At 68.5% G+C, this 56,655-nt stretch carries 52 protein-coding genes and 1 tRNA gene (2 of these 53 only partly in view); 34 read left to right on the top strand and 19 right to left on the bottom strand.

From position 1 onward, the window contains the following. A protein-coding gene (locus ACFVIV_RS23420; protein WP_379199623.1) for a hypothetical protein crosses the window boundary here: on the bottom strand, window positions 1-199 show its 5' portion. The gene continues 191 nt to the left of window position 1, outside the view; the window shows 199 of its 390 coding nt (coding positions 1-199); the start codon lies at window positions 197-199; its stop codon lies beyond the left edge, outside the window. A 281-nt stretch (window positions 200-480) separates the two neighbouring features. Between ACFVIV_RS23420 and ACFVIV_RS23415 the strand changes: the two genes are divergently transcribed. The 4 genes from ACFVIV_RS23415 (at window position 481) to ACFVIV_RS23400 (ending at window position 5,017) form a co-directional block, all read left to right on the top strand. Continuing rightward, window positions 481-1,413: an NADP-dependent oxidoreductase gene (locus ACFVIV_RS23415; protein ID WP_379199621.1), complete on the top strand. Its 933-nt coding sequence runs from the start codon at window positions 481-483 to the stop codon at window positions 1,411-1,413. 61 nt (window positions 1,414-1,474) lie between these two features. Next, window positions 1,475-2,494, top strand: a complete 1,020-nt coding sequence (locus tag ACFVIV_RS23410; RefSeq protein WP_379199620.1) for a hypothetical protein — start codon at window positions 1,475-1,477, stop codon at window positions 2,492-2,494. A gap of 162 nt (window positions 2,495-2,656) precedes the next feature. Further along, entirely contained in the window at window positions 2,657-4,870 is a 2,214-nt protein-coding gene (locus ACFVIV_RS23405; RefSeq protein ID WP_379199618.1) for a hypothetical protein, read from the top strand. A 73-nt stretch (window positions 4,871-4,943) separates the two neighbouring features. Then, window positions 4,944-5,017 (top strand) — tRNA-Met (locus tag ACFVIV_RS23400). Between the two features lie 70 nt (window positions 5,018-5,087). Here the strand turns inward: ACFVIV_RS23400 and ACFVIV_RS23395 are convergent. Beyond that, window positions 5,088-6,404 carry a polysaccharide biosynthesis tyrosine autokinase gene (locus ACFVIV_RS23395; protein ID WP_379199616.1) on the bottom strand — a complete coding sequence of 439 codons (1,317 nt, stop codon included), beginning with the start codon at window positions 6,402-6,404 and terminating at the stop codon, window positions 5,088-5,090. A gap of 126 nt (window positions 6,405-6,530) precedes the next feature. Between ACFVIV_RS23395 and ACFVIV_RS23390 the strand changes: the two genes are divergently transcribed. The 8 genes from ACFVIV_RS23390 to ACFVIV_RS23355 are packed head-to-tail and all read left to right on the top strand — an operon-like array spanning window position 6,531 to window position 15,100. After that, a complete protein-coding gene (locus ACFVIV_RS23390) occupies window positions 6,531-7,622 on the top strand; it encodes a glycosyltransferase (RefSeq protein ID WP_379199614.1) in 1,092 nt (363 codons plus the stop codon). Continuing rightward, window positions 7,619-8,764, top strand: a complete 1,146-nt coding sequence (locus tag ACFVIV_RS23385; protein ID WP_379199612.1) for a glycosyltransferase family 4 protein — start codon at window positions 7,619-7,621, stop codon at window positions 8,762-8,764. Before ACFVIV_RS23390 ends, ACFVIV_RS23385 begins: the two co-directional genes overlap by 4 nt. 29 nt (window positions 8,765-8,793) lie before the next feature. Continuing rightward, window positions 8,794-9,753 (top strand): glycosyltransferase, encoded by a 960-nt coding sequence (locus tag ACFVIV_RS23380; protein WP_379199610.1) that lies wholly within the window; start codon window positions 8,794-8,796, stop codon window positions 9,751-9,753. Further along, entirely contained in the window at window positions 9,750-10,943 is a 1,194-nt protein-coding gene (locus tag ACFVIV_RS23375; RefSeq protein WP_379199608.1) for a hypothetical protein, read from the top strand. Before ACFVIV_RS23380 ends, ACFVIV_RS23375 begins: the two co-directional genes overlap by 4 nt. After that, window positions 10,940-11,620 carry an acyltransferase gene (locus ACFVIV_RS23370; RefSeq protein ID WP_379199606.1) on the top strand — a complete coding sequence of 227 codons (681 nt, stop codon included), beginning with the start codon at window positions 10,940-10,942 and terminating at the stop codon, window positions 11,618-11,620. The genes ACFVIV_RS23375 and ACFVIV_RS23370 overlap by 4 nt, the downstream gene beginning before the upstream one ends. Continuing rightward, window positions 11,620-12,327 (top strand): SGNH/GDSL hydrolase family protein, encoded by a 708-nt coding sequence (locus ACFVIV_RS23365; protein ID WP_379199604.1) that lies wholly within the window; start codon window positions 11,620-11,622, stop codon window positions 12,325-12,327. The genes ACFVIV_RS23370 and ACFVIV_RS23365 overlap by 1 nt, the downstream gene beginning before the upstream one ends. Then, the gene (locus tag ACFVIV_RS23360; RefSeq protein WP_379199602.1) at window positions 12,327-13,697 is read left to right on the top strand and encodes an O-antigen ligase family protein; all 1,371 of its coding nucleotides are present in this window, start codon (window positions 12,327-12,329) and stop codon (window positions 13,695-13,697) included. Before ACFVIV_RS23365 ends, ACFVIV_RS23360 begins: the two co-directional genes overlap by 1 nt. Further along, window positions 13,667-15,100: a glycosyl hydrolase family 28-related protein gene (locus tag ACFVIV_RS23355; protein WP_379199600.1), complete on the top strand. Its 1,434-nt coding sequence runs from the start codon at window positions 13,667-13,669 to the stop codon at window positions 15,098-15,100. Before ACFVIV_RS23360 ends, ACFVIV_RS23355 begins: the two co-directional genes overlap by 31 nt. Window positions 15,101-15,105: 5 nt before the next feature. Here the strand turns inward: ACFVIV_RS23355 and ACFVIV_RS23350 are convergent, their stop codons facing one another. After that, entirely contained in the window at window positions 15,106-16,428 is a 1,323-nt protein-coding gene (locus ACFVIV_RS23350) for a UDP-glucose dehydrogenase family protein (RefSeq protein ID WP_379199598.1), read from the bottom strand. A gap of 263 nt (window positions 16,429-16,691) precedes the next feature. Between ACFVIV_RS23350 and ACFVIV_RS23345 the strand changes: the two genes are divergently transcribed. Both ACFVIV_RS23345 and ACFVIV_RS23340 read left to right on the top strand, forming a co-directional pair. After that, a complete protein-coding gene (locus ACFVIV_RS23345) occupies window positions 16,692-18,218 on the top strand; it encodes a sugar transferase (protein WP_379199596.1) in 1,527 nt (508 codons plus the stop codon). A gap of 177 nt (window positions 18,219-18,395) precedes the next feature. After that, window positions 18,396-19,583, top strand: coding sequence for a lipase family protein (locus tag ACFVIV_RS23340; RefSeq protein ID WP_379199594.1), 1,188 nt, complete (start codon window positions 18,396-18,398; stop codon window positions 19,581-19,583). A 6-nt stretch (window positions 19,584-19,589) separates the two neighbouring features. On the opposite strand, the gene ACFVIV_RS23335 is transcribed toward ACFVIV_RS23340, so the two are convergent. Beyond that, complete coding sequence (locus tag ACFVIV_RS23335; protein WP_379199592.1) at window positions 19,590-20,411, bottom strand: hypothetical protein; 822 nt, start codon at window positions 20,409-20,411, stop codon at window positions 19,590-19,592. A 65-nt stretch (window positions 20,412-20,476) separates the two neighbouring features. Here ACFVIV_RS23335 and ACFVIV_RS23330 point away from each other — a divergent pair, with 65 nt between their 5' ends. From ACFVIV_RS23330 to ACFVIV_RS23315, 4 genes are all read left to right on the top strand, one after another. Beyond that, on the top strand, window positions 20,477-20,809 hold the full coding sequence (locus ACFVIV_RS23330) for a winged helix-turn-helix transcriptional regulator (RefSeq protein ID WP_379199590.1): 333 nt from the start codon (window positions 20,477-20,479) through the stop codon (window positions 20,807-20,809). A gap of 74 nt (window positions 20,810-20,883) precedes the next feature. Beyond that, window positions 20,884-21,729, top strand: a complete 846-nt coding sequence (locus ACFVIV_RS23325) for an ABC transporter permease (RefSeq protein WP_379199588.1) — start codon at window positions 20,884-20,886, stop codon at window positions 21,727-21,729. After that, entirely contained in the window at window positions 21,726-22,775 is a 1,050-nt protein-coding gene (locus ACFVIV_RS23320) for a glycine betaine ABC transporter substrate-binding protein (protein ID WP_379199586.1), read from the top strand. Before ACFVIV_RS23325 ends, ACFVIV_RS23320 begins: the two co-directional genes overlap by 4 nt. Then, the gene (locus ACFVIV_RS23315; RefSeq protein ID WP_379199700.1) at window positions 22,768-23,568 is read left to right on the top strand and encodes an ABC transporter ATP-binding protein; all 801 of its coding nucleotides are present in this window, start codon (window positions 22,768-22,770) and stop codon (window positions 23,566-23,568) included. Before ACFVIV_RS23320 ends, ACFVIV_RS23315 begins: the two co-directional genes overlap by 8 nt. A gap of 79 nt (window positions 23,569-23,647) precedes the next feature. On the opposite strand, the gene ACFVIV_RS23310 is transcribed toward ACFVIV_RS23315, so the two are convergent. Continuing rightward, a complete protein-coding gene (locus ACFVIV_RS23310) occupies window positions 23,648-24,238 on the bottom strand; it encodes an isochorismatase family protein (protein WP_379199584.1) in 591 nt (196 codons plus the stop codon). Window positions 24,239-24,369: 131 nt separating this feature from the next. On the opposite strand from ACFVIV_RS23310, the gene ACFVIV_RS23305 reads away from it, so the two are divergent. The 3 genes from ACFVIV_RS23305 (at window position 24,370) to ACFVIV_RS23295 (ending at window position 28,478) form a co-directional block, all read left to right on the top strand. Continuing rightward, on the top strand, window positions 24,370-25,356 hold the full coding sequence (locus tag ACFVIV_RS23305) for a GlxA family transcriptional regulator (protein WP_379199582.1): 987 nt from the start codon (window positions 24,370-24,372) through the stop codon (window positions 25,354-25,356). Between the two features lie 143 nt (window positions 25,357-25,499). Next, window positions 25,500-28,031, top strand: a complete 2,532-nt coding sequence (gene hrpB / locus ACFVIV_RS23300; protein WP_379199580.1) for an ATP-dependent helicase HrpB — start codon at window positions 25,500-25,502, stop codon at window positions 28,029-28,031. Between the two features lie 36 nt (window positions 28,032-28,067). After that, the gene (locus tag ACFVIV_RS23295; RefSeq protein WP_379199578.1) at window positions 28,068-28,478 is read left to right on the top strand and encodes a secondary thiamine-phosphate synthase enzyme YjbQ; all 411 of its coding nucleotides are present in this window, start codon (window positions 28,068-28,070) and stop codon (window positions 28,476-28,478) included. Window positions 28,479-28,680: 202 nt separating this feature from the next. On the opposite strand, the gene ACFVIV_RS23290 is transcribed toward ACFVIV_RS23295, so the two are convergent. Continuing rightward, on the bottom strand, window positions 28,681-29,595 hold the full coding sequence (locus ACFVIV_RS23290; protein WP_379199576.1) for an NAD-dependent epimerase/dehydratase family protein: 915 nt from the start codon (window positions 29,593-29,595) through the stop codon (window positions 28,681-28,683). A gap of 297 nt (window positions 29,596-29,892) precedes the next feature. On the opposite strand from ACFVIV_RS23290, the gene ACFVIV_RS23285 reads away from it, so the two are divergent. Then, window positions 29,893-30,768 carry a DMT family transporter gene (locus ACFVIV_RS23285; RefSeq protein WP_379199574.1) on the top strand — a complete coding sequence of 292 codons (876 nt, stop codon included), beginning with the start codon at window positions 29,893-29,895 and terminating at the stop codon, window positions 30,766-30,768. A 6-nt stretch (window positions 30,769-30,774) separates the two neighbouring features. Here the strand turns inward: ACFVIV_RS23285 and ligD are convergent, their stop codons facing one another. After that, the gene (gene ligD / locus ACFVIV_RS23280; RefSeq protein ID WP_379199572.1) at window positions 30,775-31,728 is read right to left on the bottom strand and encodes a non-homologous end-joining DNA ligase; all 954 of its coding nucleotides are present in this window, start codon (window positions 31,726-31,728) and stop codon (window positions 30,775-30,777) included. Between the two features lie 31 nt (window positions 31,729-31,759). Beyond that, entirely contained in the window at window positions 31,760-32,950 is a 1,191-nt protein-coding gene (locus ACFVIV_RS23275) for an AI-2E family transporter (protein ID WP_379199570.1), read from the bottom strand. A gap of 186 nt (window positions 32,951-33,136) precedes the next feature. Between ACFVIV_RS23275 and ACFVIV_RS23270 the strand changes: the two genes are divergently transcribed. From ACFVIV_RS23270 to ACFVIV_RS23245, 6 genes are all read left to right on the top strand, one after another. Further along, window positions 33,137-33,796 carry a phosphate uptake regulator PhoU gene (locus ACFVIV_RS23270; RefSeq protein WP_379199569.1) on the top strand — a complete coding sequence of 220 codons (660 nt, stop codon included), beginning with the start codon at window positions 33,137-33,139 and terminating at the stop codon, window positions 33,794-33,796. 131 nt (window positions 33,797-33,927) lie between these two features. After that, the gene (locus tag ACFVIV_RS23265; RefSeq protein ID WP_379199567.1) at window positions 33,928-36,393 is read left to right on the top strand and encodes an MFS transporter; all 2,466 of its coding nucleotides are present in this window, start codon (window positions 33,928-33,930) and stop codon (window positions 36,391-36,393) included. A 112-nt stretch (window positions 36,394-36,505) separates the two neighbouring features. Then, a complete protein-coding gene (locus ACFVIV_RS23260) occupies window positions 36,506-37,384 on the top strand; it encodes an SGNH/GDSL hydrolase family protein (protein WP_379199565.1) in 879 nt (292 codons plus the stop codon). A 111-nt stretch (window positions 37,385-37,495) separates the two neighbouring features. After that, window positions 37,496-37,960, top strand: coding sequence for an SRPBCC family protein (locus ACFVIV_RS23255; RefSeq protein ID WP_379199563.1), 465 nt, complete (start codon window positions 37,496-37,498; stop codon window positions 37,958-37,960). Window positions 37,961-38,088: 128 nt separating this feature from the next. Next, entirely contained in the window at window positions 38,089-38,490 is a 402-nt protein-coding gene (locus ACFVIV_RS23250; RefSeq protein WP_379199561.1) for a hypothetical protein, read from the top strand. 194 nt (window positions 38,491-38,684) lie between these two features. Next, window positions 38,685-39,458 carry a DUF6319 family protein gene (locus ACFVIV_RS23245; RefSeq protein ID WP_379199559.1) on the top strand — a complete coding sequence of 258 codons (774 nt, stop codon included), beginning with the start codon at window positions 38,685-38,687 and terminating at the stop codon, window positions 39,456-39,458. Between the two features lie 13 nt (window positions 39,459-39,471). On the opposite strand, the gene ACFVIV_RS23240 is transcribed toward ACFVIV_RS23245, so the two are convergent. After that, window positions 39,472-39,909 (bottom strand): hypothetical protein, encoded by a 438-nt coding sequence (locus ACFVIV_RS23240; protein WP_379199557.1) that lies wholly within the window; start codon window positions 39,907-39,909, stop codon window positions 39,472-39,474. A gap of 51 nt (window positions 39,910-39,960) precedes the next feature. Then, window positions 39,961-41,481 carry a diguanylate cyclase domain-containing protein gene (locus ACFVIV_RS23235; RefSeq protein ID WP_379199555.1) on the bottom strand — a complete coding sequence of 507 codons (1,521 nt, stop codon included), beginning with the start codon at window positions 41,479-41,481 and terminating at the stop codon, window positions 39,961-39,963. Window positions 41,482-41,869: 388 nt separating this feature from the next. Here ACFVIV_RS23235 and galK point away from each other — a divergent pair, with 388 nt between their 5' ends. The 4 genes from galK (at window position 41,870) to ACFVIV_RS23215 (ending at window position 45,573) form a co-directional block, all read left to right on the top strand. Then, window positions 41,870-42,979 carry a galactokinase gene (gene galK, locus ACFVIV_RS23230; RefSeq protein WP_379199553.1) on the top strand — a complete coding sequence of 370 codons (1,110 nt, stop codon included), beginning with the start codon at window positions 41,870-41,872 and terminating at the stop codon, window positions 42,977-42,979. Between the two features lie 70 nt (window positions 42,980-43,049). Further along, a complete protein-coding gene (locus tag ACFVIV_RS23225) occupies window positions 43,050-43,481 on the top strand; it encodes a group II truncated hemoglobin (RefSeq protein ID WP_379199551.1) in 432 nt (143 codons plus the stop codon). 169 nt (window positions 43,482-43,650) lie between these two features. Further along, window positions 43,651-45,327 (top strand): sodium:solute symporter family protein, encoded by a 1,677-nt coding sequence (locus ACFVIV_RS23220; protein WP_379199698.1) that lies wholly within the window; start codon window positions 43,651-43,653, stop codon window positions 45,325-45,327. Window positions 45,328-45,339: 12 nt separating this feature from the next. Continuing rightward, window positions 45,340-45,573 (top strand): hypothetical protein, encoded by a 234-nt coding sequence (locus ACFVIV_RS23215; protein ID WP_379199549.1) that lies wholly within the window; start codon window positions 45,340-45,342, stop codon window positions 45,571-45,573. Window positions 45,574-45,583: 10 nt separating this feature from the next. On the opposite strand, the gene ACFVIV_RS23210 is transcribed toward ACFVIV_RS23215, so the two are convergent. From ACFVIV_RS23210 to ACFVIV_RS23185, 6 genes are all read right to left on the bottom strand, one after another. Beyond that, window positions 45,584-46,291, bottom strand: a complete 708-nt coding sequence (locus ACFVIV_RS23210; RefSeq protein ID WP_379199547.1) for a hypothetical protein — start codon at window positions 46,289-46,291, stop codon at window positions 45,584-45,586. 88 nt (window positions 46,292-46,379) lie between these two features. Then, a complete protein-coding gene (locus ACFVIV_RS23205) occupies window positions 46,380-47,867 on the bottom strand; it encodes a PepSY-associated TM helix domain-containing protein (protein ID WP_379199546.1) in 1,488 nt (495 codons plus the stop codon). 93 nt (window positions 47,868-47,960) lie between these two features. Beyond that, entirely contained in the window at window positions 47,961-48,536 is a 576-nt protein-coding gene (locus ACFVIV_RS23200) for a hypothetical protein (RefSeq protein WP_379199544.1), read from the bottom strand. Window positions 48,537-48,601: 65 nt separating this feature from the next. Then, a complete protein-coding gene (locus tag ACFVIV_RS23195; protein ID WP_379199542.1) occupies window positions 48,602-50,263 on the bottom strand; it encodes an acyl-CoA synthetase in 1,662 nt (553 codons plus the stop codon). A gap of 394 nt (window positions 50,264-50,657) precedes the next feature. Then, complete coding sequence (locus tag ACFVIV_RS23190; protein WP_379199540.1) at window positions 50,658-52,304, bottom strand: acyl-CoA synthetase; 1,647 nt, start codon at window positions 52,302-52,304, stop codon at window positions 50,658-50,660. 107 nt (window positions 52,305-52,411) lie between these two features. Then, window positions 52,412-52,711, bottom strand: coding sequence for a hypothetical protein (locus tag ACFVIV_RS23185; RefSeq protein ID WP_379199538.1), 300 nt, complete (start codon window positions 52,709-52,711; stop codon window positions 52,412-52,414). A 45-nt stretch (window positions 52,712-52,756) separates the two neighbouring features. Between ACFVIV_RS23185 and ACFVIV_RS23180 the strand changes: the two genes are divergently transcribed. Next, a complete protein-coding gene (locus tag ACFVIV_RS23180) occupies window positions 52,757-53,758 on the top strand; it encodes a hypothetical protein (protein ID WP_379199536.1) in 1,002 nt (333 codons plus the stop codon). A 3-nt stretch (window positions 53,759-53,761) separates the two neighbouring features. Here the strand turns inward: ACFVIV_RS23180 and ACFVIV_RS23175 are convergent, their stop codons facing one another. Together ACFVIV_RS23175 and ACFVIV_RS23170 are read right to left on the bottom strand one after the other, a co-directional pair. Continuing rightward, window positions 53,762-54,670: a M23 family metallopeptidase gene (locus ACFVIV_RS23175; protein WP_379199534.1), complete on the bottom strand. Its 909-nt coding sequence runs from the start codon at window positions 54,668-54,670 to the stop codon at window positions 53,762-53,764. Between the two features lie 24 nt (window positions 54,671-54,694). Beyond that, complete coding sequence (locus ACFVIV_RS23170) at window positions 54,695-55,204, bottom strand: ArsR/SmtB family transcription factor (RefSeq protein WP_379199532.1); 510 nt, start codon at window positions 55,202-55,204, stop codon at window positions 54,695-54,697. 73 nt (window positions 55,205-55,277) lie between these two features. On the opposite strand from ACFVIV_RS23170, the gene ACFVIV_RS23165 reads away from it, so the two are divergent. After that, a complete protein-coding gene (locus ACFVIV_RS23165; RefSeq protein ID WP_379199530.1) occupies window positions 55,278-55,742 on the top strand; it encodes a T6SS immunity protein Tdi1 domain-containing protein in 465 nt (154 codons plus the stop codon). A gap of 17 nt (window positions 55,743-55,759) precedes the next feature. On the opposite strand, the gene ACFVIV_RS23160 is transcribed toward ACFVIV_RS23165, so the two are convergent. Beyond that, on the bottom strand, window positions 55,760-56,655 hold the 3' portion of the coding sequence (locus tag ACFVIV_RS23160) for an FAD-binding oxidoreductase (RefSeq protein ID WP_379199528.1). Its footprint extends 472 nt past the window's final position; 896 of the gene's 1,368 nt are visible here — the last part of the coding sequence; the start codon falls outside the window, past its right edge — the gene reads right to left on this strand; it ends in the stop codon at window positions 55,760-55,762.

The raw sequence follows: 56,655 nt of genomic DNA, 5'->3' as shown, positions 1-56,655 counted from the left end.
ACTGGAAGCCGGTGTCGATGTCGATGTTGAACGGGGTGTCCGCCGGGACGCTGACTTCGGTGGTCGAGCAGTAGCCGTTGTGGAATCCGAGTTGCAGGGTCGGTGGCGGGTCCGCGAGGGCCGGGGGCGCGCCGATCGCGACCGATGCGAGGACGGCTGCGGAGACTATCCCGAGCGGACTCCGGCGAATATTCCGCATGGTCACCCCTTTCGTCCCCAGCGAGACCATGGTCCGCTGAACAGCAGAAACGATTATCCCAGCACTGCCCGTTGATTCTCGCCGATCGGGCCGCAAATGGCACGCAAAGTGTCGAGTTACCCGGATCGGCGATGGAAGGTGTGGTAGCCGATCATGGTGCGGTGGGTCCGGGCGGTCCGGGGCGGGAATTCTTGCCACTTGTGCGGTGGTTGCGGATACGGAAATCATTCCGTGGGCGGGCTGATCGAGTGACGAACGGCCCGGAGAGCAGGAGTAAGGCGATGCGCGCTATCGGTCAGGACACGTTCGGCGGGCCCGAGGTGTTGCGGGTGGTCGAGGTCGAGCGGCCGGAGCCGGGGCCGGCGGAGGTGCTGGTGCGGGTGCATGCGGCCGGGGTGAATCCGATCGATTCGTGGCATCGGTTCAATGGCGGGCTGGCGGAGCGGATCGTGCGGCTGGGGTGGGATGTATCGGGGGTGGTCGAGGCGGTGGGGCCGGGGGTCACGCTGTTCGCACCGGGTGACGAGGTGTTCGGGTTGCCGCGGCATCCGCTGCCCGCGGGAACCTATGCGGAGTATGTGGTTTCGCCCGCGCGGCATCTGGTGCGCAAGCCGGCGGGGCTGTCGCATGTGCAGGCGGCGGCGCTGCCGCTGGCCGCGCTCACCGCTTGGCAGGCGCTGGTCGATGTGGCGGATGTGCGTGCGGGACAGCGGGTTTTGATTCACGCGGCGGCCGGTGGGGTGGGGCATCTCGCGGTGCAGATCGCCAAGGCGCGCGGGGCTTATGTGATCGGGACGGCCCGGGCGGCCAAGCACGAGTTCTTGCGTGAGCTCGGCGCGGACGAGGTGATCGACTACACCGCGGTGGATTTCGCGGAGGCGGCGAGCGAAATCGACGCGGTGATCGACACTATTGGCGGTGAATACGGCCCGCGGTCGCTGCGCACCCTGCGTGCGGGCGGCATTGTCGTCTCCCTCGCCTCGCCCGCGGAGGCGAAGCTGGCCGAGGAGGCGGAGCCGTTGGGATTGCGGGCGCAATTCATGATCGTCGAAGCCGATCAGGCTGGAATGCGGGAGATCGCGGCGCTGGCCGGATCCGGTCGATTGACGCCGCGCATCGATTCCGTGCTCCCGCTGGAGCAGGCGGGCAAGGCGCACGAAATCGCGGACAGCGGACGGACTTCCGGGAAGATCGTGCTCTCGGTCGTGGACTGAGGGCCGTTTCGCGGCCCGTATGGCAGGTCATGATCGGCGACGCCGTGGCAGAGTGATCGCCGTGGTGGCACGGCGATTGGCGGCGGCGAACGTATTTCTGGCCGGAGTTCTGCTGCTCGTCGATCTCGCGGCGGTGGTTCTGGTGTGGCGCGGGGGATTGCCGGTCGCGTATCCCGGCGGCAGGTACGGGGCCAGTGACAAGGCGGAGTTCGTCTGGGCCTCGGCGGGCGGAGCGCTGCTGGTGGCCGTGTACCTGCTCGCGCTCGCGGCCGCCGTCGCCCCGAGTGTGTTGCTGGCCAGGCGGTTCGACCGCATCAAGGGTGCGGGGCTGGTGTGGCTGGGCGTGGCGCTGCTGCCCCTCGCCGGCGCGCTGGCGTCGTTGCACTGGGCGCTGTATCCGCTGATCCTGGACACCACCTGCGGGATCTGCGATGCGATCACCTACGAGGCCGCGCCGGGGCCGGTGTGGTACCGGCCGGTGCGGATGGCGTTGATGGCGCTGCTGGCGGCGTGTTTCCTGGGTGCGGTGGCGCTGGCGTGTTCGCCCGGCATGACCCGCCGCCTGCACGACACCGCCCCTCCCGTGCCCCGGCGGCCGGGCGCCGCCACGGTGGCCGCCGTCGGCCTGACCGTGCTGGCGGGGTGCGCGACTTTGCTGGCGGCGACGGTCGTGCCCATTGCCACCACCGCCCAGCAGCACAGGCGCACCGGCGAACTCGTACGCGTCGATTCCGGCACCCAGATCATGACGTACGTGGTCGCGGTGCTCGCCGTCGTCTTCGCCATGGGAACGCTGCGGCAGGCGCAGGCCCTGTGGCGGGGCAATGCCGCGGCGGCGCCGATGCTGACGCTGTCCGGGTTGAGCCTGCTGTTGTGGTCGGGCCTGCTGGGCATGCTGTTGTTGCTGACGCCGAAGGGCGGGATCCTGCCCACCGGCTGGCGGGTCGAGGTCGATCCGTCCTGGTTGCCGGAAGTGCACGGCGTGGTGGTGTGCGCGGCGCTGGCGGCGCTGGCCGTGGCGGGCGTGGCCCTGCTCTGGCCGACCACGCTGAGCTGGATCATCCGCCCTGACCCGCGGTGATGGCACGGCCGGCACCGGTTTCGGCGTGATCATGTTCATGTCATGGCCTCCGGCGCGTCGCTCATGTGTCCATCAGGCGCTCTTGCCACGTTCACGAGACTGCCCTAGCCTCCGGTCTTCGTGAGGACTAGCGCGGAGATCGAACCGCGAAGAGATGTACGCGTGTGGGGGGCGATCACCGCGCTCGGAGTCGTCGCCGGATATCTGGCGGTACTGCTGGCCGACGCCCGGCACTACTACACCGATGACACCGAGGCGCAGTACGCGCCGATGTGGGTGCTGCTGGGGACGGAATTGCGGGAGGGGCGCTTCCCTGCGCTGGTGCCGTGGGAGTGGATGGCGGGCAACTACTCACTGGAAGAGGCGGCGCTGCTGAATCCGCCGCAACTGCTGGTCTATCTGATCGCGCCGTCGGTGAACAATCTGGCGGTCTACGCCACCGTGGTGAAGCTGGTCTTCTCGATCATCGCGGGGCTGGGGGTCTATCGGATCTGCCTCGCGTACGGTGCGAAACCGGCATGGGGAGCCGTTGCGGGCATTGCGTTCCCGCTGAGCGGATGGTTCCTGTTCTTCGATCAGGCCAGCTGGTTCACCTCGCAGACGGGCACCACCTGGCTGCTGCACGCGTGGGCCTCGGCGGTGCTCTACGCGCGCGGCAAGAGCGGGCCGATTCCCGTCTTCGTCTTCCTCTGGCTGACCTTGACCATCCAGTACGTGTTTCCGGGAGTGGAAGCCGCGCTGATGATTCTGGCGGTGGTGGTGGGGGAGGTCATCCATCAGCGCGGCTGGGCGGGTCCGCTGCGGCTGACGCTGGCCGCCGCGTGCGCCGGACTCGCGGGGCTGATCGCGAACCTGCCACTGCTGCTGTCCTCGCAGGTGACCTGGCGCGGTGATGCGCGCATCCGCAACGAATCCTTCCTGACGGTGCCGTGGTCGGAATCGCTGAATGCCAGCCTGCCCAGCACCACACCGGCATTCGAGGGCTGGTGGGGTTTCGTCCAGCCGCTGCCCATGGTGTACATCGCCTGGTTCCTGATTCCCGCCCTGGCCTTCATCGATTGGCCCGCGGTGTGGCGGAATGCGCGGGATTACAGCGGGATCGCCCTCTTCGCCGGCGGCATGCTGATGTGGACCGCCGGACCCGGTGCGGTGGGCCCGCTGCGCTGGCCGGCGCGGGTGCTGCCGCTGGTGGCCGCCGGCCTGCTGGTGCTGGTCTGCGTATTGCTCAGCCGCCATGGCGATTTCAAGTCCGCGCGCCGCCGTGAGATCGCGGCCGCGGTCCTGATCGGCCTGCTGTTCGTGCGATCGTTCTCGGCCGCACCGGATCTGTGGCTGCGGCACCTGATCGCGGTCGCCGCGGTGGCCGCCCTCGGCGCCGCCGTGATCTGGGCGGCCCGGGTCCGGGGCACCGTCCTGGCGTGCACCCTGATCATCCTGGCCATGTTTCCCATTGCCTTCGCGCAAGTGGAGGCCGCCCCCGAAACCCCACTGTCCTACCACTTCCCGGAAAAGCGCTCGGATATGGCCGCCGCCTTCCCCGACTTCCCGGGCCTCACCCTCCAGCTGGCCGACCGCGCCATGATCGCCCCCGCCGACCGCAGTCTCGACCGCGCCTACGGTTCGCTCTCGGTCGGCAGCTACGCCAAGGCCTTCGGCCCCCGCTACGTCAACGCCTACACCCCCGTCGGCCACGCCGCCTTCAGCGCCCTGCTGTGCATGGCCTGGGACGGCAGCACCTGCCCCGACGCCGCCCGCCGCGCCTTCGACATCGAACCCGCAACGGGCGCAAGGATTATCGATCTGATGAAGGTCGACCGCGTGGTCCTGCACCGCGCCCAGTACCCCACCGCCGGCGCCGACCCGGCCCCCGCCGGCTGGAAATGGGTGCCCTATCCGGGCCGCGAACGCTTCATCGCCGTCCTGGAACGCGAAACCGGCCTGATCTCCGACACCAATGGCGCCATCGCCCACGTCAAGGACGTCACCGTCACCGCCGCCACCACCGACGGCGCCACCGCCGAGGCCCGCGTCACCTCCGCCACCGGCGGCCGCGTCGTCTTCTCCCGCCTGGCCTGGCCCGGCCACCGAGTCACGTTGAACGGCACCGAAATCCCGCACACCACCCTCGCCGGCAGCTTCCTCGCCGTCGACATCCCCGCCGGCACCGCCAATGCCGACCTGACCCTCACCTGGATGCCCCCCGGCTGGGAAATCGGCCTGGCCACCGCCACCGCCGGCCTCACCGGCCTCGGCTTCCTGCACTGGGCCTACCTCCGCACCCGCCGCCGCACCCACGAGCTCCCCTTCGCCGACCTCCCCCCGGCCGCCCACGAGACCGTCCCGCACGGCGAACCCGTCACCGCCGGCAAGGCATAACCCCTGGTCATCCCCCGCGCTTCCAGGCGATTTCAGTTTTCGCGACACCCCAGGGTAGTGTTGTCCTCACCGACGCGGGGTGGAGCAGCTCGGTAGCTCGCTGGGCTCATAACCCAGAGGTCGCAGGTTCAAATCCTGTCCCCGCTACTAGGGAAGCGGCCCGGAACCAACTGGTTCCGGGCCGCTTTCGCGTTCGGGTGACGGTGGCGCTGCGGGGTCAGGTGCGCGGGGCGCAGGTGAGGACCGAGCCGAGGAGTTCGGCGCCGGCGGTGCGGAGATCGGTGATGGCCGATTCGAAGTTGAACGGATCGGTGCGGCCGTGGCGGGCTATGAGGATGGCGCCGTCGGCGCGGGCGGCGATGAGGGCGGCGTCGGTGTAGTCGAGGGTGGCGGGGGTGTCGACGATGACGTAGTCGTAGTGTTTGCCGAGGGTGGACCACAGGTCGACGGCCTTGTCGGAGGCCAGCAGTTCGCTCGGCTCGAGGGATTTGTGGCCGGCGGGGAGTACGTCGACCGACGGCATGCCCTGGAGGGCGCGGAAGGGGACCTCCTCCACGGTGCCGTTGAGGAAGTCGGTCAGGCCGGGTTCGCCGGTCAGGGCGAGGTGTTCGGTCAGGGTGGGGCGGCGTAGATCGGCGTCCACCACGGCGACGCGGTGGCCGGCTCGGGCGAGGGCGATCGCCAGGCCCGCCGTTGTGGTCGTCTTGCCCTCGGCCGCGCCGGCGCTGACGACGGCGACCACTCGGGAGGAGTCGTCGGCGAGGGCTCGGGTCACATTTGTGCGAACTCGCTTGTACGCCTCGGATACTCGGTCGTCGCCGGTGACCAAGGGGAGGGGGCCGCCGCGACGGGCGCGGGACGCGGGGACGGCGCCGAGGGCGGGGCCGCCGCCCGCCTCGCGGAGGGCGTGGGCGTCGCGGATGCTGCGGTCGGCCCGGTCGCGGAGGTTGGCCGCGGCGAGGCCGGCCAGGAGCCCGCCGAGCACGCCCAGGCCGATATTGCGCACGGTGTTGGGGGACACCGGTTCAGTGGGGGCGAGGGCCGGCTGAATGAGGGTTACGCGACCGGCGGGGAGCATGGCGACGGAGGTCTGGTTGAGTTCTTCGACGTAGTCGGCGAATTCGAGGGCCAGGGTGTTGGTGATCTCGCGGGCGGACTCGGGTGAGGAGTCGGTGACGGCGAGATCGATGAGGACGGTTTCGGGTTGCACCGTCGCGGAGATGTTGCCGGCCAGACCGCTGGGCGAGGTGTCCAGGCGGAGACTGCGGACCACGCGTTCGGCCACGACCTCGGTTTCCAGCAGTTTCGACAGTGACAGCGCCAATTGCTGTGAAGCGCTCGGTTCCTGGTAGCTGGCATTCGCTACCTCCGCGCCCGCCTTGGTCGAAACATACAGCGTCGCATGGGCTTCGTATTGGGGGGTTGCGGCGAGCGAGGCCGCCAGCCCGAACAATCCGCCGAGCAGTCCGGCGCCCGCGGTGAGTAACCATGCGGGCCGGACCAGCCCTTTCGTGCGGCCGATCCACCCGTTCATGCGTCCCCCTTAACTATTGCGAAAAGTGTAGCGCCAGAGAGGTAATCGCACGGTTTTACTTACGTGCAACCACCTGACGCCGTAAATTCGATCGAATATCGGTGTGGTCGATGGGAGGACAGCCACATGCCGAGAAGAGTCGCCATTATCGGCACCCGGGGGTATCCGAGCTACTACGGCGGGTTCGAGACGCTGGTGCGGCGGTTGGTTCCGCACCTCGCGGACGAGGGGTGGGAGGTCACGGTCTACGGTCGGCGGGGCGCGACCGTCCCCGACGATCCGGCCTGCGACCCGCGCATCGCCCGGGTCGTCACCCCGGGTGTGGAATCCAAATCGCTCAGCACGCTGTCCTACGGGCTGACGGCCTGCCTGCACGCGGCCCGGCGGCGGCCCGATGTCGTGCTGGTGATGAACGTCGCCAACGGCTATTGGCTGCCGTTGCTGGCCGCCCGCGGCATCCCCACCGTCGTGAATGTCGATGGGATCGAATGGAAGCGCGCCAAATGGGGCCGCGCGGCCAAGGCGGTGTTCCGGGGCGGTGCGCGGCTGACGGCGCGCTTCGGCGGCACCCTGGTGTGCGATTCGGTGGAGATCGCCCGGTGCTGGCGCGAGGAGTTCGGCCGCACCGGCGAGTTCATCCCCTACGGCGGTTCGCCCGCCGCCCCCGACCCGCTGCCGGACCTGCCGCGCCGCGGTTACGCGCTCCTGGTCGCACGGTTCGTCCCGGAGAATACGGTTGTCGAATTCTTCGATGCGGCAGGTGAATTGAGCAAGGACTGGCCGGTGGTCATCGTGGGCTCCTCCGGCTACGGCGGCGAACTCGACGAGCGCGCACGCACCCTCGCGGCCGAGCACCCCGGCGTCCGCTGGCTCGGTCATCTCAGCGACGACGAGAAACTGTTCGCACTGTGGCACAACGCGGGTGCGTATTTCCACGGGCACAGCATCGGCGGCACCAATCCCGCCCTGGTGCAGGCGATGGCCTGCGGCGCACCGGTCGTGGCGCGCGACACCGTCTACAACCGGGAGGTGCTCGGTGACGCCGGGCGGTTCGTGGCGCCGGACCCGGGCTCCATTGCCGCGGGGCTGCGCGCGGTGCTGTCCGATCCGGCGCTGCAGGACCGGCTCGCCGCCGCCGCCCTGGACCGCCAGCAGCAGAGCTACACGTGGAAGCTGGTGCTGGACAGCTACTCTCGTACTCTCGAGGCCGTCCTGTGAAAGTGCTGCTCACTCATCCTTCGGCCGAGCTGTACGGCGCGGATCGCATGGCGCTGCTGGCCTTGCGCGCCCTGGTGCGGGAAGGGCATGCGGTGACCGCCGTCGTCCCGGTGAACGGACCGCTGGTGGAACGCATGCGGGAGTCCGGCGCCACCGTGCTCGTCGCCGATGTCGGGGTGCTGCGCAAATCCGATCTGCGTCCGCTCGGCTTGCTCCGGCTGCTCCGCCGCCTGACGGCCGGGCTCATGCTCATCGCACGCCTGCTGCGGTCGGTCGATCCGGATGTGGTGTACGTCAACACGATTGTGCAACCGTGGTGGATCGTCGCGAGCAGGCTGGCCCGCCGCCGCGTGGTCGTGCACGTCCGGGAGGCCGAACCGCAACTGCCCCGGGCGGTGCGGACCGTGATCAATGCTCCGCTGCTGGCGGCGCATGTGGTCGCCTGCAACAGTGCCGCCACCCGCGACGAGATCGCCGCCGTCGTCGCGCCGGTGCGTGATCGGCTACTGGTCGTCTACAACGGCAAGGATTGGTCGGACTACGACATCGACCGGGACGACGCAATGCGAAACCCTCTGCGGCTCACGGTGATCGGCCGGCTGAGCCCCCGCAAGGGCCAGGACGTCGCGGTGCGGGCATTGGCCGAGCTCGCCGCGGCCGGGACGGACGCGACCTTGACCCTGGTCGGCAGCGTCTTCGACGGTTACGAATGGTACGAGCGCGAATTACAGGACCTGGCAAAGGAACTCGGGGTCGCCGACCGGATCGAGTTCGCCGGTTTCCACGCCGACGTCCGGCCGATGCTGCGCCGCACCGATATCGCGGTGGTGCCGTCCCGCATCGAACCCTTCGGCACGGTGGCCGCCGAATGCCTCGCCGCCGGAGTGCCGACGGTGGTCTCCGAGGTGCAGGGGCTCACCGAGATCGTCGCCGACGGCCGCACCGGACTCACCTTCCCGAGTAACGATCACCGCGCCCTGGCTCGATGTTGTAGCTGGGTAGCGACCCACCCCGAGGAGTCGAGGAGACTGGCCATGACGGGACGACGCGATGTGCTGGAGCGGTTTTCGCTCGCACGCTACGAACACCAGATCCTCGAAATCCTGGAATCGGCCGCGGCGCGGCGGGCGGTGCGGCGATGAGCCCGGCGGCCCCGCTCACGATCGCCCTCGTGACGTACAACTCCGCCCATCAGATCGCCGACTGTGTGCGCCCGTTCGCCGATCGCGGGCCGGGCATTCGAATCAGGGTGCGCGACAACGGATCCACCGATTCGACGCCCCGCGTGCTGAAGCAACTGGCCGCCGACGGCCTGATCGACGAGCTCATCCTGGTCGCCGAGGATCCCGGATTCGCGGTGGCCGCCAATGATGTGATCGCCCGGTCGGGTGCCGACGACATCCTGCTGATCAATCCGGACGCCCGCTTCACCCTCGAGGGCATCGCGGCCCTGCGCGCCGCGGTCGAGGCGGAGCCGGACCTCGGGCTGGTCACCCCGCTGGTGTACGGCGGTGACGAGATCAGCGTCATCTCGGCCGGACGCCAGCCGCGGCTGTGGCCGCTGTTCACGCACTATTCGGGGCTGTCGCGGCTATTCCCGAACTCGGCGATGCTGCGCGGCCGGCACCTGTTCCTGAGCCACCACGCCGATACGGACCAATACGTGGAATGGTCGTCGGGCTGCGTGATGCTCATGCCCCGCACCACGATCGACAAGGTCGGGGTGTTCACCGAACGCTATTTCCTGTACGCCGACGACACCGAGTACTGCCAGCGCGTGCTCGACGCGGGCCTGAAGATCAAGGTGCTGGCCGGTGTTCGGGCATTCCACGAGGTCGGCGGATCGGCGCAGGAACCGGCGGTGTCCGACAATGAGCCGGTCGCCGAGACCACCCCCGCGAACGAGCTCGCCCCCGCGAACGAGCCCATCGATATCAGCACCATGTGGGGTCGCCACCTCTACGACTACTACGTGCGGCAGTTCCGCCCGCGCGCGCTCACGCGGCTCGCCTGGCGCATCACGTTCGCAGTGGGGCTCGCCGTGCGCGCGGCGGTGCGTGGGGTCCGCCATCCCGGCGACGCCAAGGCCCGGCATCTGATGAAGAATGCGCTCGCGGTCTGGCGAGTATGAGCCGGGTTCCCGCGCGCGGCATGGTGCAGGCGACCCGGATCTCGCTGACGACCTATATCGGCGTCGTCGCCCTCACCGGGTCCCTGGCCGTCGCGCAGTTCTATTTCCTGCCGAACAATCTGGGCATTCGCGGATTCGGCATGGTGGCGCTGGGTCTGTCGGTCATCCAGGCGGCCTTGCAGTTCGGCGATCTCGGGGCGATCAATGCCTCGCTGCGCACCGATGTGGGCCCGGAGGTGCGGGCGGCGCTGCGCGAGCAGGCCGTCGCGATCAGTTCGCTGCTGTGCCTGGCCGGGATCGCGGTGTCGTGCGCGCTCGGGGTGGCGGGGGTGCCGCTGGGGTATGTGTGCGCCGCCGCGTTCGCGGCCGCGCTGCTGGTCGTCGGCGGCCGGGCGCGCGCGTCGGCGGCGGCGCAGCTCGGTGACGAGCGGTCCTCCACCCGGCACAATGTGGTCTGGCAGAACGCGCCCAAACTCGGTTCCATCGCAGGCAGTTTCGGCGGCTCGGCCCTGCTGTCGATGCTCGGCGCGGTGGTCAGCGCGGCGCTGTTCGGCCGCCCCGGAATTCCGCCGCGGCCGCGGTGGGAGCCGGTGCGCGACACCCGCCGTCTCTGGCTGCCCGGGCTGGCGGTGTCGGGGACCGCGTTCGCCATGTCGTGGGCCGATACGTATGCGCTGTCGGCGGTGGCGGGCATCGACGAGGCCGGGCAGTATCAGGCGATCGTGCGCCCGCTGACCGGGATCACCTACCTGTATCTGCCGGTGGTGGCGCTGATTCAGGCCGCACACAATATCGCCGCCCGCCGCCGGGAACGACTGCTGACGGTGGCCGGGGCCGGCGCCGGGGCGCTGGGCGCGGTGGCGGTCGCGGTGTTCCTCCTCGGGTTCGGCGACCGCATCTGGCCGGACTTCCGGTTCGAGCCGGCGGTGGTGATCGCCGCGTCGGTCGCCGCCGTCGCCATGTGCGTCGCGACCGTGGTCGGGGTCCAGCTGATCCTGCGCGGGATGCAGGTGATCGCGTCCGTTATCGCGATCGTGGGAGCCGTTGTGCTGCTGGTGGTTTCGCTCGGCACCGTCGGCTCCCTGGGCGCGCTCGGCGCGGGTCTCGCCTCGGCGATCGCGTGGACGGGTGTGGCGGCGGCCAATGGCCTCGCGCTGGTGACACGGCACGACCGGAGGAGAACACCATGACCCTGATCGAGCGGGTGATCAGGTCCGCGGGCCGCAGCTACGAGGTCGATCCGGATATCCCGTGGACCTTCCGGTACGGCGAGATGGCCCGGCGCGGAATCGAACTGGGCCGCGGCGTGCTGACCCTGCGCGCGACGGTGTTCCGGGGCCGCGGAGTTCGATTGCGCTGCAAACGCAATCTCACCGCCGCGCCGCTGTCGGCGATCGGCGCGGAGTCGATCGTCGACGCCAGCGGCACCCGGGGCGTGCGCCTGGGGCGCGGCGCCAAGCTCGGGCGGCGCTGCATCGTGACCACCACCAGTCAGCTCGGCAAGCGCGGGGTGGGTTTGGTGATAGGGGATTTCAGCGGTATCGGCGACGGCGCGCACATCGGGTGCAGCGGGGGAGTCACCATCGGCCGCGACGTCATCGCCGGTCCCTACGTCACCTTCCATTCGCAGGAGCACATCACCGACGACACCACCGTGGCGATCCGCCATCAGGGCACCCGGGAGGCGGAGATCGTCATCTCCGACGATGTGTGGATCGGCGCCCGGGTCACCTTCCTCGCCGGCGCGCGCGTGGGGGCGGGATCGGTGGTCGCGGCGGGAAGCGTTGTGCGCGGCGAGTTTCCGCCCCTGTCCGTGATCGGCGGCGTGCCCGCCCGCGTCCTCAAACGACGGGCGCCGGCGCTCTGATGACCGTGTCGAGCAGTGTGAACACCCGATTGTGGGCCGGGATCGCCGCGGTGGTGGCCCTGCTCGCCGCCACCGTCGTCTACATCCGCCTCGGCAGCGGGGCGCCGCCGGACGATTCGCGGATCGCACTGCGCCTGGCCGCCGGTGAGACATTGCAGGTCAGCTTCCTCGGGGACTCGCTCGACCACGGATTGTCCGCCACCGCACAGGAACTCGGCTTCCGGCCGCTGGTGACCGCCGCGTGGGGCCGCGGCGGGCCGGTCGAGGAGCACAAGGCCAACCGCATCGGCGGCACCGTCGGCGAGGCGCTGCTCGGGCCGGAGTTCCCCGCCGGTCAGCACCTCTACATCGTGGAACTGGGCACCAATGACACCCCGCTGGTGGACCTGCGCACCTTCCGCGATCGCTATCGCGAACTCCTGGACAGAATCGTGGCCGCGTCCCCGGGCACCGCCCTGCTGTGTCTGGGACTGTGGCGGCCGATCGAGACGGCCCGCAGTTTCGACACGGTCATCGCCGACCTGTGCGGAGCGAAAGGCGGCGCGTTCCGGCCATTGTTCGAGCTAGCCGCGGACCCGCGCCTGCGCGGACCCGCGGGCCTGCCCACCTTCTCCGGAACCTCCGACGACTTCCACCCCAATGATCTCGGCCACCGGTCGATCGCCGACCTCGTGCTCGACAGCGTCACGGTGACCCGGGGGCGGTGATGACGTCGAAAGCTCCGGCCGCGCCCGTGCTCACCCTGGGCTGGTATCCGTTCGCGCTCAGCGTGTTCGCCGTGCTCGTGGCCGCCGAGTATGTCGGCCCGGTCATCGCGCTCGCGGCCGCGGCGGCGGTCGCCGGGTCCGGGGTGATCTGGATCCGCCATTTGCCGTGGCCGCGGTTTCCGCCCGCCGGCGGCTGGCTGCTCGCCATCCTGATTCTGGGGCTGGCCGGCGCCATTGTGGCGAATGCGTTCGGCACGACGCCGCTGGACATCGATCTGCAGCGCGATATCGGAATCACGCTGACCTACCTCCTTTTTCTGGGTATCGGATATCTGTTCGCCTGCGACCGGGCGAGCCTGCGGGCGATCCTCACCGTGGTCGCCGCCGCGGGCCTGGTCATCTCGATCGTGCACCTGATCCGGTTCGGCATCGTGGTGTCCGGGGGAGTGAGCGATCTGTACGTGCTGCGGCTGGAGGCCGGGCGCGGATCCCACACGCAGTACGCCGCACTGGGCGCGTGCCTGCTGCTCGCCGCCGACGCCGGGCTGCGCCGGTGGCGGCGAGTGGTCCAGACGGTCGGGGTGATCGTCACCGTCTCCATGCTTCTGACGCTGTCGCGCGGGCTGATGCTGAACCTCGTCGTCCTGCTCGCGGTGATGGCGGCGCTGACGGTGAGTCCGAACCGGACGCTCATTCCCAGCCTGCGGCAACTGGTTTCGGCCATCGTGCCCGCGGCGGCAGCCGTATTCGCGACGCTGCTCGCCCTGCGATGGTTCGTGCCGCCCGCCTACCAGTTCCTCGACCAGGTGTTCCTGGCGAAGGTGGAGAACTCGCTGACCGAGGTGGCCACCACGAATCTGGAGACCCGCGACCAGATCGCCGACAACTACCGCGCCTTCGAATCGCGGCGCGCACTGGCGCAGGTCGACCGGTCGCCGGTCTTCGCGCAGTGGCTCGGCCAGGGCTGGGGTTCGGTGGTCCGGTTCGGCGTCGAAACCGCTTCGACGCGAGCGAGTTTCAGCCGCACCGAGGCGGCGTTCCTGCACAACGGGTACGTCTACTACTTGATGAAGACCGGTATCGCCGGCCTGGTCGCGTATCTGGCGTTCCTGGGGCACCTCGCATTCCGGGCGATTTCGGGAAGGTATTGGCCCGCAGGCCGCCTCGTCGCCACGCAGCGCAAGGTTCTGTTGGCTACAGTGATCGTGCTCGCGATCGACACCCCGGTGACGGGCGGGCTCGGCTACCCGGCCACCTATCTGGGGCTGGTCACGCTGCTCGGAGCCTGCTGTGGGCCGTTGTGGGGTCGCGCCCCGGATTCGGCACGTGAGGAGCAGGGATGGCTATCAGCAGACGCCGGGCGCTGCTGACCGGAATGACCGCGACCGCGGCCGCCGGGGTCGCCGGATGCGCGGCCCAGCCGCCGGATCCGCCGCAGGTGGTGTCGAATCTCGGTGGGCTGGTGGCCAATGTCCATGACTTCGGAATCACCGGCGGCGAGGCCGACGAGTCCGAACGCCTGCAGAACGCCATCGATTTCGCGCATCAGAACGGCCTGGCGCTGCATCTCCCGGCGGGCCGGTACACCGCCGACGGGCTGCTGTTGCGGGAGGGGACCCGCTTGATCGGCGCGGGCCCGGAGGCCACCGTGATCGGTGCGGTTCCCGGATCGGACGCCGGCTTCGTGCTGGGGATCGGACCCGGCCCCACCAGGTACGTGACGGTCGAGGGCATCGGCATCGAGGATGCGGGCAATGCGGAGCAGCACGGTATCCACATCCACGCGCGGCGGGGGGCGGGCCACACGGCATCGGGGCTGTGGCACTCGGCTTTTCGCTCGCTGCGGGTCGCCGGGTTCGCGCGCGCGCAGCTGTGGCTGGAGGGCGGTGGGCACGACGCCCGCGATCCCCTGCAGTTCCTGACCTTCGACGGCGTGATCCTGGAGCGGCGCAACGACTCCGAGCGGTCGCTGGGACTGCTCATGTCCGGGCAGGTCAACCAGACCGCGTGGACGGGCGGGCGGATCGACGGCTTCGGCGCCGCCGCCACCGCCGCACCGGGCATCAATGTGAAGATCTGCCGTCAGCTGGGCAGGTACGACGCCTCGGACAATGGCGGTCCGTATGTGTCCGATCGCATCGGGCACAGCCATGTGTTCACGGATGTGACGTTCCAGCAGGCGGCGCTCGGGGTGTTCGTGGACCGGGCCGAGTCGATCACCTTCGACACCTGCCATTTCGAGGGCCTGGGCAACGGATTGCTGTTCTCCGGCGTGAACCACTGCCGCGTCGACCGGTGCCACTTCGCGAACTCCGCGCTGGGACAAGGGGAATCGTTCTCCCTGCGAGCGGTGGCGGGCGCGCGCGTATCCGGGACCGGCAATGTGTTCCTGGGTGCGTTCGGCGATATGGCGTCGGCGGACGACAGCGGGGCGAGCGTGCTGCTGTCCAATGGCGTCGGCCGCGGTATGGCGGTCACCCGGAATCTGACCCGGCGGATCGCCCCGGCGGCCGAGATCGATATCGGCGGCGCGGTGACGGTCGCGCTCAGCGCCTCCACCACCCCGATACGGGTGGTCGAGTCCACCCATTTCCCAGGTGAGCGAGTGGTGCTGAAGGCCGCGGGTGGGTCCGTGTTCTTCGAATCCGGGGGCAATATCGACTTCGAGAACGTGGCCACACCCCTGGAGTTGCGATCGGGGGGAACGCTCACCCTGGTCCGGTTCGACAGCGGGCCCGCGTGGTCCATCGAGGCGATCCACGGCGCCCGGTGAGGCGGCTACCGGCGGCCGATGCCGCGGTAATCCCAACCGGCGCTGCGCCATTGGGCGGGATCGAGGCAGTTGCGGCCGTCGAGGATGCGGCGGCGGCGGACCACATCGTCGAGCAGTGCGGGCGTGAGCTCGCGGAACTGCGCCCATTCGGTGAGCACCAGCACCGCGTCCGCGCCCTCGCACGCCTCGGTAGTGCCTCGCGCGTAGCCGAGTGTCGGGAACAGCGTCCGCGCATTGTCCATCGCCTTCGGGTCGAAGACGGTGACCGCGGCGCCCTGCAACTGCAACTGCCCGGCGATATTGAGCGCCGGTGAATCCCGCACATCGTCGGAATCCGGTTTGAAGGCGGCGCCGAGAACGGCGATGCGGGTGCCGATCAGCGAGCCGCCGACCGTGTCCCGGGTCAGCTCCACCATCCGGGTCCGGCGTCGCATATTGATGCTGTCCACCTCGCGCAGGAATGTCAGCGCCTGGTCCGCGCCCAGTTCGCCGGCGCGGGCCATGAATGCGCGAATGTCCTTGGGCAGGCAGCCGCCGCCGAAACCGATGCCCGCATTGAGGAAGCTGCGGCCGATGCGCGGGTCGAGGCCGATTGCGTCGGCCAGTACGGTCACGTCCGCGCCGCTGGCCTCGCACAGCTCGGCCATCGCATTGATGAACGAAATCTTGGTCGCCAGAAAGGAATTGGCGGCGATCTTCACCAGCTCCGCGGTCTCGAGGTCGGTGACCAGCAGCGGCACCCCCTTGTCGAGGAGCGGGCCGTACACCGCGCGGGTGACCGCTTCCGCGCGGCCCGGGCCGTCGCCGCCGACGCCGAGCACCATGCGGTCGGGTCGCAAGGTGTCGGCCACCGCGTGGCCTTCGCGCAGGAATTCCGGATTCCACGCCACTTCGACCTCCGCGCCCGCCAGTTCGCGCGCCCGCGCGCCGAGCCGCGCGGCCGTGCCGACCGGGACCGTCGATTTGCCGATGATGACCGCCGGGCCGGTGAGCCGGGGCGCCAACTGCTCGACGACCGCGTCGACCTGGCCGAGATCGGCGGCGAACTCGCCCCGCTTCTGCGGTGTCGCGACGGTGACGAAGTGCACGGTCGCGAACTGTGCGGCCTCGGCGTAGGAGGAGGTGAAGCGCAGCCGCCCGGATTCGACCTGGGTGGTGAGGATTTCCGCGAGACCCGGCTCGTAGAAGGGAACCCGGCCCCTTTCCAGCTCCGCCAGCTTGCGCTCGTCGACATCGACCCCGAGCACCTCGTTGCCGAGTTCGGCCATGCACGCGGCGTGAGTGGCCCCCAGATATCCCGTTCCGAATACAGAGATGCGTTGCCCCATAACGATTCTCCGGTTCCTCCCGACCCCATGTCACGATACCGGGCGGGATCGGTCCCGGCACGGGGAACGAGCCGCTCGGTTCGTGCGGAGGCCGGCGTATTCCCGGCAACATTTATTGCGAAACTTTTTGTGTTCCAAGCCATTCGCGTTCCCGGCTTTCATATCCGCCCGGCTCGGAATCCAGTAGTATTCAGTGGCATTCAGCCTAGGCGGCCATTTCGGGGGGACTGCCACTGTTACGCGTGGCTTGATGGAGCTTTGACATGGTCGTTCAGATCGGTGAGGATCAGTGGCACGACCTCACGAAGAAGCCGGATTCGCTCGAGAAGTCCGGAAAGCAACTCTGGCAGGCCGAGTATCGCCGCCGACTCCGGATCACCGATTCGGTGGTCATCGCCGGTTCGGTCGTGCTCGCCCAGATCATTCGTTTCGGCGGGGCGACCTATGATGCTCCGCTGGACTGGCACGGTGACACGCGCGTCGGGTACACGGTCGTCTCGGTCGCGCTGATCCTCGCCTGGGTCGGATTCCTCGCGGCGGGTGGCGCCTGGTCGCCGACGGTGCTCGGCTCCGGCGCGGAGGAATACCGCCGTCTCGTCGCGGCGACCATGCGGCTGTTCGGGATGATCGCCATCGTCTCGTTGCTGCTGCGCATGGAATTCGCGCGGGGGTATCTGGCCATCGCCCTGCCGATCGGGCTGCTGGCCTTGGCGGTGAACCGGCTGATCTGGCGGAAGTACGCGGTCCGCCAGCGTCGGCGCGGGCGGTATCTCACCGCCGTGCTCGTCGTCGGCCGGTGTGATTCGGCCCGGCAGATGATGCGGTGCTTCGAGCGCGATCCGGCGGTCGGGTATTCCGTTGCCGGGGTGTACATCCCGTACGGCGCGGATGCGGACTCCGAACCGGTCCCGGAGACGATGGCCGCCGAGGATGAGCCGGATTCGCCGCTCCTGGTGGCGAACTCGTCGATCATCGACGCGATCCGGGCCACCGGCGCCGATTCGGTCGCCGTCGCGGCGACCGAGCAGCTCGGTGCGCAGGGCATCAACGAATTGCTGTGGGAACTGGCGCCCCTGGGGATCGAACTGGTCGTCACCCCCGGTGTCGTGGACGTCGCCGATCAGCGGCTGTCGATCCGCCCGGTGGCCAACCTGCCGCTGCTGCACATCGAGAAACCGCAATACGATCGCGCGCGGTCCTACCGGAAAGCCGCGTTCGACATGGTCTTCGCCGCGTCCGCGCTGCTGCTGGTCGCGCCGGTCATGCTCGCCATCGCGGTCGCGGTGAAGCTCAGCGGCCCCGGTCCGGTCTTCTACAAGTCCGAACGTATCGGCCTGCACGGCAAGCCCTTCCGCATGATCAAGTTCCGCAGCATGCGCGACGACGCCGATCGGGACCTCCCCGACCTGCTGGCCGCCAACGAGGGAGCGGGCCCGCTGTTCAAGATGCGGACCGATCCTCGGGTCACCCCGGTCGGCCGGATCCTGCGCAAATTCAGCCTCGACGAACTCCCGCAGTTCATCAATGTGTTGCGCGGCGAGATGAGCGTCGTCGGCCCGCGCCCGCCCCTACCCGGCGAGGTCGAAGGCTACGACTGGAAGGTCCGCCGCCGCCTGCTCGTCAAGCCCGGAGTCACCGGACTGTGGCAGGTATCCGGCCGCTCCGACCTGCCCTGGGACGAGGCCGTCCGCCTGGACCTGTCCTACGTCGAGAACTGGTCCATGATGCAAGACCTGCTGATCATCAAGAAGACCATCTCCGCGGTAGCCCGCAGCGAGGGCGCGTATTAGCTGATACGCATCACGAATCGCCTCGTTGTGACGGTTGACATTGCCGGGGGTTGAGAGTTGTCTCGTGACTCGATCATGATGTGTGAGTTGGCACTCAGTGCCGGAGGGCGGCTATTTTTGGCGCGGGCTTGTCGCCGGCCAAGGTTTGGCCGGGGCTGAATATTTCCGAAGGTTGGCATGTTGAGAGCCGCTGTCAGATTTTTGATCTTGGTTTTGAGCGTGGTGTCGGTTGGGTGGCTGGTCGCGCCCGCGACGGCGAATCCGCTGTATCCGACGCCTGATCCGGATCCCTTCTACCATGAGCCGGCCGATCTGGCGGGCATGCAGCCCGGGCAGGTGGTGCGCGTGCGGCGGACCGATACCGCGCTGTTCATGGGTAGCGACGGGTGGCAGGTGGCGTTCCGGTCCACCAACTCCGCCGGGAATCCGATCATGGGTGTGACGACGGTGCTGATGCCGCCGGGGGTGCGGAATCCGCCACTGGTGTCGTACCAGGCGTTGATCAATTCGCTGGGTACGCAGTGCAGTCCGTCGCGGTCGCTGTTCAACGGGGAGCTGCAGGACTCGCTGGGAGCCATGCTGCCGCTCGGGCGCGGGTGGGCGATTTCCATGCCCGACTACCTCGGGCCCAATGTCGCCTACGGTGCGGCCAAGCTCGGGGGCATGGTGACCCTCGACAGTGTGAAGGCGGTCCGGCAGGTTGCCGAGCTGGGGCTGGCGGAGGTTCCCGTTGTGCTGGCCGGGTATTCGGGCGGCGGCATGGCCACGGCGTGGGCGGGGGCCCTGCAGCCGTCCTACGCTCCGGATCTGAAGCTCGCCGCCGTGGTCGCGGGCGGCATTCCCGCCGATCTGCGAGAGATGGCGCTGGCCTTGGGATTCGACCCGCACCCGGGCTTCGGGCTGGCCTTCGCGGCCGCCATGGGGTTGGAGCGGGAGTACCCCAATCGGCTGCCGGTGTCCGATCAGCTCAATGAGAGCGGGCTGTGGTTCCGGGATTTCACCAAGGACGCCTGCCGCCGGTTCCTGCTGTTCCACGGCATCACCCGCAATGCCGCGCAATTGGCGGCCTCGAAGGACATGATGAACAGTCCCGAAGCGCACGCGGTGCTGCGGGAGAACAGCTTGCGCTACGACGATCGCGTCCCCACCGTTCCCACCTTCTTCTGGCAGGGGCGCTTCGACACCATGACCTTCTTCGGTCCGGTCGAGGAGGTCGCCCAGCGCTATTGCCGCGCCGGAGTGCCATTGATGTTCCGCCCGTACGACATTGCCGAGCATTTGACGACGGCGGTGGCCGGATTCCCGGAAGCCTGGGACTACGTGGAGGCCAGGTTCCGGGGCGATCCGGCGCCCACCAACTGCTGAGGACCGCTACGTCCAGCGCTGCCGCCGCGCCCAGTCGGCGACCGTGGTCGAGCCTCGGTGCAGGAGTTCGGCCGGAAGTGCGGGCGGCGGGGTCGTGGCCTGCTGCTCGTACATGGCGGCGATCGCCGCGGCGGCCGGAGCGCCGATGACGGGGACGAGCAGTTCGCCGTAGGCGGACGGGGTGACCGGGGTCCAGCGGACGTCACGGCCGGTGGCCGTGGCGACCGCGGCGGCGATGTCGTGGCCGGTGAGCGGTTCGGGGCCGGTGAGCAGGGACAGGGGATTCGATTGGGCGCCTTCGAGAGTCGTCGCGATCAGATCGCCGATGTCGTCGAGGGTGGACCAGGGGACGGGCAGGTCTGCGGGGAAGGGGTAGGCCAGCTCGCCGGCCGTTCTGACGCGGTCGACCGACCACGGCTGGACGAGATTCTCCAGATACGGCCCGGCCGGGGCGATTACGGCGGCGTGCTCGACGGCCTCCGCGAGACCTCCGGCGAGCAGTACGCGCGCATCCACGTAGGGCTGGCCGATCGGTTCGGGCGGCAGCGGTGATCCCGGGTTCAGGATGGCCTGCGGGACGGTCGATTTCGCCAGCGCAGCCAGGATGGTTTCGGCGTAAGTGACTGCGGTGGGGGTGAATTCGAGCGGGAGCTGCACCACGACGGCCTCCGCTCCCGCGTACGCGGCGAGGACCGAATCGAGGTCGGTGAGATTCACCGTGGAGCTCCCGAGCGCGCGGACCTCCCACCCCGCTGCCCGCAGGCGGTTGGCGATGGCCGCGCCCTGTGTTCCGCCGGCGCCGTGGACGACTGCTGTTTTCGATGTCATAACCCCAGCGTGTGACCATTACTTCATTCTGTGAAGTACGCACTTTCCGCGCATATACTTTCGAAATGGGAAGTATGCAGGCAGGAGTGTCGATGGATCCGGCGGTGTGTCCGGTGACACGCACCCTGGACCTGGTCGGCAGTCGCTGGACCCCGCTGGTGATCTACCACCTGCACACCGGCACCATGCGCTACGGCGAGTTGCAGCGCGCGCTGCCCGGCATCAGCCCGAAGACCCTGGCGGAACGCCTGCGCGCCCTCGAACAGCACGGCCTGCTCGTGCGCGCGGTCTATCCGGACAAGCCGCCACGCGTCGAGTACACCCTCACCGAGAAGGGCTACCGGCTCGGGGACATCCTGCACGAGATCGCCGACTGGGCCGAGACCGCCGATGTTTGATCCGCACTGAGGGCGTTTAATCCGCGCTGAGCGCAACCGTGGGCGCGTGCTCGCGGCGGCGGTAGAACAGGGCAATGCAGACGACCGAGGTTGACGCTGCCGTGCCTGTTCCGGCCGCGAGATCCGGGCGGGGGCGAGCGGGCTTTCATCGAATCGGGTTGCCGCTGTTGTCGGTGGCGGTGTTCGTGGCGGTGTGGCAGGCAGCCGCCGCGAGTGGGGTGTGGAACGAGACGTTCGTGCCGTATCCGGGCACGGTGTGGCGGGCGTTCGTGGAATTGTCGACCACGCACGACGGGGTCCGGGGGTATCAGGGCTACCTGCTGTGGGAGCACCTGTACATGACCCTGCGGCGCGTGTTCGCGGGTGTACTCATCGGAGTGCTGGCCGGGGTGGGGCTGGGGCTGGCGATGGGGACGATCGGGTGGGTGCGCAGCATTCTCGAGCCGTGGCTGACGTTTCTGCGGGCGCTGCCGCCGCTGGCCTACTTCTTCCTGCTGGTGATCTGGCTCGGTATCGATGACGCGCCCAAGATCACGCTGCTGGCGCTGGCGGCGCTGCCGCCGACCGCGGTGGCGACCACGGCCGCGGTGCTGGCCGCGCCCGTCGGGCTGATCGAGGCGGCGCGGGCGCTGGGAGCCACGCGCGGACAGGTGATTCGCGATGTCGTGTTCCCGGCGGCCCTGCCGGAGACGTTCACCGGAATCCGGCTGGCGGTCGGCATGGCGTACTCGTCGGTCGTCGCCGCCGAATTGTTCAACGGGCTGCCCGGAATCGGCGGCGTGGTCAAGGACGCGAGCAACTACAACAACACTCCCGTCGTGCTGGTCGGCATTTTCGCCATCGGTATTTCCGGTCTGGTCATCGACGGGCTCTTGCGCGCGGTGGAGCGCCGCGTCGTCCCCTGGAGAGGCAGAGTATGAGATTCACGAGGTGGCGGCTGCTGGCCGCCGCGCTGGCGGGCATCGCGACCCTGGCAGTCAGCGGGTGCGCCATCGACCACTCCGGGCAGGACGACACCAAGCCGACGATTCGCATTGCGTACCAGACGTTTCCGAGCGGCGATCTGGTGGTCAAGCACAATCGGTGGCTGGAGGAGGCGCTGCCGGACTACAACATCGCCTGGACGAAATTCGACTCCGGCGCGGATATCAACACCGCGTTCATTGCCGGGCGGGTCGATTTCGGGGCGCTCGGATCCAGCCCGGTGGCGCGCGGATTGTCGGCGCCGCTGCATATTCCGTATCAGGTCGCCTTCGTGCTCGATGTGGCCGGTGACAATGAAGCCCTGGTGGCGCGCAATGGAACCGGGATCGAGACCATCGCGGATCTGCGCGGCAAGCGCATCGCCACCGCGTTCGCCTCGACCGCGCACTACAGTCTGCTCGCCGCGCTCGATCGGAACGGCTTGCGGGCCGGCGATGTTCAGCTGGTCGATCTGCAACCGCAGGCCTCGCTGGCGGCCTGGGATCGCGGGGACGTCGACGCGGTCTACACCTGGCTGCCGACCCTGGATCAGCTGCGCGCGTCCGGGAAGACGCTGATCACCAGCCGGGAGCTCGCCACCGCCGGTAAGCCGACGCTGGATCTGGGTGTGGTGTCCACGCAGTTCGCGCAACAGCATCCGGAGGTGGTCGACACCTGGCGGCGGATTCAGGCGCGCGCCCTCGATACCATTCGCGACAATCCGGGCGAGGCCGCCGAGGCCGCCGAGGCCGTCGCGGCCGAAATCGGAATCACCCCGGATGCGGCGGCCCAGCAGCTGAAGCAGGGCGTATTCCTCACCAAAACCCAACTGACATCGGCTGATTGGCTGGGCAGCGAGGGCGCCGTCGGCAATATCGCTGTCAATCTGCGCAGTGCCGCGGAATTCCTGGCGGCGCAGCGGCAGATCGATGCCGCACCGCCGGCGCAGACCTTCCAGGACGCGATCTATGTGAAGGGACTGCCCGGTGTCCTCGATCAGTGAGCTCGACGCGGCGCGCACCCGCACCGCCGGAGGCATTCGGCTGCATCGGGTTTCGCACCGCTACGGGCGCGGCCCGGCCGCGGTGAACGCGCTCGGCCCGGTCGATCTCGAGGTTCCGCCGGGGGAGTTCCTGGTCCTGGTCGGTGCGTCCGGATGCGGAAAGAGCACCCTGCTGCGGCTCATCGCCGGCTTCGAAGCGGCCACGGAAGGCAGCATCGAAGTCTCCGGCGCCACACCCCGCCCGGGTGACACCGCGGGCGTGGTGTTCCAGCAGCCGCGGCTGTTTCCCTGGCAGACAGTGGGCGGCAATGTGGAGCTGGCGCTGAAATACGCGGGCGTGCCCCGCGAGCACCGGGCGCGGCGGCGGGAGGAGCTGCTGACCCGGGTCGGTCTGGAAGGCACTGCGGCCCGGCGGATCTGGGAGATCTCCGGCGGTCAGCAGCAGCGTGTCGCCATTGCCCGCGCCCTGGCGGCGGAGACCTCGCTGCTGCTGCTCGACGAACCGTTCGCCGCACTGGACGCCCTCACCCGGGAGCGCTTGCAGGACGACCTGCGCCGGGTGAGCGTGGCTTCGGGCCGGACCAGCGTATTCGTCACCCACAGCGCCGACGAGGCGGCCTTCCTGGGCAGCCGGATCGTAGTGCTGACCAGACGCCCCGGCCGCGTCGCACTCGACCTGCCGGTCGAATTGCCCAGAGCCGGAGTGGATCCCGACGACCTCCGGGCGTCGAAGGAATTCCTCGACCTGCGGCGCGAGGTGGGCCGCGCGGTGAAGTCGGCAGCGGCGGCATGAGGAGTTGCCGAAGCCGGAGGATGGAGGACTCTCCGGCCCGGGGACTGAGGCCCAGGGCCTAGGGGCCGGGCGTGGGCGCTCAGTTCAGCGCGTCGGCGGACGGGACGACTACCGCGTAGAGATCGGCGATCGTGGCGAGCGCGCTGTTGTGGAGTGCCTCGGCGGAGACCTCGGCGACCGCGGTCCGCAAGGGGCGGGTGGCGCAGGCGTCGGCGACGACGGTGGGGTGGTTGCCGCGCAGGAATGCGCCCTCGGTTGTGAAGGTCACGCACATGTGGGTCATGAAACCGGCGATGATCAGGTTCTTGTTGCCCGCTTCGTCGATGCGCTCGGCGAGATCGGTGTCCACGAAACCATTGGGCACGGTCTTGACGACGACCGGTTCGCCCTCGGCCGGTGCCACCCGCGGGTGGATCTGCCCGATCTCGGCGGTGATGTCGTACGGGGTCCCCACCCCGCCGTCGTTCATGATGTGGATGATCTTCGCCCCCGCCGCGCGCGCCTTGGCGAGCAGTTCGGCGGCGGCGTCGAGGGCGGCCTTCCACCCGGTCAGCTCCATTACCCCGCGCGTGTAGGTGTTCTGGTAGTCGATCAGGACCAGCGTCGCGTCGGCCAGGGACGCCGGAGTCTGATCGAATTCGCTGAGTTCGCGCAGGGTCTGCGTGGTCATCGATGCTCTTCCTCGGAGTGTGTAGCGGATGTTCGGCACCGCTGTGAGCGGCTGTTTTCCACGCTATGACCGCGCAGCCGTGTCGGAAATGTCATGTAGCATGCAGATTCGGACATCGGGACGGAGGCGCGGTGAGCACTGTGGAGCGGCTCATCGTCGTGGTGCTCTTCGACCGGGTCGACAGCCTGGATGTGGCCGGCCCGCCGGAAGTGTTCTCGCTCTTGGAACGAGAGCTGCCCGATCCGACCGGCTATCGGGTCGTCCTGGCCGCGGCGACCATGGACCCGGTCACCACCTCCGCCGGCGTCCGCGTGCTGCCCGATACGACCTTCGCCGAAATCGCCACGCGCCCCATCGACACCCTGGTCGTGCCCGGCGCGGTCGAAGTCGACGAGCACCGCCGCGTGCGCGCGGTCACCGATCCGGACGTGGTCGACTGGGTGCGGCGGCTGGCCGGCCGGGCGCGGCGGGTGGCCTCGGTCTGCGTCGGCGCGCACACCCTCGCGGCCGCCGGACTGCTGGACGGCAGGCGGGCCACCACGCACTGGTCCGCCGCCCGCCAGCTGGCCACCGAGCACCCCGCCGTCGAGGTGGACGCCGACCCGATCTTCATCCGCGATCGAGAAGTCTGGACCGGCGCGGGAATCAGCGCCGTCCTCGATCTCATGCTGGCCCTCGTGGCCGAGGATTTCGGCGAGGCCGCGGCGCTGCGCGTGGCCCGCCAACTCGTGGTGTACCTCAAAAGACCCAGCGGCCAAAGCCAATTCAGCGTGACCCTGGAACCGGCGTCCACGACCCGCCGCATGGACGACCTGCGCCACCACATCATGCGCAATATCGCGGGCCGGCTCACCGCCGCCGATCTCGCCGAGCACGCGCACGTGAGCGAACGCCAACTCGCCCGCATCTTCAAAACCGAACTGGGCACGACCCCCGCCGCCTACATCGAATCCGCCCGCGTCGAAGTGGCCCGCAACCGCCTGGAAACCACCGACGACACCCTCGAACGCATCGCCTCCACCTGTGGTTTCAACACCACCGACACCCTCACCCGAGCCTTCCGCCGCACCCTCGACATCACCCCGACCGAATACCGCAACCGCTTCCGCATGACGTAGTGAAACAACGCCGACCGGGAACTGGTGGCGGCATTTCGCGAGAAGGCCCCGCCACCGGTTCCCGGTCGATGTCGTTTCACTGTGGTGCGGTCGTGGGGCCGGTGGACGCGGCCGGGCGGGAGGACCGGCAGACTGGGACGGCGATGAAACTGCCCGAGCTTCCTGATCTTCCCGTTCGCGCCGCCCTCGACGAAGTGTGCGAGACGCTGGCCGCGCACGGCACCGCGGTGCTGGTCGCGCCGCCGGGCACCGGCAAGACGACGCTGGTCCCGCCGGCCTTGGCCGCCGCGACGACCGGGCGCGTGGTGGTGGCCGAGCCACGGCGGTTGGCGGCGCGCGCGGCGGCCGCCCGCATGGCCGCGCTGCTCGGCGAGCAGGTGGGTGCGACCGTCGGCTATTCGGTGCGCGGCGACCGGCGGGTGAGCGCGGGCACGCGAATCGAGGTCGTCACCTCCGGTCTGCTGGTGCGGCGGCTGCAGGGCGATCCGGAACTGGCCGGGGTCGATGTGGTGGTGCTCGACGAATGCCATGAGCGGCATCTGGACGCCGATCTGCTGCTCGCCTTGCTGCTCGACGCGCGCGGTGGATTGCGGCCGGATCTGCGCGTGCTCGCCACCTCGGCGACCGTCGCCGCCGAACGGCTGGCGGATCTGCTCGGTGACGATCGGCCCGCGCCGACTCTCGAGGTCGAAGGGCGCGCGTATCCGGTGGACATCGCCTATGTGCCACCGATCAAGGGAGAGAAGGCCGAAGCGCAGGTGGCCCGTGCGACGCGGGCCGCATTGGATGGCACCACCGGCGACGTGCTGGTCTTCCTGCCGGGCGCGGCGGAGATCCGGCGGACATCGCAATTGCTTTCGGACGTACGCGATGTGGACGTGCTGCCGCTGCACGGGCGTCTCTCGGCGGCGTCCCAGGACATCGCGCTGGCGCCGGGCGCCCGTCGCCGGGTCGTATTGTCCACCGCCGTAGCCGAATCCAGTCTGACCGTGCCGGGAGTCCGCGCGGTCGTCGACTCCGGCCTGGCCCGCGTCCCGCGCACCGACCACCGCCGTGGCCTGTCCGGCTTGGCGACGGTCCGGGTCTCGGCCGCCGTCGCCGACCAGCGTGCCGGCCGCGCGGGTCGTGAAGCGCCGGGCCGGGTTTGGCGATGCTGGCCGGAATACGAGCACGCCACCCTGCCCGCCTACCCCGAACCGGAGATCCGCACCGCCGACCTGACCCGCCTGGAACTCGAACTCGCCTGCTGGGGCACCCCCGACGGCGAGGGCCTCGCCTGGTGGGACGCACCGCCCGCCGGTGCGCTGGCGGTGGGCCGAGAAGTGTTGCGCGCCTTGGGTGCTATCTCCGATGACGGTGCGGTCACCGACCGAGGTCGACGAATGGCAGCCCTCGGCCTGCACCCCCGACTCGCCCGAGCGCTACTCGACGGCGCGAGCGTGGTCGGCGCGAAGGCCGCCGCGGAGGTGGTCGCCCTCCTCGACGACGACAGCCTCGCGCCCGGCGTCGATGTAGTCGCAGCCATTCGCACCCTGCGCCGGGAACGACCCCCGCGGTGGAAACGAGAAGCCGAACGCCTCGCCCGGTTGGTCGGCAATGCGCCGCCAGGTGCGGAAACCTCGCGAGACAACGGCACTCCGACGAGCGCGAGCGCCCCGCCGGGCGCGCCGCTGGACGTCGGCGGTCCAATAGGGGGCGATGATCCGGCTTTCGTTGTCGCGCTGGCACATCCGGAGCGCATTGCCCGGCGGCGCGCGCCGGGATCGGCGAGCTACCTCATGGCCGGGGGCACGGCGGTGACTCTCCCGCCCGGTTCCGGCCTGGCCGATTCGGAGTGGCTGGCCGTCGCGGTCGCGGCGCGCGACCCGGGCCGGTCCGAGGGCCGAATCCGATTGGCTGCCAACGCCGATCTCGAATTGGCCCGCCGAGCCGCACCGAGCTTGCTCGCAACCGCCGACGAAGTGGACTGGATCGACGGTGACGTGGTGGCCCGCCGCGTGGCCCGCCTGGGCTCGATCATGCTGTCGGAGAAGCCTTTACGAGATCCGAGCCGTGAGCTGATCGCGGCCGCCCTGCGCATCGGCCTGAACTCGGCCGGCTTGGGCATGCTGCGCTGGGACGCCGATGCGACAGCATTGCGGCAACGCCTGGGCTTTCTGCACCGCACCCTCGGCGCACCCTGGCCCGCCGTCGACGACGAAGCCTTGCTCGACGACCTCGACGCTTGGCTCGGCCCCGAGCTCGGCACCGCCCGTCGCCGCGCCGACCTCGAACGCATCGACGCCGGCCAAGCCCTCCGCCGCCTCCTGCCGTGGCCCGAAGCCGTCCGCTTCGACGAACTGGCCCCCGAACGCCTGGAAGTCCCCTCCGGCAGCAGGATTCGCGTCGACTACACCGCGGATCAGCCGGTACTCGCGGTCAAGGTCCAGGAAGTCTTCGGCTGGACCGACACCCCCGCCCTGGCCGACGGCAAGGTCCCCCTCCTCCTGCACCTGCTCTCCCCGGCCCAGCGTCCGGTAGCCGTCACCGCCGATCTGTCCTCCTTCTGGCGCACCGGCTGGCCCCAGGTCCGCGCCGACCTCCGCGGCCGCTACCCCAAACACTCCTGGCCCGAAGACCCGGCCACCGTCGTCCCCCACCGCGGCACCGCCCGCCGCCTCGCCGACGGTCGCTGACGCGCCCGACGCGGCGGATGGCCGATCATGGCAGGTATGAAGAGCACGGTATTGACGGTGACGACGGGGCGGACCGAGGTCGTGCACGATCTGACTCGTGAGTGCGCCGCGTTCGCGCGGGAAGCCGGGGGCGACGGCCTGCTGCACGTGTTCGTGCCGCATGCGACGGCGGGGATCGCGATCATCGAATTGGGGGCGGGCAGCGATGACGATCTGCTGGCCGCGCTGCGGGATCTGCTGCCCGCCGATGATCGGTGGCAGCATGCGCACGGGTCGCGGGGGCACGGACGGTCGCATGTGATGCCGGCGCTGATTCCGCCGTATGCCACGGTTCCGGTCATCGACGGTGCGCTGGCGCTGGGCACCTGGCAGTCGATCGCATTCGTCGACCTCAATGTCGACAATCCGGAGCGTCAGGTGCGGCTCTCGTTCCTCTCCGATACCTGATCACAGGCGCGCCGCGCACAGCGCACTCGGTGCTGGTTCACCATCATGTCGACCACCCGACGGTCAAGTGCGTCGCTTCTCCTGCTCGATGTGCGGGATCTGGCCAGCACCCTGCGGACGTGCCCGTTCGTTGGTGCGCAAGGCTTTTCGGTGCGCTAGATCGGCCGCGCTGATCACCGGGCGGTGCGCGTAGGCGGGGGCGCTACCGGTTGTGCCGGTGCATCTGCCGCCAGGTATCGCGGACTATCTCGGTAATGCCGGAATGCTTTGGGGTCCAGCCGGTTTCGGTGGTCATGCGGGTTGGGTCGCTGACCAGGGCCGCTGGTTCGAGGGCGGCGGGGCCGTGCCGCAACGCGACCGGGCGGCCGGTCACTTGTTCCACGGCCGCGACGATGTCCAGAACGCTTGTGCCGTGGCCGGTTCCGAGGTTGTAGCGGGTCGCGGTGCCGGGTGGCGGCGCGTGATCGACGAGGGTTGTGAAGGCGGTGGCGGCGTCGCGCACGTGGAGGTAGTCGCGGACCGCTGTGCCGTCGCCGTTGACTTCGAGGATGGTGCCCGAGGCCGCGGCGGCGAGCGTGCGGGGGATCAGGCGGGTGGGGTCCGGGTCGTGGCCGCCCGCGATATTCGGCAGGCGCAGGATTGTCGCGGCGAGTGCGCCGGTGCGGGCTTGGGCTTCGATCGCCAGTTCGGCGGCCAGCTTGCTGGCCGCGTAGGGGTGGGGTGGGGCGTCGGGCAGGTCTTCGGTCATCGGCTGGCGGTCGGGGGAGCCGTAGATCGCGCAGGTGGAGGCGAAGACCAGGTGGTGTGCGCCCGCGTCCGCCATGGCGGCGAGGAGTTCGAGGGTTCCGGTGGTGTTGATCCGGAAGTAGCGGAGGGGATCGGCGAAGGATTCGCGGACGCGGGTGATGCCGGCCAGGTGGCATACCGCGTCGATGCCGGTGAGGGCGCGGCGCAGGGCCGTGCGGTCCAGGAGATCGGCCGCGCGGGTCTCGGCTGCGCCCGGGATGGGCTCGGTGTGGTTGCGCACCATGGCTATCGGGGTGTGGCCGTGCGCGGCCACGGCGGTGCGGACCGCGTGGCCGAGATAGCCGCCCGCGCCGGTGACCAGTACTCGCACGTGTTTCTCCTTCGCCGGATCGGATGATCATGCTGCCATGTGCCCGGATGGCGGTCTTCCGGCCTCGGGGTGGATTCGCCGAAACGGGGGCCGATGCTCGGGCGCGCCGGTGGTGGACTTCCGGCGGAGCGGCGGAATGGCGTGCGGGCCGCGGGGGTTCGACCTGACAATGCCGGTGGCGCGGGTGCGCCTCGGGGTGGTTGTTCATGTGCCGGGTGACATGTCACAGCAGTGGCATACGCTCCCGGGGATTGGAAGGAGTGCGGTAATGCGCTGCGGTATTAGCGGGGCCGGATCATGAGCAAGCGCGGCTGGGTGCTGTTCCTGGCGATGGGGGTCATCTGGGGTGTGCCGTACGCGATGATTCGCGTGGCGGTGGAGGATTTCGATCCGGTGGTGGTGGCGTTCGGGCGGACGCTGCTGGGCACGCTGGTGTTGTTGCCGATTGCCCTGTACACCAAGGTTTTCGCGCAGGCATTGCAACACTGGCGGTGGGTGCTGGTGTACACGCTGGTGGAGATCACCGGGCCGTGGCTGCTGATCGGCATGGCCGAGACGAAGCTGAACAGTTCGACCGTGGGGCTGTTGATCGCGGGTGTGCCGCTGGTGGCGATGGTGATCGTCACGCGCATCGGGCACGAGCGGCTGGATCCGCGGCGGATCATCGGGTTGTTCATCGGATTCGCGGGTGTGGCGGCGCTGGTGGGGCTGGATATCGATACCTCCAATCTGTGGGCCATGGCGGCCATCGGCCTGGTGGTGATCGGCTACGCCATGGGCGCCATCATCATCGACCGCAAGCTGTCGGATCTGCCGCCGATCGGGGTGGTGACGGCCTCGCTGGTCTTCGCCACCGTCATCTATCTGCCGTTCTCGGTGTGGCGCATGCCCACCCACTTCCCGGCCGATGCCACCTGGTCGGTGGTCGGTCTCGGACTGATCTGCACCGCCCTGGCCTTCGTGGTGTTCTTCGCCCTCATCAGCGAGGTCGGCGCGGCGCGCGCCACGGTGTTCACCTACATCAATCCGGCGGTCGCGCTGGTCATCGGCGTCACGCTGCTGGGTGAACCGCTCACCGCGGGCATGGCGATCGGCTTCCCGCTGGTGATCATCGGCTCGATCCTGGGCACCGCCAAGGCCAAGGCGGTGGTGAAGGAACCCGCGCCCGCCTGATCCGGGTCAGTTCTCGCGTTTGGCCCGGGCCCGGCGCTTGCCCTCGTGCATGGCCTGGACCCGGGCCACCGGAATGGTGTGCCCCTCGGCCAGCAGATCCTCGGGAAGGCGTTGCGGCTCGGGCATTTCCTGCACCCACGGGTCGCGCTCGCCGAGCAGTTTCGCGGCATTGCGGATGGTGAAATCCCCGGGCGACGCCGCACTCAGATCGGCCCAGCCCACCGGGAACGACACCGGCGTGCCCGGCCGGATGCGCGGGCTGTACGCGGCCACCACGGTCGCCCCGCCCGCGCGGGTGGAGTCGATGAACACCTTGCCGCCGCGATCCTCCCGGATGAACGCGGTGGTGGCGAGCTCGGGATCCAGGCGTTCGGCGCGCACGGCAATGGCCCGGGTGGCCGCCGCCGCATCCTCGATATCGGTCCCGGGCGCGATGGGCACGAAGACGTGAACGCCCTTGGCCCCACTGGTTTTCACCGCACCGGCCAGACCGTCGTTCGCCAATGCCGCGCGCACCAGCTCGGCGGCGCGCACCGCCTGCCGGAAGTGCTCCCCGGGCGGCGGATCCAGATCCAGCACCAGATGCGTCGGTCCCGCGCTGTAATCGGCGAGCAGCAGCGTCGTGTGATATTCGATGGCGCGCTGATTGCCGAACCACAGCAGCGTGCGCACGTCATCGCAGAGCGCGTAGGTCACTTCGCGTTTGGAGCTGTCGGCCCACATGGTCACCCGGTGCACCCAGTCCGGCGTGTATTTGGGCAGGTTCTTCTGCATGAACGGCTCCTGCCCGGGCCGCACCCGGATCACCGACAGCGGCCGGTCGGTCAGCTGCCGCACGAGCCGGTCGCCGACCGCCTCGAAATAGCCGATCAGATCCCGCTTGGTGGCGTCCGCACCGTCGAACAGCAGTGCGTCCAGATTGGTGAGCTTGACGCCGTCGCGTACCTCTTCGGTGCCCATCGCACCACCATGGCCCGCACCCGGGGCACGGTCAAGAACCCCCGGTCGCGGTGCTGCCCCGCGGCGCGGTCCCGGCGCGGCCCTTGCCCTTTCGATCCGTGCCCTTTCGCTCGTGCCGGTCGATGCGCGGATCCTCGGCGACCTCGTAGCGCTTGACGTACTCGCCGAGGAACGCCTGCAGGGTCGCGGTGGCCGGAATGGCGAGCACCGCGCCCACCGCGCCGAGCAGCGCCGCGCCGATCATGACCGCCAGCAGCGCCACCGCCGGATTCACGTCCACGGTGCGGGCGGTGATGCGCGGTTGCAGCACATAGTCCTGGATCCACTGGTAGACCACCACGAAGATGATGATCCACACCGCGTCGAGGGGATCGACGGTGAGCGCCACCAGGATCGGCAGCAGACCCGCGATATAGGTGCCCACGGTCGGCACGAACGAGGCGACCACGCCGAACCAGATGCCGAGGGCGAACGCATTGGGTATGCCGAGCAGCGCCAGGAACGCCCCGTGCGCGATGGCCGAGATGACCGCCAGCAGCGCCCGCGAGTAGAGATAGCCGCCGGTCTTGTCGATGGCCAGATCCCAGGCGTGCAGCACCGCGCCCTGCCTGGCCGGCGGCAGCAGCGAGCACAGCGTGCGCCGCAGCTTCGGCCCGTCGGCGGTCATGTAGATGCTGAACAGCGCGATGGTCAGCACCCGCGCCAGCCCGCCGAGCACGCTGCTGGACAGGCCCCAGGCATTGTCGGCGGCGCGTTCGGCGTACTGGGTGACCACATCGGAGTCCTTGAACAGCCGATCGCGCAGCTGATCCACGGTGAAGCCCTGGTTGAAGGTCTTGTTGACCCACACGATGAGCTCGTCGAGCAGCCGGGGGAGTTCGGTGGCGATATTGCCGACGGTCTCCACCGCGAGCACGCCGAGCGTGGCGATGAAGCCGACGGTGCAGGCGAACACGATGATGAACACCGCGGCGACCGCGAGCCCGCGATGCATGCCGCGCGCGGCCAGCGCGTCCACCGCCGGCTCCATGGCCAGCGAGATGAAGAAGGCGACCGTCATGATGATGCCGATGTCGATGAGCCGGTAGGCCGCCCAGTTCGCGATTTCGAAGACGCCGATCAGGACCAGCGCCAGGATCATGGCGCGGGGCAGCCAGGACGGCATGCGGCTGCCCGTGGAGGCGCTCGCCTCGTTCTGCCCGGGAACGGAGTTGTCGGCCACGAGGGTCAGTCTGCGGCACCGCCGGGAGTTTGCCCGGAATCGACGCACCGGTCGGTCTTTTGTTCCGGATTGTTCATCAGGCTGGGCGGTCGGTTAATTTCACGCGGACAGGCCGAGAAGCATTCAGGGATAAAGGTTTTGCCGCGATATTGTGCAGGTGTGGTGTCGGGCGGACAAGATATGCGGGTGCGGACGAAATTCTCCATCGAGCTCATGGCTTTGACCGATGAGCTGGCACATATGGCGCGGTTGACCCAGGAGGCGGCCGAGCGCGCTGCGGCGGCCCTCGGGGGCAGTGACCTCACCGCCGCCTACGAGGTGTTCGCGCTCGAGGAACAGGTGCAGGTCGAGCACGCCAAGTGCGAGGACCGCTCGGTCATCCTGCTCGCGTTGGAGGCGCCGGTGGCCCGGGATCTGCGGCACGTGGTGACCGCCATCCAGATTGCCGACGACTTGCTGGACATCGGTACCTCGCTGAGCCGGATCGCCGACGTCGTGGTGCGCCGGTACCCGGAATCGGTTGCACCACAGGAGATCCTCGATCAGATCGACCAGATATCGAGCGCCATAGTCGCTTTGACCGGCGAGGTGGTGAAAGTGATTGCGGCGCACAATCCGCCGCGCGACCGCGCGCTGGTCACGCGTGATGGCGGCATGGATCGCCTGCGCGCCACGGTTTCCGAGGCCGCAGCCGATCCGGGCTGGTCGCACGGGTCGGCCATGGCCATCGATATCGCTATGCTCATGCACCACTTCGGCCGCTGCACCGACCACTGCGTACGGATCGGGCAGCTCATCCGGTTCTTCCACACCGGGATTCCGCTGTACGCACAAGTGGAGGGGTAACCGCCGCAAAAGGGGACGTGCCGTCAGGGGCCCTGATCGGCACGGGTAAGCTGCCCGAATTGCTTCATGGCGAGGTCTTTTCGAGTAGCACCGCATGTCCGGACAGCCGAAATCCGACAAGGGCCCCAAACATGACGAATACCACGCAAGCGCCGCGCGTCATCCCCACCCCGGATGCCGAGGGCGGAAATGTGTTGTCGCACCGGCAAATCATGATCATCTTGTCCGGGCTGCTACTCGGGGTATTCCTGGCGGCCCTGGATCAGAACATCGTGAGCGTGGCGATCGTGCGGATCGCCAACAGCCTGCACGGATTCGATGATCAGGCCTGGGCCACCACGGCGTACCTCATCACCGCCACCATCTCCACCCCGCTGTACGGGAAGCTGGCCGATATCCACGGCCGCAAACCGTGCTACCTCATTGCCATCGGGGTGTTCGTGATCGGTTCGATCGCCTGCACCTTCGCCACCGATATGACCCAGCTCGCGGTGTTCCGCGCCGTTCAGGGCATTGGCGCGGGCGGGCTCATGTCGCTGGCGTTCACCATTATCGGCGATATCGTGCCGCCGCGTGAAAGAGTGCGCTACCAGGGCTATTTCATGATGGTCTTCGGTATCGCCACGGTGCTGGGCCCGGTGCTGGGCGGGTTCTTCTCCAATGCGGACCGACTGGTCGGCCTTGAAGGTTGGCGCTGGGTCTTCCTCGTCAACGTGCCCATCGGCCTGCTGGCCCTGCTGGTCGTCGCCAAGGTGCTGGACTTCCCCTTCCGGCGGCAGCCCCAGCGCACCGACTGGGCCGGCGCCATCACCCTCACCATCGGCACCGTCCCGCTGCTGCTGGTCGCCCAGCAGGGCCGCGAATGGGGCTGGCAGTCCGACCGCGCCCTGCTCTGCTACGGGGTCGCCGCCGCCGGGCTGGTGCTGTTCCTGCTCGCCGAATTCCTCATGAAGGACGCCGCGCTGATTCCCTTGCGGCTGTTCGGCAGCGGCAGCTTCAGCATCGCCATCCTCGGCGGAACCATTGTCGGCGTGGCCATGTTCGGCGCCATCATCCTCGTCCCGCTGTACTTCCAAGTGGTGCGCGGATATTCGCCCACCAAGGCCGGGCTGATGATGCTCCCGCTGGTGGCGGGCATCATGATCGGCGCCCAATTGGCCGGTCTGGTCACCAAATTCACCGGCCGCTACAAAGTGCTGCCCATCCTGGGATCGCTGGTCATCGCGATCGGCTCGGTGCTGTTCGCCCTCGTCGAGTACGACAGCCCGCTGTGGCAGCCGCTGGTGTACTGCGGCGTCATCGGATTCGGCCTGGGCGGCTGTATGCAGACGCTGATCATCGCCGCCCAGAACGCCAGTCCGCATGCCGATATGGGCGTCTCGACGGCCTCGGCCACCTTCTTCCGGCAGATGGGCGGCACGCTGGGCGTGGCGGTCTTCCTGACCGTCCTGTTCAACCTGTTGCCGGACCGGATCATCGACGCCTTCGGCGGCGCGCTGCCCCCGGAGTTCTCGCCCGCCCAGCTCGGCCAGATCCAGAGCAATACCAGCGGCGTCGTCGACCTGCCCCCGCATTTGCAGACGCCCATCCTGATCGGGTTCACCGACGCCATGAGCGGGGTCTTCTACGTGGCGGCCGCCGTCGCGGTGCTGGCGGCGATCGTGCTTATGTTCATGAAAGAGCTTCCGCTCCAGGAAATGCCGATGCCCGCCATGGCCGAGGCCGCGCCCGAGATCGCCTACGAACCGGAACCGGAGCCCGAACCTGAACCGGAGCCCGAGCCGGTCGCCGACGACGCCCTGCGCGTGGTCTCGCCGCGCGGTCTGTCCATCGCCGGCTGGGTGCATCGCGAGGACGGCCACGCGGTCGCCGATCCCGTGCTGACGCTGATAGACCAACGCGGACGCCAGGTTTCGCGCGCCATCGGGGACGACGAGGGCGTGTACATCATCGGTGCGCCGCGATCGGGCGCCTATGTGCTCATCGTGTCGGCCACCGGATATCAGCCCAGTGCGGTCTCCCTCACCGTCGGCAAGCGCCCGCATCAGCTGGATGTCGTTCTCACCGGGGCCGGTGAGATCTCCGGCGTGGTGCGCCTGGCGGGCCGTGGCCTGCCGCTGGCGGAGGCGACCGTCACGCTCACCGATGCGCACGGCGACGTGATCGCCGCCGCCACCACCGCGGCCGACGGCGCCTACAGCTGCCGCGGTGTCCTGGCCGGCGCCTACACCCTGGTGGCGGTCGCCGAGCACATGCGCCCGTCGGCCACCACCCTGGTGGTGCCCGAGACCGGAATGCTGTGCCACGACATCGAATTGACCCCGCGCGCCGTGCTCGCGGGATCGGCGTGCACCGATGCGGGACGGGTGATTCCGGATGCCCAGATCACCATCCTGGACGAGGAGGGCGATCTGGTCGCCATCACCCGGACCGACGACGCGGGCCGCTATCAGGTCCCCGATCTGGCCGAGGGTCGGTACACGGTCATGGCCCGCGGCTACCCGCCGGTCTTCAGCCGCGTGACGGTGGCCGACGGCGAGCTGTACCACGATGTGCTGCTCGGCTACGAGCGCGCGGAATCGGCGGACCGGGTGTGACGCAGCCCCTTTCGACACTGCGTTGGACGGTCCGGGCGGCGGCTGTTAGCTTGACCACCCGGAACTGGTCCAGAGACCAGTTCGGAATCCGGGGCCGGTCGAGGAAGCGCAGATGAGAAATTCACGGGTACTGCTGACGTCCGTGGCGATCGCGGCGGTACTGCCCGTCGGTGTCGCCCACGCCGAACCGGAGGCCGCCGGTCCGGCCTTCACCGAGTATGTGGCACTGGGCGATTCGTGGGCCGCCGACGCCACGATCACGCAGATCACCACCGAGTTCACGCCGGTGAACTGCGTCCAGAGCGCGGGCAATTTCGCCCGGCAGGTCGCCGCCGCGCTGGCCGTGCCGGAATTCCGCGACGCCTCCTGCGGCGGTGCGACCACCGCGAACATGACCGCTGAACAGCGCGGCAACGCACCGCAGTTCGACCGGCTCTCGCCCACGACCGATCTGGTGACCATCAGCATCGGCGGCAATGACGCGGGGCTGGCCGACACCGTCATGGATTGCGTGACAGTCGATCCGGCGGTGAGCCCCTGCCTGAGCACGCTCGTCTCCGGCGGCGTCGATCAGATGTCGGCCAATATCGCCACCGCCGAATCCCGCGTGGTCGCGACTGTCGAGGGCATCAAGGATCGCGCGCCCAACGCCCGCATCCTGCTGCTCGACTACTTCGAAGCCGTCGATCTCGACGGCGGCTGCTTTCCCGAGATCCCCATCTCGGATGCCGACGCCATCTGGCTGGGCGCCAAACTGCTCGAGCTGCACCACATGCTGGCCCGGGTCGCCGCCACCACGGGCGTGGACTTCGTGGACACCTACAGCGGCAGTCACGGCCACGACGCCTGCCAACCCGTCGGCGTCCGCTGGGTGGAGGGCCTGATCCCGTTCTCCGGCCACCCGGTCGGCCCGGCGGTGCCCTTCCACCCCAATCAGCTCGGCGCGGACTATCAGGCCCGGCGGGTGCTCGAAACGCTGGGCGTACGCTGAGATTCGCTGCGCTGCGCCCGTTTCCGAGCCCTGATACAGTGCTGTAAATTTCGACTGTTGGATCTTGCCGCGAATGCTCGGCGGTCGCGGCGGGGGGATGGGAGACGGGCCATGGTGCACATTCATCATCGCGGGGAGGCGGCGGTCCCGGCCGACTTCGCCTTCGCGTACATGGCGGACATGTCGAACTGGAAGGACTTCGTCTACGGCCTGCAGAGCTTCACGCTGGTCGGGGATGTGCCGCACCGGCAGGTGGGTGCGCTGTACGAGGGCGCCATGAAGCTCGGGGTGGTGCTGAAGGCCACCGTCGAGCTCACCGAGTACGTGGAGAACGAGGTGTTCGCCAGCGAGTCGGTGTCCGGTTTCAGCAATCAATCCCGTTGGCGGTTCGAGGCTCTGGGGCCCGAGCGCGGGGCGGTCACCGTGGACGTGTGGTACCAGCTGCCGGGCGGGCTCGCGGGCAAGGCGCTGGGCAAGGCCATCGAGCCGTTCATCTCGATCGCCATCAAGCACACCGAGGCGAAGCTGGTGCACATTCTGGAGGAGCTGTACCGGCAATCGAAAGTGGACGCCTGACGGCGTGTCACGCGACACGCAAGTCGTGTCATGTGACGACACGCGGTCGTGGTGGGGTACTCTGCGCGCAGCTAACGAATGGCAACGGTGTTGCGGGGGGCGGAAGTGCGCGGTGGAAAGGGAGATTCGTGATCGCCCCCTACCTGAGGCTTGTCGGTGTCGTCGGCGGGGCCCTCGTCTGCGGGGCCGCGGCCCTGCTGTCCGGCTGTAGCCGGGCGGGGGACCCGGCGCCCGAACTCGACACCGCGGATATGCCGGAAATGCAGCGCAGCGCCTTCGTCACCGCCTGCGGCGGCACCTCGGCGGGCTGGCAGGCCGCCGGGGTGGTGAGCAATCGGGACGCGGTCGAACATCGCTATCTGGTCGTGGTGAGCTTCCTGACGCCGGAATCGGCGGTGCTGGAGCGCACCAGCACCGAAGTGGTGGTGCCGCCGGGCGCGACGCAGGGTTTCGTCACCGAGACCCGGCTCGATCCGGTGACCCGGCCCGAGACCGTCCAGTGTGTGCTGCGCGGAGTGGAACAACTATAAAGTTGCGCGAGAGTGGCGGTGTGGGCCTACGATCGGAGCCGCCGGCCATGCTCCGTGGGCCGCACGAATCGAATGGCTGAACGTTCGCTGACCTGTGCGGCGAGGGTGGTGCGCAATCTCCGGATGTGGATTTGTCGGTGCCATGGGGCATGCTCTGTGCACGCAGATGTCCAACCGTCCGCTCGGAGAGCCCCATGTCGTCCCGTACCACCAAGCCACAGCCGTTGTCGGAGACCGAGATTCGGCATATCGCCGCGGAAATCGACGCGGGCAAACCGCCGATGGTGTGGTTCACGGCGGCGGCGGTCGGCGTACCGGAAGGCCGTTCCGGCAAGGTGATCTCGCTCGGCGATCCGTCCGAGGGTGATTTCCTGCAGGTGAAGCCGACCGGTTCGAAGGATGTGCTGTCGTTCGGCCCCACCGAGGTGACCCTGACCAAACCGGCCCGGAAAGACGCGGCCGGTGCGACGAAACCGAAAACGGCAACCAGGAAGGACTCCACAGTGACGATGCCGTCGCCCGTGACCGCCCCGCCGAGTGTCCCGATTGCGCCGCCGCCCGCCCCGGCGCCGAAAGCCGAGGCGCCCCAAGCCCCCAGCGCGCCCGAGCCCGCCGCGGCGAATGCGGACAAGCCCGCGGCCAAGGGCGGCTCCCGGCCCGCGCGCAATGCGGCCGCGGCCGGCGCCGCGGCGCGCAAGCCCAAGGCGCCCGAGGTCACCGTCACCCTCAGCGGCACCGCCGACGGCGAGTGGACCCTGGATGTGGTGAACGGCAAGAAGCGCACCATCAAGGGGCTGTCCGTGCCGAGTTCGGCGGTCTCGCAGGCGGCCAAGATCCTGCACCCGGAGGTCGCCGAGGTGGTGGATTCGATTCTGGAGGCGGTGCGCGAGCAGCAGCGCGCCAAGGTCGAGCAGCTCCAGGCGGAGCTCGAGAATGCCCGTCGGCTACTCGACGACTTGGCGGGCTGAACTCTAGTTGCGCTCAGCGGCAGGTGATTCCGTCACCGGTGCGCTCCAGCCCCTCCGGGCAGGCGGGGAGCGGACCGGGCCGGAATCCCAGCGCGCGCATGAGCTGTTCGATGCCGCCGGCAATGGCGGGACCCATCTGGGCGACCCGGTTGCCGAAATTGGCCGATCCGGAGCCGGGCACACCGCCGCCGGAACCGCTTCCGCCCGAACCGGTTCCGCCGGCGCCCGATCCCGAGGCCGATCCGGTCACGAGATTCTGCACCGAACCGGTATCGGCGGACAACGAGGCGGAACCGGTGCCGTCGACACCGACAACGTCCTCGGCGCCCACCGGCGTGGTGACGTCGGTGGTGATGGCGGGTTCCAGGGGAATGGCAAGTGCCGTACCGGCCGAGCCGAGAGTTAATGCGGCCGCGCAGGCAACAGTGGCGGCGGCGGTACGCGATGACACAGAGAACTGCATATTTACCCGAATATCCGTGCGGTGACAGAGATTATGACGTCAGACCGCGGACTCCCGGTGCCACGTGCGCGGTCCGGACTCCGGGTGGCCATGCCTGACATCGGCATGGAAAACGTACCCCAGGGAATATTCCTTCGCATGGTACATAGCCGAATCGGCTTCTCGCAGAAGCTCATAGACGGTGGTATCCGCGCCGCGCGGGCCGCTGCAAGCGATTCCGATACTGGCCGCGATGCGCACCTCGGCGGCGCTGAGTTCGAAGGGCTCACCCAGCGCCGCCAATAGTCGTTCGGCCAGCAGCAGGGCCTGCTGGCGGCCCAGCGGGGCGAGCACCACGAATTCGTCGCCGCCGTAGCGGGCGGCCGCGTCGTCGCGGCGGATGATGCGGCGAATCCGGGCCGCGGCATTGGCGATCAGCTCATCGCCCACCGCGTGCCCGTAGTTGTCGTTGACCCGCTTGAAGCCGTCCAGATCGATGAACAGCAGCGCCAGCTGCTGATCGCCCCAGCGGTCCCGATTACGGTGCAGCGCCCGCAGCAGGGCGGCGCGGTTCAGCAGTCCGGTGAGCATGTCGTGGTCTGCCTGATACTGCGCGCGCCGCTCGCTGCGGGCGCTGCGTTCGATGGCGCGTTCGGAGCGTAGGAGCACGCCGCCGAGCAGCAGGGCGAACAGCGAGGACACCACCACGCGGTCCATCATGTCCAGGCTGGAGCCCACCACCGGCACCAGCGAGGCCACGATCATGACAATGGCGATGATGCTGGCGCGCTGGCGCGAGCGGTGCGCGTGGATATCGCGCGGGCCGCCCAGCACCACCATGCTCGGATGCAGTGCCGCCGCGCCGATCAGCGTGTAGGCGAGCTGCAGTGGCATGAGCAGGATCTGGCGGCCCAGCTCGGCCGAGCCGGCGGTTTCCAGGGAATAGCCGAGATCGCCGGCCAGGATGACGAGCATGGCCAGATACACCAGCCGCAGCGAGGTCTCCGAGCGGGCGGAGGTCACCACCGAATGCGCGATCACGGTGAGCAGCAGGGCGTCCACCACGGGATAGGTGACGGCCGTGACGGTGGTGAAGTTCAGGCCCGGCGCCTTGTGCAGAATGGGCGAGATGAGGAAGGTCCACGACAGCAATAGCGCGCCGAGCCCGATGAGGCCGGAGTCGAGCAGCAGATCGTGGTCGGTGCTGTTCTGCCGGGGCCGCAGCCAGAGCACGGCGGCGGCGCCGATGCAGCAGTAGCCGCTGAGGGTGAACAGATCGTCGAAGGGATGGTGCTGCGAGTCGGTGATATCGCGCAGCGCGGTGCCGATGGTGAACTGCACCGCCGAGGCCGACAGCAGATACCAGGGCAACGGGTGGCCGGGCCGGTAGCGGTGCACGCCCACGCCGATCATGACCAGGCTGATGGTGACCGTCCCGAACAGGGTGACCAGCGCCAGCATGCGGGAGTCGATGACCAGTGGCAGGGAGAGGATGACTATGCCGCAGCCGAACAACAGGCTGCGCCAGCAGATTCTGCGATGCCGTCCGGACTGACCGGCCGGTTCTACGTCTGTACCCACCCGCCCCCCTTTGTCCGCTCCGTCCCCAGTGACCGTGCCGCCTTCGTCGCTACCTCATCAACCACGAATACACGACCGCCGGCTCACCGAGCAGAGCTCGAAGGGCATCGGTGATCGTGAACCGAGTATTGCTGTACGAGCATAGGTCCCGCAGAATCCGCGGCCACTCGAATAAACGCGCCGTCGAGATCTGGGCAACCGAATCGATCATGACACGAAATGCCGCAGTTCGTAGGGGAGTTGAGCGAACCCGCAGGATCGCTGTTTGCGAGACTCGCTATGCTCCCTGCGAATCGAACCGAACGGCCTGCACGGCTCGTCGAACTGCTCACTGGTGACTCTCTGTACGTTGCTGAAATGCGAACAGCCGGAGCGAAGCGGAGGCAAGGTGGACACAGCAGGTCGCTGGCACGCCCCCGGGCGGGTCAACCTCATCGGTGAGCACACCGATTACAACGATGGATACGTGCTGCCGATGGCCGTGCCACTGGGCGTGACCTGCACGGCGGCCGTGCGCCCGGACGGCAAGGTGCGGTTGCGATCTCGGCAGGCGCCCTGCGACGAGGTCGACGCCACGCTGTGCGCGCTCGGCACCTCCGGCTGGCAGGAACTGCCCGGGTGGGCGCACTATCCACTCGGCGTGATCAGGGAATTCGAGCGGCGCGGCCACGAGATTCCCGGTGTGGAGCTCGAACTCGACGGCACCGTGCCCATGGGTGCGGGCCTGTCCTCCTCGGCGGCGCTGTCGTGCTCGGTGGCCATCGCCCTGCGTGACCTGTTCGCGCCCAGCGTGTCCGCGGCCGAGATCATCGATATCGCGCGGCGCGCCGAGAACGTCTATGTCGGCGTGCCGAGCGGTGTGCTCGATCAGTCGGCGGCCATGCTGTGCACCGCGGGGCACCTGCTGTTCCTCGATGTGCGCACCGGCGCCACCGAACAGATTCCCTTCGATCTGCACCGATTCGGCCTGGAGCTGCTGGTTTTCGATACCGGGAGCCCGCATCGGCTGGTGGACGGGGAATATGCGCGCCGGCGGGCCGAATGTGCCGCCGCGGCGGAGGAACTGGACGTTCCGTTTCTGCGGGACGTGACCTCGGTCGACGCGCTGGACCGGGTGGCCGATCCGGTCCTGCGCCGCCGCGCCCGGCACGTGGTGACCGAGAACGCCCGGGTGCTGGCGGTCACCGAGCGCTTGCGCGCGGGCGCGGATCCGCGTGCCATCGGCCCCGCCCTCACCGCCGGGCACGCTTCCCTGCGCGACGATTTCGAGGTGTCCGCGCCGCCGCTGGATCTCGCCGTGGGCACGGCGGTGGCGAACGGGGCCTACGGCGCCCGCATGGTGGGCGGCGGCTTCGGCGGCAGCGTGATCGCCCTCGTCGATCACGACCGCGCGCCCGCGATGATCGCCGCGGTGCGAGATGCCTTCGCTCACAGCCACTTCGACGCGCCACGCAGCTTCGCCGTCACACCCGCCGCGGGTGCGCATCGCCTCGAATAGCCAACGGCGGCGGGCGTACGCGGTTAGCCTGGAACGGCAACGATCACCGCACCTCAGGAACGAGTGAGCCATGGTGAGTCTGTACGAGTTCGCCGGCGGCGAGGACGCCCTGCACAAACTCGAGGAAATCTTCTACGACAAGGCCCTGGCCGATCCCGTGCTACGGGAGCTGTTTCCGGTGCGGGTACCCACCCACGTCGACCATCTGACCTGGTTCACCGCCGAATCCTTCGGCGGCCCAGACCGTTTCACGCGGGAGCTGGGCTTTCCCTACATTATCGACGCCCACCGCGGGCTGCGGATCACCGATGCGCAGCGGCAGCGTTTCGTGGACGTGTACCTGGAGTCGCTCGACGCGGCGGGGCTCCCGGCGGATGAGAAATTCCGGGCGGCCGTGCGCGAGCACGTCGAGTTCGGCGCGCAGGTCGCACAGCAGAACTCGCAGGCCGAAACCGATGAGCAACTGCATCCGCTGCGGGAAGTCCCGCACTGGACCTGGTAATCACCGGACACGCGCAAATGTCGCGCCGAGCCTCCCGAGGCGGAGCGAACTCGCGGCTAGTATTGCGCGTCACAGTCGTGCCCGCGTCATCTCGTGATCGTTTCGACAGGAGATCCGTATGCCGTTCGACTTCAGCATGCCCGCGCCCGGTGTGGTGGCCGCGGGTGAGATGCTGCGACTGGATGCCGATCCCATTGACTATGCGCTGGTGGCGCTGTATTTCGTCTTCGTCCTGGGCATCGGCTGGCTGGCGCGGCTGCGGGTGTCCACCAGCGTCGACTTCTTCCTGTCCGGGCGCTCGCTGCCCGCCTGGGTGACCGGCCTGGCCTTCATCTCCGCCAATCTGGGCGCGGTCGAGATCATGGGCATGTCCGCCAATGGGGCCGAATACGGCATGCCGACCATGCACTACTTCTGGATCGGCGCGGTCCCGGCCATGCTGTTCCTCGGCATTGTCATGATGCCGTTCTACTACGGTTCCAAGGTCCGCAGCGTCCCGGAATTCATGCTGCGCCGCTTCGGTCCCGGCGCGCACCTGGTGAACGCGCTCAGCTTCGCGGTGGCGCAGGTGCTCATCGCCGGGGTGAACCTCTACCTGCTCGGCACCATCCTCAACGTGCTGCTGGGCTGGCCGCTGTGGGTGTCGGTCATCGTGGCCGCGGTGATCGTGCTGTCCTACATCACCCTGGGCGGGCTGTCGGCGGCCATCTACAACGAGGTGCTCCAGTTCTTCATTATCGTGGCGGCGCTGCTGCCGCTCACGCTGGTCGGCCTGCATAAGGTCGGCGGCTGGGACGGCTTGCGCGACAAGGTGATCGAGGGCAGCGGCGGCGCGGAGCAGCTGCACGCCTGGCCGGGCAATCAACTCACCGGATTCACCAGCAATATCGCCTCGGTGATCGGCATCGTCTTCGGCCTGGGATTCGTGCTGTCCTTCGGCTACTGGACGACCAACTTCGTGGAGGTGCAGCGCGCGCTGGCCACGCATTCCATCTCGGCCGCGCGCCGCACGCCGATCATCGGCGCGTACCCCAAGATGTTCATCCCCTTCATCGTGGTCATCCCCGGCATGATCAGCGCGGTCCTGGTGCCCCAGATCGTCGACTACAAAGCGCAAATGGCGATGAACCCGGATTTCAAGGGCGATGTCACCTACAACCAGGCGCTGCTCTACCTGATGAAGGACGCCCTGCCCAACGGCCTGCTCGGCGTCGGCCTGGCCGGCCTGCTGGCCGCCTTCATGGCCGGCATGGCCGCCAATGTCTCGGCCTTCAACACCGTCTTCAGCTACGACCTGTGGCAGCGCTACATCGTCCGCGACCGCGAGGACGGCTACTACCTCCGCACGGGCCGTATCGCCACCGTCGGCGCGACCGTCGCCGCCATCGGAACCGCCTTCATCGCAAGCAATTTCGGCAACATGATGGATTACCTGCAAACCCTGTTCAGCTTCTTCAACGCACCGCTCTTCGCTACCTTCATCCTCGGCATGTTCTGGAAGCGCATGACGCCCGCCGCCGGCTGGTCCGGCCTGGTGGCCGGAACCGCCTCCGCCATAGTCGTTTTCGTCATGGGCGAGACGAAGGTGTTCGAACTGTCCGGCCAGGGCACGAGTTTCGTGGCCGCCGGCGTCGCCTTCGCCGTCGATATCGCCGTCAGCGTAATCGTCACCCATATGTCCCAACCCAAACCGGCCGCCGAACTGGTGGGGCTGGTCTATTCGGAAACCCCGAAGGACCGGCTCACCGACCCGGACGCCGATTCCCTCCCCTGGTACCAGCGACCCGCACTGCTGGCCGGTATCGCCCTGCTTCTCGTCATCGCCCTCAACATCTTCGTCGGATAAGGAAGGGATGCCATGCTCTTCGACATTCGCACCATCGTCGGCGGCCTGCTCGCCTGCTACGGAGTCATCCTCATCGTGGTCTCCGTGACCTACGATCCGGGCATCCAGCGCGCCAAAACCAATGGCATCGACGTCAACCTCTGGGCCGGCATCGGCATGGTCGTCGTCGCCGCCATCTTCTTCGCCTGGGTTCTCCTACGCCCGGTCCGCCCCGACTCTCCCACGGACAAATCCGCGGGAGAGTAGCGGCGGCGGACTACTTGGCAGCCGGCGGAGTGAACGGCTGGTTGATGGTCGTGAAGTACTGGGCCGCGGCCAGAATGGCGACCGGGGCGGTCACGAAGATCTGACCGAGCAGGGTGCCCATGAAGCCGATGACGCTCATGCCGACGATGCAGCCGAAGATGCCGGCGGGCAGGGCGCCGAACATGGCGGAGAGGGCGCCGGTGACGGTGGCGAGGGTGACGCCGCCGACGACGCAGCCGATGGCGGCGCCGCCGATGCCGCCGACCAGGGTGCCGATGGAGGCGCCCATGCCGATGGTGCTGGTCATGCGGGACCAGGCGGCCTGCTCGCGGTCGTATTCGGTCTTCCACGGCGCGACGTTCTCGTAGGGGAGGGCGACCGGCTTGTACTCGGCGTGGGCGAGATCGAACTGGGGGGTGAGGGTGGCGGTGCGGTCGGAGATCTCGGCCGCGATGGGGAATTCGAAATCGTCCACGCGGAACTTCAATTCGGTGCCGGCGACCGTGGTCCCATTGGCGGCCTTGATCTTGAAGACGCCGTCCTCGACCACCATGGAGCCCGCATCGGTGTGGATGATCGTGTTGGTCGCGCTATTGGTGGTGGAGTAGTTGATCACCTCCGGCGCAGTCGCTTCCGCGTCGGCGTGCACGGTTCCAGCGGACATGACAAGCGCGCTTGACACGAGGGCGGCGGACAAGGCGATCTTGTTGATCTTCATCAGGTGTGATTCCTCGAGAGAGTAGAGGGGTCCGGCGGCACGGCCCGGAGGCCGTGTCGCTCAACGTTTTTCGATCTTGAAGTGTTCCCTAGGCGGTGGCGCGGCGGCGAGCCGCCAATCCCACTGCTATATCGACGATCAAGAAGACCAAAAGGGGAATTCCGATCATCGGCGCGAACCAGCCGACGACCACCGCGGCCAATGCCAGCGGCACGATCAGGTACAGCGGGGTCTGCGCCAGCGCGCGGCGAGGAGCCTTGCCGCCCACGGTGATGCGGCCCGCGTCCTTGGTCGGGCGGCGCCGCCACCACATGAGGTAGCCGCGCACGATCACGGTGATCAGGCCGATCATGATGGCCAGCAACACAATCTGGTTGATCAGGCCGAAGGTCACGCCCATGTGCAGGCCGATGCCCAGATTGGTGGCCTTGGCCATGAGCGGCCAATCGGAGAACCGCAGCATGTCGGTCACCACGCCGGTCTGCCCGTTCACCGCGATGGCGTCCTGGGTGTAGACGTAGGGCCGGCGCAGTTCCTTCGCCACGAAGGCGACGCCGTCCTTGGCCGGAATGGTGATCTCCAGCGGGCCCTCCAGGCCATTGGCGCGGGCCACCGCATAGACGGTGTCGACCCGGACACCGGCATTGGCGGCATCGGGCGCGGCCGCCGGAGCCGCCGCGCCACCGTGCCCGGCGTGCTCACCGGTCGCGGGTGCGGGACCGGTCGCCCCGGGCAGCTTGGCGCTCACCGACGGGGTGGTCCAGCTCATGGCCTTGCGCAGTTCGGAGACATTCTCACCGGCGTACTTCGACCAGGTCATACCGGTGGCCGACAGCAGCAGGAGCACCGGCAGGATCCAGACACCCACCACCGCATGCCAATTCAGCGTGCGAGCGCGGGGACGGGACCGGTCCGGCCGCAGCAGCCAGCCCGCGGAGCGCTTCTCGCGCCGCGCCCGCACCCGGCGGAACCACAGCACCAGCCCGGCCAGGGCGATCACCCACAGCCAGGACGCGGCGAACTCGCTGTAGTAGCGGCCGATATCGCCGAGATGCAGATCGCGGTGCAGCTTGTCGATCCAGGTGCGGGCGGGCAGCTGGCCCGAACTGCCGTAGACCACGCTCTCACCCACCGGCTGCGCGGTGACCGGATCGACGAACACCGCGCGCCGCTCCGATTCGCCGAGCGAGCTGTCGGAGAAGATCACGCGGGTGGTGTCACCCGGATTCTGGCCGGGCGCCACGGCATTGAGCGGCAGGTCCGGCCGCAGCGCGGTGGCCGCGGCGATCTGCTCCGACAGCGGCCTGGCCGCGCCGGTCGAATCGGTGTGCAGCAGACCGCGGTCGACAATGTTCTCCAGCGTCGGCGACACCGCGTAGAGCGCGCCGGTGACGGCCGCGATGAGGATGAACGGCGCCACGAAGACACCCGCATAGAAATGCAGTCGCAGCATCAGCGCCTGAAAGGCATTGCCCGCACTGCGTTTGGTGGAACCGGACGGCGGAGTGGATTCCGCCGAATGGGTAGGGGAGGGCGGCGGTGCCGTCGTTTCGGCACCGCTTTCTGTGATTGTCACGAGCGGTCTTTCCGATGTTCGAGGAAACCCCGGGTACGCCGAATACGCGAACTGGCACGGACGCGAAAGTCCGTGCGCGGGGTATGGATGAATTCAGCCTCGAACGACGGCGGGCGGACCGCGGGTGCGGAAGGCATCGGCCGCGAGAATGCGCAGCACGACCCGGTCGCGATGGGTGATCGGCAGCTGCGGCGGCCCGCCGAGCACCGGCACAGCAATCGGCGCGGGCAGCACCCACGCCAGCACGGTGGTGCCGATCCGATAGGCGGCCTCCGCGCCGAGAATGACGATCGCGGCGGCGACAGCGGCGGTGATGTGCGCGGCCAGCATGGCCGGACTCCACATCGACGCCTGGTGATGATGGTGATGGCTGCTGCCGGGCGAGCCCCACATCATGCTGAAATGCCCGAGCAGCTGACCGCCCACCAGGGCCAGGACCAGCCCGAACCCGGTGGAGCGCAGCGCGCCGATCCGAGGGACCAGCGCGCCCACGCCCATGGAGGCCAGCACCAGCAGGGTCAGCGGACCCGACTCCAGCGGCGCCGCGCCCGAGATCCAGCCGTGCGCGGCGACCGCGAGCGCCCCGGAAACCGAACCGGCCGCCCCACCGCGCAACACCGCAGCATCACTGCGGGCAGGCGCCGTGGACCGGCCGGGCTCGAAACTCACGCGCTGATGATAACCGAGGGCCACGGTCCGTTTTCACGGCCGCGGATTCCGGTTTCCATCCGGAATTATTCGGCGGGGACCGCCATTTCGATCAGCGGCTTGCGCAGCAGCTTTCCGGTGGCATTGCGCGGCAGCTCATCGAGGAAGATCACTTCCCGGGGCACCTTGTAGCGGGCCAGGTTCTCCTTCACGTAATCCTTGATCTCCTGCACGTCCCGCTTGGAATCCGGGCCCGGAACCACGATGGCCCGCAGCCGCTTGCCGAAATCGCGATCGTCCACGCCGACCACCGCCGCCTCCAGCACATCGGGGCGGTTGGACAGCAGGTTCTCGACCTCCTGCGGGAAGACGTTCTCGCCGCCGGAGACGATCATGTCATCGTCGCGGCCGTCGATGAACAGCAGCCCGTCATTGTCGAAGTGACCGACATCGCCGCTGGACATGAGCCCGTCCACATACTCCTTGGTGCGGCCGTCGGTGTACTGCTTGAACGAGTGCCCGTTCTCGATGAAGATCGTGCCGGTCACATTCGGCCCGGTGATGCGCTTGCGGTTCTCGTCGTAGAGCGCGATGCGAATGCCCACCGGCGCCTTGCCCGCGGTGGTCGGGGCCTTGCGCAGCTCCGCCGGGGTGGCCACGGTCATGACGGCGCATTCGGTGGAGCCGTACACGTTGTAGAGGCTGTCGCCGAAGTAGTCGAGGGTGCGGGTGACCACGTCCGGCGGGATGGCCGAACCGGCGGCGAAGATCACCTTCAATGTCTCGCTCGGCCGGTACTTGGCCAGCGTCTCCGGCGGCAGGTCCAGGATGCGCTGCAGCATGGTGGGCACCACGGTCAGGCCCTGCGCCCGGTACTTCTGGATATTGGCGAGGGTCTGCTCGGGATCGAAGCGGCGCTGCTGGAACACGACGCGATTGCCCAGGGCCACCGAAATGGTGAACTGGGACAGGCCGGTGGCGTGGAAGATCGGGGCGGCCATCACCACGGTGCTGTTGCGCGGCAACGGAATCCGGTCCAGGAACTGGGCCGTGATGAAGGGGCTGACCTTGTCGCGGGGCGCGCCCTTCGGGGTGCCGGTGGTGCCGCTGGTGAGAATCACCATGCCGCCCGGCTGCTCCGGCGGGCTCAGCGGCGAGGTGTCCTGGCCGGCCGCGACGGATTCGATGGTGGGGATCGACGGATCGGCATTGTCCTGCTCGTCGACCCAGGTGAGGATGCGCGGGATCGCGTCCGGAATGGCGGACATGAGGTCGAAGAACTCGCTGTCGTGCAGCACCGCCTTGACGTTCTCGCGGGCGGTCACATCGGCGAACTGCGGCTTGGCGAAGCCGGTGTTCATGAGCACCGCGCGCACGCCCAGCTTGCCGGCCGCCACGATGGTGAGGACCATGCCGCGGTGGTCGCGGGCCAGAATGCCGATCACGTCGCCGGGCCGCAGGCCGCGCGCGGCCAGCCCCCGGGCCAGGGCATTGGACTGCTGATCCAGCTGCTCGAAGGTCAGCTCGCCGCGCTCATCGACAATGGCGGCGGCCTTCGGATTGGTGCTCGCGGCGTGCACCAGCGCACCGGCGAACGGGCCGAACTTGAGGACATTGAGCGCCGAGCGCACCGCGTGATCGGGGCGCAGCGGATTGAACAGACCCCCGCGGACCATGGCATTGACGCTGAGCGCCGCATCGCCGGCCTTGCGCAGGACCGTGCCTGCCTTTGGAAGGGCTAGTGACATGGGTACAACCTTCCGCGATCCCCTGCCCGACGAGTCGGCTGTCGGACCGCAACCTCGAGATCCAGTGCGGTGCTAACACTAGCAAGCAGGAGGCTTGCGGTTGTGGTGGAGGTCTCTGTTACCTGCGGTAGCGCATATGGGCCCCATGTCGTGGTGGGGGTCGCACGGTGGGGGCTCCGCCCCCACACCCCCGAAGAGGGGAAACGGGGGCTAAGCCCCCGAACCCCCTTAGGGCTGCGCCCGGCACGCCTGGTTGCGCCCGGAACGCCTAGAGCTGCGCCCGGTACGCCGAGGGCTGCGCCTGGTACGCCGAGGGCTGCGCCTGGCACGCCGAGGGCTGCGCCCGGCACGCTTAGGGCTGCGCCTCGCCGCTATACGGCTGCGACTTGGGCGCTCAGGGTTCGTACTCCACCAGGACCCTGCGCAGGAGTTTGCCTGTCGCGTTGCGGGGGAGTTCGTCGAGGAAGTAGACGTCGCGGGGGACCTTGTAGCGGGCCAGGTTGTCCTTGACGAAGGATTTGATCTCGTCGGGGTCGAGGTGTTCGCCGGGTTCGGGGACTACGAAGGCGCGCAGGCGTTTTCCGAATTCGATGTCGTCCACGCCTACGACGGCGGCGTCGAAGATGTCGGTGCGTTCGAGGAGGAGGTTCTCGACTTCCTGGGGGAAGACGTTCTCGCCGCCGGAGACGATCATGTCGTCGTCGCGGCCGTCGACGAACAGCAGGCCGCGCTCGTCGAAGTGGCCGACGTCGCCGCTGGACATGTAGCCGTCGATGATCTGCTTGTGGCGGCCGTCGGTGTAGCCCTTGAAGGGTGCGCCGGAGCGGATGAAGATGCGGCCGGTGACATTGGTGTCGTGAATGCGGGCGCCGTCCTCGTCGAAGAGGGCGACCTCGCAGGTGATGGGGGAGCGGCCCGCCGTGCCGGGCGCGACGGCGAGATCCTCGGGGCGGGCCACCGTGGCGACCGCGCATTCGGTGGAGCCGTAGAGGTTGAACAGCACCGGCCCGAAGACCTCGGCGGTGCGGTTGGACAGCTCCGGCGACAGCGCGGAACCGGCGATGACGATCGCCTTCAGGCTGGACAGGTCGTACTTCTCGCGAATGGCGGGATCCAGCTCGACCATGCGGTGCAGCATGGTCGGCACCGCCACCAGCATCCGGGCGTGGTTGTCGGCGATCATGCGCAGCGTCTGCTCGGCGTCGAAGCGGCGCGCCACCACCACCTTGTTGCCGAGGCCGACGCCGACCAGCCAGGTGCCCATGCCGGTGCTGTGGAAGATCGGCGAGACGATCACCATGGTGCCCTGGCGCGGAAAGTCGATGCGGTCCACCAACTGTGCGGTGGCCAGCGGCGAAACCTTGTCGCGCGGAGCGCCTTTCGGCAGTCCGGTGGTCCCGCTGGTGAGAATGATGACCCCGCCCGGCTTCTTCGGCGCGGGCAGCGGAGCCTTGGCGTTGGCGGCGATGAGCGCATCGAGAGTCGTTGCGTTCTCGGGCAGTTCGGCGCCCTCGTCGACCCAGGTGAGCACCCGTGGCAGCTCGGGCGGCAGCGCGTCGAGCAGCCCGACGAACTCACTGTCGTGCAGCACGGCCTTCACGTTCTCCCGCTCGCACACCTGCGCGAACTGCGGCTTGGCGAACCCGGTGTTCATCAGCGCCAGCCGCGCCCCCAATTTCCCGGCCGCCACCGTGGCCAGCAGCAGCCCGCGATGATCGCGGGCGAGCAACCCGATGACCGTCCCCGGCGTGATCCCCATCCGCTGCAACCCCCGCGCCACCGCATTGGACCCCTCGTCGAGCTCCCGATACGTGAGCTCCCCCCGCTCATCGGCCACCGCGACATTCTCCGGCCAGGTCCGCGCCGCATGCCGCACCGCCGTGGCCGGCGGCCCGAACACCCGGGAATCCCGTATCGACCGCAAGGTTTCCAGCGGATCGCGGGGATCGGTGACCCCCTTCTCCCGCAACGTCCCCAGGGCCTTGAACGCCTCGCCGGTGAGAACCAGCTTCCGCTGCGCCGAATGAAGAATCGAGGCCATCTCGCCACCTCCGAGAGAACGTGCACCCGCCATCCGGAACTGGCAGGTGCCGCAACCGTAGCAGCGCAGTGTGATCGCCGTTACACAAATTCGGTCATGCCGGACATTCACTCGGGTGTGTCGTATGCGGTGGTCAGGCCCGGATGGGCGGTCGTGTCCAGGTCGGCGGTGACCGCGGCCAGCTTGCCACGAATCGCCTCGACGGCGTCGGGGCGCAGGGGCGGGTTCGGCTGCCCGACAACGGCGAGTACGGCGGCCGCGGCGTCGCGCACGTCGAGCTGCACCACCTGTACCCGATCCGGATGCGCGGCAACGATGTCCGCCATGTTCTCCGGGCGGCGCGCGGCGGCGACGACCTCGTCACCGGCGGCGAGGGCGGCGCGGGTGAAGGCCGTACGCGCACGCAACTGGCGCTTCGCCTCACCGCCGCCCGAACGTGGTTGTATCGAGGGGTGACCTCCTCGAGCGGAATGACCTTCGGCATATACGCGGCGGGACAGGTGAGCACGGTGACCGGCCCGCCCGACAACCGTGTCGTCATCGACAGCCTGGTCCGGCTGCTGCAGGGCGACGCCCCGTTCCTCGTGCGTGAATACCTGCACTTCCTGGGCGATCCGCCGGATCCTGAGCGAGCGGAGGTGCTGCACCCGGAACGGGTCCGGACCGAGCTGACCATGCCCGACCGGTGGTACCGCGAGCAGGGCAGGCAATTGGACCTGGTGCTGTGCTACCTGCCGGTCACCGCGGATGTCGAGGGCTGGCTGGCCTTCATCGATCGTGCCGTCGAACGCTACGGCGCCATTGCCCGCTATCTGCAGATCACGCTGGAACCCAATTTCGACATCCCCTGGATCGACGGCAGCTCACCCGGAATCATGGAAGCGCTGATTCGCGGTGTGCCCCATGCCCGTAAGTCCCTGGACGCAGCCGGACACGGCGACGTCCGGATCGGGTTCTCGGTGGCCGAACCGCAGGAATGGAACGGCGGCGACGACGCCTTCTGGAAGCGCCTCGCCGAGGTCCCGCGCGCCGAGTTCGCGGACTTCATCGACTACGTCGGGCTGGCGCTCTATCCGGATGCCTTCTCACCGGTCGCGCCCCACGGTGAGCCGGGCGATATCGATTCGCTCATCGAGCACGGCATCCGGCACCTGCGTGAGAAGAGTTTGCCGGCAGTGCATCTCGGCGATGCGCCCATCCACATCGCCGAGATCGGCAGCCCCACCGGGCCGGAACGCACCCCGGATCATCAGGCCGACAGCATCGGCCACATGATCCGCCGCATCGTCGCACTGCGCGAGGAGCTCAATGTGACGCACTGTGAACTCTTCGGCCTGCGCGACGCGGATTCGAGCCATCCGGAACCCATTGCGCAGCTCGGCATTACCGCCAGCGACTACCACCCCAAGCCCGCCTTCGAGGTGTACCGGGAGCTGATCGCCGAGCACGCGTAGCGACTACGCCGGAACCGCGAACCGCTCGCCGGTATGCGGGACGCCGATGCCGGTCCAGGTGAACGGGATACCGCGGGCGGTGGTGGAGTCGAGCGAGTCCATCAGCTGGAAGTGCAGATGCGGTTCGGTGCTGTTGCCGGTGTTGCCGACTCGTGCGATCGGCTGACCGGCGTGCACACTGTCGCCGGGCCGAACCAGAATCGAACCCGCACGCAGATGGCACAGTTCGGCGAAGACCCCGTCGGCCATTTCGATGACCACGTGATTGCCGAAAGTGAAGCTGTCCGGTGCGAAGGAGCGCACGATCTGCTCGATCAGGAAGAAATAGAGCAGACCCAGGATGCTGGTGCGGGCGCGGTGGTCGCGGCGGGCGTCGACGACCCGCACGACGGTGCCGTCGGCGGGAGCCAGTACCGGGCTGTCGAAGGCCGGAAACTCCTCGGGGCGGCGGAAGCGCCAGAGGCTGAAAGCCGGTGCGGCGTCCGGGACTCCGGTCAGGTCTATGGCGTAACCCTGCCCGCCCCAATGGGTTCCGTGGCTGGGTACCCGGTCGGCCGGGCTGTTGACGGCCTGCCATTCACCGGTGACCGGCGCCGCCAGCGAGACGGGCCCGCCGCAGTACTTGCCGGCGGCCTTCGGATTCTCGATGACCGCGTCCGGATCCTCGATGGCCGCGGCCAGATCGCGTGCCCGGCGGCGGCCGCCCACGATATTGGCGCCCAACTCGACCAGATAGGTCAATACGAGCAGGGTCGCCCCTTGCCGGACCCAGTACCAGGCGCCCGTCGGTTCCCCCCAGACGGCCCATGTCCAATGCAGCGGCAGTATGTCCACGACCAAGTCGGTGAACACCACGCCCACGGCCCCCAGCCGGATCCAGCGGAACAGTTGCAATGCGATTGTGCGGATCATCTGTCCTCCCCAGGTTGTGATCCTTCAGCGCCGGGTCGTCGCCAGCGCTATGAGCAGCGGCACCACCCGCCCGCCGGGCACCGCGTAGCGCCCGCGTCCGGCGGTGTGCAGCCAACCGGCAGCGGTGAGCTGCCGGAGATGGTGGTAGATCTGACCGGACGTGCCGAGTCCGTCCAGCTCGGTGAGCTCCGCTGCGGTGCGCCGGCCGCCGAGAATCTCGCGCAGCAGGCGAAGTCGTACCGGATTGCCCAGGGCGGCAAGGGATTCCGCCGCCTCGGTGATTTCGCCGTCGAGCAGGGCGTCGGTGGTGAAAGCCATCTGCCACCCGTACTGCTCCTCGGTGGGCAGCCGCACCGAACCGGTGAACAGCACGCCGCCGTTCGTGACGCCGTCCGCCGCGAGCTCTTCCTGCAGCCGATTCAGCGCCCAGAAATCGTCGGCGCCCGTCGCGGCCGGGATGGCGCGCGGTGCGCGCGCATTCTCCAGTGCGGCGAGTCGCCGATCGATCTCCTCGAACCGCTGGTCAAGATCCACATTCTCAATAGTACGTAATTACGTAATTTCTGCCAACACAGAATCGTCCCCGGCGCGCGGTAGTGTGCGGCGGGTGGAGCTGGATCTGATCAAGACATTCACCGCGGAGGAATACGCCAGCGGCCTGGAGTCCTGGGCCTGGCTCGGCCTGGAGGGGAAGACCCCCATGTGCTCCTCCCTGTTCGGCGATGTCTTCTTCCTCGCCGACGACGGCGTGTGGTGGCTGGACACCATTACCGGCGAGCTGACCCATGAATGGGGCAGCGTCGACGAGGTCGAAGCCGCCCTCAACAGCGAGGAGGGCCAGGACAAATACCTGCTCGCCGGTCTCGCCCTCGCGGTCGCCGAAACCGGCCTGGTCCCCGCCGAGAACCAGATCTACGACTTCTCCCACCCGCCGGTCCTCGGCGGCGAACTCGACGTCGAGAACATCGAGGTCGCCACCATGGACATGAGCCTCAATATGCTCGGCCAGATTCACGACCAGGTCCGCGGCCTGCCCCCGGGCACCGAGATCTCCGGCATCGAATTCGACTGAGTTCGCGACCTATCCGATCAGCGCCCCCGCACGCACTTGGCGTACAGATCGGGGAACCGGCCGCCGGGATCGTAGGCGGCCTTCAATTTCCAGTAGGCGTCACCGCCGTACTGCTCCCAGAACTCGTCCTCGGTGTAGTGGGCGGTGGAGTACAGCGGTTTGTGCCCGCCGAGTTCGGTGATCTCGGCTTCGATCAGCCGATTGTGATGATCGGCCGCCTGTCCGGGCCGCAGCCGCAGCGGCCACCAGAATCCGACGCTGACGAACAGCCGCCCGGGCGCGATGGGATACAGCGTCGCCGGCTCGCGTAACCGCATGGGGCACAACCAGACCGGACTGATGCCGACCTCGCGCCGGAAGAACTCCAGGAATTCGGGCACGGTCTCGACCGGTAGATCGGCGTCCTGGAGCACCCATTCCACCGGCCGGCCGAGAGCCGCCCACACCCGATCGGTGGCTCCGCCGGAGCGGAACCACATCTGCAGGCGGCGGAAGGTCTCGGCATTGCGGAACCGGCTCGGCCACAGCCGGCGCAGGATCGGGTTCTCCAGGCCGAACAGGCTCGAGGTCCAGTACAGGTCGGTATCCCAGCGCCACAGGTAATCCCGGGTGGTCAGGTAGTCCTCGCGCCGCGTTCGGATCGCGCGGTAGTAGATGCCGCGCACGTAATCCGAGACATAGGGCGCGGTATCGCTGAACGTGCCCAGCACCAGATACAGCTCGCTCGGCGCGAAGTAGACGCCATCGATGAAATCGACCGGAGCGCCTTCGAATTCGCGATCGGCGTCGACGCGGCGCAGCTGGGCGACCCATTCATCGGTGGAGTACGCGCGCACATATCGCAGTCGCACATAGGGTTTCGCCGGCTCCAGCCGCACCCGCAGCCGCACGGCATATCCGAGCGACCCGTAGG

Origin of the sequence: Nocardia sp. NPDC127526 (genome assembly GCF_042672265.1) — a bacterium.
Classification (GTDB): Bacteria; Actinomycetota; Actinomycetes; order Mycobacteriales; family Mycobacteriaceae; genus Nocardia.
Note: the sequence above shows the minus strand (reverse complement) of the source record. Positions and strands in the feature narration are given on the sequence as shown.

What these genes read in the sequence shown, in the direction of transcription:
- ACFVIV_RS23415 (WP_379199621.1), top strand. Translation starts at nt 481, where the DNA reads ATGCGCGCTATCGGTCAGGACACGTTCGGCGGGCCCGAGGTGTTGCGG.
- ACFVIV_RS23395 (WP_379199616.1), bottom strand. Translation starts at nt 6,404, where the DNA reads ATGAACGGGTGGATCGGCCGCACGAAAGGGCTGGTCCGGCCCGCATGG.
- ACFVIV_RS23390 (WP_379199614.1), top strand. Translation starts at nt 6,531, where the DNA reads ATGCCGAGAAGAGTCGCCATTATCGGCACCCGGGGGTATCCGAGCTAC.
- ACFVIV_RS23375 (WP_379199608.1), top strand. Translation starts at nt 9,750, where the DNA reads ATGAGCCGGGTTCCCGCGCGCGGCATGGTGCAGGCGACCCGGATCTCG.
- ACFVIV_RS23370 (WP_379199606.1), top strand. Translation starts at nt 10,940, where the DNA reads ATGACCCTGATCGAGCGGGTGATCAGGTCCGCGGGCCGCAGCTACGAG.
- ACFVIV_RS23365 (WP_379199604.1), top strand. Translation starts at nt 11,620, where the DNA reads ATGACCGTGTCGAGCAGTGTGAACACCCGATTGTGGGCCGGGATCGCC.
- ACFVIV_RS23360 (WP_379199602.1), top strand. Translation starts at nt 12,327, where the DNA reads ATGACGTCGAAAGCTCCGGCCGCGCCCGTGCTCACCCTGGGCTGGTAT.
- ACFVIV_RS23355 (WP_379199600.1), top strand. Translation starts at nt 13,667, where the DNA reads ATGGCTATCAGCAGACGCCGGGCGCTGCTGACCGGAATGACCGCGACC.
- ACFVIV_RS23350 (WP_379199598.1), bottom strand. Translation starts at nt 16,428, where the DNA reads ATGGGGCAACGCATCTCTGTATTCGGAACGGGATATCTGGGGGCCACT.
- ACFVIV_RS23345 (WP_379199596.1), top strand. Translation starts at nt 16,692, where the DNA reads ATGGTCGTTCAGATCGGTGAGGATCAGTGGCACGACCTCACGAAGAAG.
- ACFVIV_RS23340 (WP_379199594.1), top strand. Translation starts at nt 18,396, where the DNA reads ATGTTGAGAGCCGCTGTCAGATTTTTGATCTTGGTTTTGAGCGTGGTG.
- ACFVIV_RS23335 (WP_379199592.1), bottom strand. Translation starts at nt 20,411, where the DNA reads ATGACATCGAAAACAGCAGTCGTCCACGGCGCCGGCGGAACACAGGGC.
- ACFVIV_RS23330 (WP_379199590.1), top strand. Translation starts at nt 20,477, where the DNA reads ATGGGAAGTATGCAGGCAGGAGTGTCGATGGATCCGGCGGTGTGTCCG.
- ACFVIV_RS23325 (WP_379199588.1), top strand. Translation starts at nt 20,884, where the DNA reads ATGCAGACGACCGAGGTTGACGCTGCCGTGCCTGTTCCGGCCGCGAGA.
- ACFVIV_RS23320 (WP_379199586.1), top strand. Translation starts at nt 21,726, where the DNA reads ATGAGATTCACGAGGTGGCGGCTGCTGGCCGCCGCGCTGGCGGGCATC.
- ACFVIV_RS23310 (WP_379199584.1), bottom strand. Translation starts at nt 24,238, where the DNA reads ATGACCACGCAGACCCTGCGCGAACTCAGCGAATTCGATCAGACTCCG.
- hrpB (WP_379199580.1), top strand. Translation starts at nt 25,500, where the DNA reads ATGAAACTGCCCGAGCTTCCTGATCTTCCCGTTCGCGCCGCCCTCGAC.
- ACFVIV_RS23295 (WP_379199578.1), top strand. Translation starts at nt 28,068, where the DNA reads ATGAAGAGCACGGTATTGACGGTGACGACGGGGCGGACCGAGGTCGTG.
- ACFVIV_RS23285 (WP_379199574.1), top strand. Translation starts at nt 29,893, where the DNA reads ATGAGCAAGCGCGGCTGGGTGCTGTTCCTGGCGATGGGGGTCATCTGG.
- ligD (WP_379199572.1), bottom strand. Translation starts at nt 31,728, where the DNA reads ATGGGCACCGAAGAGGTACGCGACGGCGTCAAGCTCACCAATCTGGAC.
- ACFVIV_RS23265 (WP_379199567.1), top strand. Translation starts at nt 33,928, where the DNA reads ATGACGAATACCACGCAAGCGCCGCGCGTCATCCCCACCCCGGATGCC.
- ACFVIV_RS23260 (WP_379199565.1), top strand. Translation starts at nt 36,506, where the DNA reads ATGAGAAATTCACGGGTACTGCTGACGTCCGTGGCGATCGCGGCGGTA.
- ACFVIV_RS23255 (WP_379199563.1), top strand. Translation starts at nt 37,496, where the DNA reads ATGGTGCACATTCATCATCGCGGGGAGGCGGCGGTCCCGGCCGACTTC.
- ACFVIV_RS23245 (WP_379199559.1), top strand. Translation starts at nt 38,685, where the DNA reads ATGTCGTCCCGTACCACCAAGCCACAGCCGTTGTCGGAGACCGAGATT.
- ACFVIV_RS23225 (WP_379199551.1), top strand. Translation starts at nt 43,050, where the DNA reads ATGGTGAGTCTGTACGAGTTCGCCGGCGGCGAGGACGCCCTGCACAAA.
- ACFVIV_RS23220 (WP_379199698.1), top strand. Translation starts at nt 43,651, where the DNA reads ATGCTGCGACTGGATGCCGATCCCATTGACTATGCGCTGGTGGCGCTG.
- ACFVIV_RS23215 (WP_379199549.1), top strand. Translation starts at nt 45,340, where the DNA reads ATGCTCTTCGACATTCGCACCATCGTCGGCGGCCTGCTCGCCTGCTAC.
- ACFVIV_RS23210 (WP_379199547.1), bottom strand. Translation starts at nt 46,291, where the DNA reads ATGAAGATCAACAAGATCGCCTTGTCCGCCGCCCTCGTGTCAAGCGCG.
- ACFVIV_RS23195 (WP_379199542.1), bottom strand. Translation starts at nt 50,263, where the DNA reads ATGTCACTAGCCCTTCCAAAGGCAGGCACGGTCCTGCGCAAGGCCGGC.
- ACFVIV_RS23190 (WP_379199540.1), bottom strand. Translation starts at nt 52,304, where the DNA reads ATGGCCTCGATTCTTCATTCGGCGCAGCGGAAGCTGGTTCTCACCGGC.
- ACFVIV_RS23175 (WP_379199534.1), bottom strand. Translation starts at nt 54,670, where the DNA reads ATGATCCGCACAATCGCATTGCAACTGTTCCGCTGGATCCGGCTGGGG.